This window comes from Pandoraea terrae, from assembly GCF_902459695.1.
GTDB lineage: Bacteria > Pseudomonadota > Gammaproteobacteria > Burkholderiales > Burkholderiaceae > Pandoraea > Pandoraea terrae.
On sequence record NZ_CABPRZ010000027.1, the window covers coordinates 1 to 57671 of the forward strand.

52 protein-coding genes, 2 tRNA genes and 1 pseudogene (1 of these 55 running past the window's edge) are annotated in these 57671 nt (G+C 61.9%); 46 read left to right on the forward strand and 9 right to left on the reverse strand.

The features are described from left to right. Positions 1 to 194 (reverse strand): FAD-dependent oxidoreductase (locus PTE30175_RS23055; RefSeq protein WP_191629191.1); only part of this gene is annotated, 194 nt, incomplete at its 3' end. A gap of 101 nt (positions 195 to 295) precedes the next feature. Here PTE30175_RS23055 and PTE30175_RS23060 point away from each other — a divergent pair. Both PTE30175_RS23060 and PTE30175_RS23065 read left to right on the forward strand, forming a co-directional pair. Further along, on the forward strand, positions 296 to 1072 hold the full coding sequence (locus PTE30175_RS23060; protein WP_150699414.1) for an SDR family oxidoreductase: 777 nt from the start codon (positions 296 to 298) through the stop codon (positions 1070 to 1072). A 174-nt stretch (positions 1073 to 1246) separates the two neighbouring features. Further along, complete coding sequence (locus PTE30175_RS23065) at positions 1247 to 2332, forward strand: DctP family TRAP transporter solute-binding subunit (RefSeq protein ID WP_150699415.1); 1086 nt, start codon at positions 1247 to 1249, stop codon at positions 2330 to 2332. 35 nt (positions 2333 to 2367) lie between these two features. Here PTE30175_RS23065 and PTE30175_RS23070 read toward each other — a convergent pair whose 3' ends face one another. Then, complete coding sequence (locus PTE30175_RS23070) at positions 2368 to 2913, reverse strand: LuxR C-terminal-related transcriptional regulator (protein ID WP_150699416.1); 546 nt, start codon at positions 2911 to 2913, stop codon at positions 2368 to 2370. Between the two features lie 248 nt (positions 2914 to 3161). On the opposite strand from PTE30175_RS23070, the gene PTE30175_RS23075 reads away from it, so the two are divergent. From PTE30175_RS23075 to PTE30175_RS23155, 17 genes are all read left to right on the forward strand, one after another. Further along, positions 3162 to 3860 (forward strand): CoA transferase subunit A, encoded by a 699-nt coding sequence (locus PTE30175_RS23075; protein WP_150699417.1) that lies wholly within the window; start codon positions 3162 to 3164, stop codon positions 3858 to 3860. Positions 3861 to 3883: 23 nt separating this feature from the next. Next, the gene (locus tag PTE30175_RS23080) at positions 3884 to 4522 is read left to right on the forward strand and encodes a CoA transferase subunit B (RefSeq protein ID WP_150699418.1); all 639 of its coding nucleotides are present in this window, start codon (positions 3884 to 3886) and stop codon (positions 4520 to 4522) included. 245 nt (positions 4523 to 4767) lie between these two features. After that, positions 4768 to 5646: an alpha/beta fold hydrolase gene (locus PTE30175_RS23085; protein WP_150699419.1), complete on the forward strand. Its 879-nt coding sequence runs from the start codon at positions 4768 to 4770 to the stop codon at positions 5644 to 5646. Between the two features lie 27 nt (positions 5647 to 5673). Then, positions 5674 to 6030 carry a RidA family protein gene (locus tag PTE30175_RS23090; protein WP_150699420.1) on the forward strand — a complete coding sequence of 119 codons (357 nt, stop codon included), beginning with the start codon at positions 5674 to 5676 and terminating at the stop codon, positions 6028 to 6030. A 43-nt stretch (positions 6031 to 6073) separates the two neighbouring features. Beyond that, positions 6074 to 8329, forward strand: coding sequence for a RelA/SpoT family protein (locus PTE30175_RS23095; protein ID WP_150699421.1), 2256 nt, complete (start codon positions 6074 to 6076; stop codon positions 8327 to 8329). A 95-nt stretch (positions 8330 to 8424) separates the two neighbouring features. Next, positions 8425 to 8501: transfer RNA gene (locus PTE30175_RS23100), tRNA-Val, on the forward strand. 249 nt (positions 8502 to 8750) lie between these two features. Continuing rightward, entirely contained in the window at positions 8751 to 10658 is a 1908-nt protein-coding gene (gene thrS / locus PTE30175_RS23105) for a threonine--tRNA ligase (protein WP_150699422.1), read from the forward strand. A gap of 42 nt (positions 10659 to 10700) precedes the next feature. Beyond that, the gene (infC, locus tag PTE30175_RS23110; RefSeq protein ID WP_224788939.1) at positions 10701 to 11231 is read left to right on the forward strand and encodes a translation initiation factor IF-3; all 531 of its coding nucleotides are present in this window, start codon (positions 10701 to 10703) and stop codon (positions 11229 to 11231) included. A 196-nt stretch (positions 11232 to 11427) separates the two neighbouring features. Continuing rightward, on the forward strand, positions 11428 to 11625 hold the full coding sequence (gene rpmI / locus PTE30175_RS23115) for a 50S ribosomal protein L35 (RefSeq protein WP_150699424.1): 198 nt from the start codon (positions 11428 to 11430) through the stop codon (positions 11623 to 11625). 23 nt (positions 11626 to 11648) lie between these two features. Further along, positions 11649 to 12008: a 50S ribosomal protein L20 gene (rplT, locus tag PTE30175_RS23120; RefSeq protein WP_150699425.1), complete on the forward strand. Its 360-nt coding sequence runs from the start codon at positions 11649 to 11651 to the stop codon at positions 12006 to 12008. A gap of 122 nt (positions 12009 to 12130) precedes the next feature. Further along, the gene (pheS, locus tag PTE30175_RS23125) at positions 12131 to 13144 is read left to right on the forward strand and encodes a phenylalanine--tRNA ligase subunit alpha (RefSeq protein WP_150699426.1); all 1014 of its coding nucleotides are present in this window, start codon (positions 12131 to 12133) and stop codon (positions 13142 to 13144) included. A gap of 84 nt (positions 13145 to 13228) precedes the next feature. Next, the gene (gene pheT, locus PTE30175_RS23130) at positions 13229 to 15679 is read left to right on the forward strand and encodes a phenylalanine--tRNA ligase subunit beta (RefSeq protein ID WP_150699427.1); all 2451 of its coding nucleotides are present in this window, start codon (positions 13229 to 13231) and stop codon (positions 15677 to 15679) included. A 60-nt stretch (positions 15680 to 15739) separates the two neighbouring features. Further along, positions 15740 to 16132, forward strand: coding sequence for an integration host factor subunit alpha (locus PTE30175_RS23135; RefSeq protein ID WP_150699428.1), 393 nt, complete (start codon positions 15740 to 15742; stop codon positions 16130 to 16132). 67 nt (positions 16133 to 16199) lie between these two features. Beyond that, positions 16200 to 16568, forward strand: coding sequence for a MerR family transcriptional regulator (locus PTE30175_RS23140; RefSeq protein ID WP_150699429.1), 369 nt, complete (start codon positions 16200 to 16202; stop codon positions 16566 to 16568). 210 nt (positions 16569 to 16778) lie between these two features. After that, on the forward strand, positions 16779 to 19052 hold the full coding sequence (locus tag PTE30175_RS23145) for a putative bifunctional diguanylate cyclase/phosphodiesterase (RefSeq protein ID WP_150699430.1): 2274 nt from the start codon (positions 16779 to 16781) through the stop codon (positions 19050 to 19052). Positions 19053 to 19294: 242 nt separating this feature from the next. Beyond that, complete coding sequence (locus tag PTE30175_RS23150; RefSeq protein WP_150699431.1) at positions 19295 to 20869, forward strand: sensor domain-containing diguanylate cyclase; 1575 nt, start codon at positions 19295 to 19297, stop codon at positions 20867 to 20869. A gap of 142 nt (positions 20870 to 21011) precedes the next feature. Continuing rightward, the gene (locus PTE30175_RS23155) at positions 21012 to 21257 is read left to right on the forward strand and encodes a hypothetical protein (RefSeq protein WP_224788936.1); all 246 of its coding nucleotides are present in this window, start codon (positions 21012 to 21014) and stop codon (positions 21255 to 21257) included. 21 nt (positions 21258 to 21278) lie between these two features. On the opposite strand, the gene PTE30175_RS23160 is transcribed toward PTE30175_RS23155, so the two are convergent. The 4 genes from PTE30175_RS23160 to PTE30175_RS23175 all read right to left on the reverse strand — a co-directional run bounded on the left by PTE30175_RS23160 (position 21279) and on the right by PTE30175_RS23175 (position 23042). Beyond that, positions 21279 to 21464 carry a rubredoxin gene (locus PTE30175_RS23160; protein WP_263596296.1) on the reverse strand — a complete coding sequence of 62 codons (186 nt, stop codon included), beginning with the start codon at positions 21462 to 21464 and terminating at the stop codon, positions 21279 to 21281. A 211-nt stretch (positions 21465 to 21675) separates the two neighbouring features. After that, complete coding sequence (locus PTE30175_RS23165) at positions 21676 to 21963, reverse strand: hypothetical protein (protein WP_150699433.1); 288 nt, start codon at positions 21961 to 21963, stop codon at positions 21676 to 21678. Positions 21964 to 22258: 295 nt separating this feature from the next. Further along, a complete protein-coding gene (locus tag PTE30175_RS23170) occupies positions 22259 to 22648 on the reverse strand; it encodes a hypothetical protein (RefSeq protein ID WP_150699434.1) in 390 nt (129 codons plus the stop codon). A gap of 64 nt (positions 22649 to 22712) precedes the next feature. Beyond that, a complete protein-coding gene (locus PTE30175_RS23175) occupies positions 22713 to 23042 on the reverse strand; it encodes a hypothetical protein (RefSeq protein WP_150699435.1) in 330 nt (109 codons plus the stop codon). A gap of 341 nt (positions 23043 to 23383) precedes the next feature. Here PTE30175_RS23175 and PTE30175_RS23180 point away from each other — a divergent pair, with 341 nt between their 5' ends. From PTE30175_RS23180 to PTE30175_RS28855, 11 genes and pseudogenes are all read left to right on the forward strand, one after another. Further along, positions 23384 to 23617: a DUF3717 domain-containing protein gene (locus tag PTE30175_RS23180; protein ID WP_150699436.1), complete on the forward strand. Its 234-nt coding sequence runs from the start codon at positions 23384 to 23386 to the stop codon at positions 23615 to 23617. A 187-nt stretch (positions 23618 to 23804) separates the two neighbouring features. Further along, a complete protein-coding gene (locus tag PTE30175_RS23185; protein WP_150699437.1) occupies positions 23805 to 24287 on the forward strand; it encodes a hypothetical protein in 483 nt (160 codons plus the stop codon). A gap of 819 nt (positions 24288 to 25106) precedes the next feature. After that, positions 25107 to 25183: transfer RNA gene (locus PTE30175_RS23190), tRNA-Gly, on the forward strand. Positions 25184 to 25213: 30 nt separating this feature from the next. Beyond that, entirely contained in the window at positions 25214 to 26092 is an 879-nt protein-coding gene (locus tag PTE30175_RS23195; RefSeq protein ID WP_150699438.1) for an LPD16 domain-containing protein, read from the forward strand. A gap of 9 nt (positions 26093 to 26101) precedes the next feature. Beyond that, positions 26102 to 27280, forward strand: coding sequence for a cysteine desulfurase family protein (locus tag PTE30175_RS23200; RefSeq protein ID WP_150699439.1), 1179 nt, complete (start codon positions 26102 to 26104; stop codon positions 27278 to 27280). Beyond that, entirely contained in the window at positions 27273 to 28247 is a 975-nt protein-coding gene (locus PTE30175_RS23205) for a D-alanine--D-alanine ligase family protein (RefSeq protein WP_150699440.1), read from the forward strand. The genes PTE30175_RS23200 and PTE30175_RS23205 overlap by 8 nt, the downstream gene beginning before the upstream one ends. A 285-nt stretch (positions 28248 to 28532) precedes the next feature. Then, positions 28533 to 29477 carry a DMT family transporter gene (locus tag PTE30175_RS23210; RefSeq protein ID WP_150699441.1) on the forward strand — a complete coding sequence of 315 codons (945 nt, stop codon included), beginning with the start codon at positions 28533 to 28535 and terminating at the stop codon, positions 29475 to 29477. Between the two features lie 374 nt (positions 29478 to 29851). Next, positions 29852 to 31594: a B12-binding domain/radical SAM domain-containing protein gene (locus tag PTE30175_RS23215; protein WP_150699442.1), complete on the forward strand. Its 1743-nt coding sequence runs from the start codon at positions 29852 to 29854 to the stop codon at positions 31592 to 31594. Continuing rightward, positions 31581 to 32657 (forward strand): PLP-dependent transferase, encoded by a 1077-nt coding sequence (locus tag PTE30175_RS23220; protein WP_263596297.1) that lies wholly within the window; start codon positions 31581 to 31583, stop codon positions 32655 to 32657. The genes PTE30175_RS23215 and PTE30175_RS23220 overlap by 14 nt, the downstream gene beginning before the upstream one ends. Before the next feature lie 190 nt (positions 32658 to 32847). Further along, positions 32848 to 34050 carry a formate-dependent phosphoribosylglycinamide formyltransferase gene (gene purT / locus PTE30175_RS23225; protein ID WP_150699444.1) on the forward strand — a complete coding sequence of 401 codons (1203 nt, stop codon included), beginning with the start codon at positions 32848 to 32850 and terminating at the stop codon, positions 34048 to 34050. Positions 34051 to 34105: 55 nt separating this feature from the next. Then, positions 34106 to 34225, forward strand: a pseudogene (locus PTE30175_RS28855) (LysR family transcriptional regulator); the annotation flags it as partial. Between the two features lie 15 nt (positions 34226 to 34240). On the opposite strand, the gene PTE30175_RS23235 reads toward PTE30175_RS28855, so the two are convergent. Next, positions 34241 to 36367 carry an oxidoreductase gene (locus PTE30175_RS23235; RefSeq protein WP_224788937.1) on the reverse strand — a complete coding sequence of 709 codons (2127 nt, stop codon included), beginning with the start codon at positions 36365 to 36367 and terminating at the stop codon, positions 34241 to 34243. Between the two features lie 178 nt (positions 36368 to 36545). Here PTE30175_RS23235 and PTE30175_RS23240 point away from each other — a divergent pair, with 178 nt between their 5' ends. Further along, complete coding sequence (locus PTE30175_RS23240; protein ID WP_150699445.1) at positions 36546 to 37313, forward strand: SDR family oxidoreductase; 768 nt, start codon at positions 36546 to 36548, stop codon at positions 37311 to 37313. Positions 37314 to 37581: 268 nt separating this feature from the next. Next, the gene (locus PTE30175_RS23245; RefSeq protein ID WP_150699446.1) at positions 37582 to 38355 is read left to right on the forward strand and encodes an SDR family oxidoreductase; all 774 of its coding nucleotides are present in this window, start codon (positions 37582 to 37584) and stop codon (positions 38353 to 38355) included. Positions 38356 to 38524: 169 nt separating this feature from the next. Here the strand turns inward: PTE30175_RS23245 and PTE30175_RS23250 are convergent, their stop codons facing one another. Continuing rightward, positions 38525 to 39322, reverse strand: a complete 798-nt coding sequence (locus PTE30175_RS23250) for an enoyl-CoA hydratase (RefSeq protein WP_150699447.1) — start codon at positions 39320 to 39322, stop codon at positions 38525 to 38527. Positions 39323 to 39475: 153 nt separating this feature from the next. On the opposite strand from PTE30175_RS23250, the gene PTE30175_RS23255 reads away from it, so the two are divergent. From PTE30175_RS23255 to PTE30175_RS23320, 14 genes are all read left to right on the forward strand, one after another. Further along, positions 39476 to 39928: a MaoC/PaaZ C-terminal domain-containing protein gene (locus tag PTE30175_RS23255; protein WP_150699448.1), complete on the forward strand. Its 453-nt coding sequence runs from the start codon at positions 39476 to 39478 to the stop codon at positions 39926 to 39928. 115 nt (positions 39929 to 40043) lie between these two features. Beyond that, complete coding sequence (locus PTE30175_RS23260) at positions 40044 to 40820, forward strand: SDR family oxidoreductase (protein ID WP_150699449.1); 777 nt, start codon at positions 40044 to 40046, stop codon at positions 40818 to 40820. A 58-nt stretch (positions 40821 to 40878) separates the two neighbouring features. Beyond that, positions 40879 to 41874: a bifunctional MaoC family dehydratase N-terminal/OB-fold nucleic acid binding domain-containing protein gene (locus PTE30175_RS23265; RefSeq protein ID WP_150699450.1), complete on the forward strand. Its 996-nt coding sequence runs from the start codon at positions 40879 to 40881 to the stop codon at positions 41872 to 41874. 10 nt (positions 41875 to 41884) lie between these two features. Continuing rightward, positions 41885 to 43018: an acyl-CoA dehydrogenase family protein gene (locus PTE30175_RS23270; protein WP_150699451.1), complete on the forward strand. Its 1134-nt coding sequence runs from the start codon at positions 41885 to 41887 to the stop codon at positions 43016 to 43018. Beyond that, positions 42990 to 43409, forward strand: a complete 420-nt coding sequence (locus tag PTE30175_RS23275; RefSeq protein WP_150699452.1) for a MaoC family dehydratase — start codon at positions 42990 to 42992, stop codon at positions 43407 to 43409. The genes PTE30175_RS23270 and PTE30175_RS23275 overlap by 29 nt, the downstream gene beginning before the upstream one ends. Before the next feature lie 25 nt (positions 43410 to 43434). Then, positions 43435 to 44613, forward strand: coding sequence for a lipid-transfer protein (locus tag PTE30175_RS23280; RefSeq protein ID WP_150699453.1), 1179 nt, complete (start codon positions 43435 to 43437; stop codon positions 44611 to 44613). Positions 44614 to 44632: 19 nt separating this feature from the next. Next, the gene (locus tag PTE30175_RS23285; protein ID WP_150699454.1) at positions 44633 to 45802 is read left to right on the forward strand and encodes an acyl-CoA dehydrogenase family protein; all 1170 of its coding nucleotides are present in this window, start codon (positions 44633 to 44635) and stop codon (positions 45800 to 45802) included. A gap of 67 nt (positions 45803 to 45869) precedes the next feature. Next, on the forward strand, positions 45870 to 47708 hold the full coding sequence (locus tag PTE30175_RS23290; RefSeq protein ID WP_150699455.1) for a long-chain-acyl-CoA synthetase: 1839 nt from the start codon (positions 45870 to 45872) through the stop codon (positions 47706 to 47708). Positions 47709 to 47716: 8 nt separating this feature from the next. Beyond that, positions 47717 to 48868: an MBL fold metallo-hydrolase gene (locus PTE30175_RS23295; RefSeq protein ID WP_150699456.1), complete on the forward strand. Its 1152-nt coding sequence runs from the start codon at positions 47717 to 47719 to the stop codon at positions 48866 to 48868. After that, on the forward strand, positions 48865 to 50034 hold the full coding sequence (locus PTE30175_RS23300) for an acyl-CoA dehydrogenase family protein (protein WP_150699457.1): 1170 nt from the start codon (positions 48865 to 48867) through the stop codon (positions 50032 to 50034). Before PTE30175_RS23295 ends, PTE30175_RS23300 begins: the two co-directional genes overlap by 4 nt. A gap of 10 nt (positions 50035 to 50044) precedes the next feature. Further along, entirely contained in the window at positions 50045 to 51190 is a 1146-nt protein-coding gene (locus PTE30175_RS23305; protein ID WP_150699458.1) for an acyl-CoA dehydrogenase family protein, read from the forward strand. 18 nt (positions 51191 to 51208) lie between these two features. Further along, a complete protein-coding gene (locus tag PTE30175_RS23310) occupies positions 51209 to 52903 on the forward strand; it encodes a class I adenylate-forming enzyme family protein (RefSeq protein ID WP_150699459.1) in 1695 nt (564 codons plus the stop codon). 648 nt (positions 52904 to 53551) lie between these two features. Continuing rightward, a complete protein-coding gene (locus PTE30175_RS23315; RefSeq protein WP_150699474.1) occupies positions 53552 to 54940 on the forward strand; it encodes a DUF1329 domain-containing protein in 1389 nt (462 codons plus the stop codon). A gap of 26 nt (positions 54941 to 54966) precedes the next feature. Next, positions 54967 to 56574, forward strand: a complete 1608-nt coding sequence (locus PTE30175_RS23320; RefSeq protein ID WP_150699460.1) for a DUF1302 domain-containing protein — start codon at positions 54967 to 54969, stop codon at positions 56572 to 56574. Between the two features lie 404 nt (positions 56575 to 56978). Here the strand turns inward: PTE30175_RS23320 and PTE30175_RS23330 are convergent, their stop codons facing one another. Continuing rightward, a protein-coding gene (locus tag PTE30175_RS23330) for an efflux RND transporter permease subunit (RefSeq protein WP_150699461.1) crosses the window boundary here: on the reverse strand, positions 56979 to 57671 show its 3' end. It continues 1716 nt past the right edge of the window; the window shows 693 of its 2409 coding nt (coding positions 1717-2409); its start codon lies beyond the right edge, outside the window — the gene reads right to left on this strand; its stop codon occupies positions 56979 to 56981.

The window sequence follows — 57671 nt, forward strand, 5'->3', positions numbered from 1 at the left end:
AGTACGCAGACCGAGACTTCACGGCCCGCCTCCTGCGCCAGCTGCTTCAGGCGGATCGCCGCGGCCAGGCCGGCCGGGCCACCGCCCACCACAACGACGTCGTACTCCATCGATTCTCTCGGGCCGTATTGCTCGAGCAGATTCGGATCCATTGAAACTCCTGTTATAACGTTAGAATTCGTGGGTGGAGCCATTTTCCGGGAATGGCGATGACCTCGCAACCGCATATTAATAGCACGATCGTTCGGTTGTGTGGGGCGTTCGCGCTAAAGCCAGCCGCGCACAGGAGGCGACGATGGGCCGTTCGGTGAACTTGGAAGGCAAGGTGGCGATGGTGACAGGGGCGTCGAGCGGGCTCGGCATGCAGTTCGCCTGCGTGCTCGCACAGGCCGGTGCCAAGGTGATTCTGGCGAGCCGGCGAGTGGAGCGTCTCAAGGAGTTGCGCGCTGAAATTGAATCGCAGGGCGGCGCCGCGCATGTCGTGCCGCTCGACGTCACCGACTACGACGCGATTCGCGCCGCCGTTGCCCACGCGGAGACCGAAGCCGGGCCGATCGACATTCTCGTCAACAATTCGGGTGTCTCCACCACGGAGAAGCTCACGGACGTCACCCCGCAAGACTACGATTTCGTCTTCAATACGAATACACGCGGCGCCTTCTTCGTGGCGCAGGAAGTCGCAAAGCGCATGATCCGGCGCGCGAAAGGCGATCCGTCGCGTCAGCATCGCATCATCAACGTCGCCTCGATCGCGGGGACGCGCGCGTTCTCGCAACTTGGCATCTACTGCATGAGCAAGGCGGCGGTCGTCCACATGACACGCGCCATGGCGCTCGAATGGGGCCGTTACAACATCAACGTCAACGCCCTGTGTCCCGGTTACATCGATACCGAGATCAATCATCACCACTGGGAAACCGAAGCCGGACGCAAGCTGATCGAGATGCTGCCACGCCGTCGAGTCGGTGAGCCACGCGATCTCGATGGGCTCATTCTCTTGTTGGCATCGGATGAGTCTCATTTCATCAACGGGGCGATCATGGCGGCCGACGATGGCATGAGCGTCGCCTGAGGCCTGCCGGGCTTGCCGGGCGTGCCGGGTTCGCCTGGCGATACGGAAATTGCGCAGGGCACGGACAAAGCGGCAATCGGGGATTGTCCGGGGGAGTCGCCGGTATTTGTGCGGCGCATAATCGAGCGAAACGGACGGGGTTGACGTCGGATCCCGAATCATCTCGAGGACAAAATGCGTATTTCCGGCTGGCGGCGGCTCGTGGTGGCCGTGCTTGCCCTCATTGTGACGATCACGCCGGCGACGGCGCAAACCTACAAGGCAGAATACTCGCTGTCGATGATGCCCGACACGGAATCGCCGTGGGGCAGGGGGTGCGTCTTGTGGGCGGATCTCGTGCGTGAACGTACGCAAGGGCGTATCAATATCAAGCTCCATCCGGGCGCTTCGCTGGTCGGCGGGGATCAGACACGCGAATTCAATGCCTTGCGGCAGGGCGTGATCGATATTGCGGTCGGCTCGACGATCAACTGGTCGTCCGCGATCCCCGAGTTCAATCTGTTCTCGTTGCCGTTCATGCTGCGCGATTACCGGTCGCTCGATCGTCTCACGCAAGGCGATATCGGCCGCGAGTTGTTCCGGCGTGTCGAGGAGCAAGGCGTCGTGCCGCTCGCGTGGGGCGAGAACGGATTCCGTCAGCTCAGCAATTCGCGCCGGCCGATCCGGTCCCCCGACGACATGCGCGGACTGCGGTTCCGGGTCGTCGGATCGCTGTTGTTCAACGATATCTTTACCGCGCTCGGCGCGTATCCGACGCAGATGAACTGGAACGACGCGTACCGTGCGCTGCGCATGCGCAAGGTCGACGGCCAGGAGAATCCCATTGCGATCTTCAACAATACGCGACTCGACAAGCTGGGGCAGCGGTACGTGACGATCTGGGACTACGTCGCCGATCCGCTCGTGTTCGTGGTGAATCGCCAGGTGTGGGACAGTTGGTCCGTACAGGATCGAGAGACCGTACGCGAGGCCGCCGTTGAAGCCGCCCGCTTCGAAGTGACGCTGGCGAGGCAGGATCTGCTGGCTTCCAGTCAGTCCATGTGGGACGACCTGGAAGGCCGCGGGGTCAAGGTCACGCGTCTCACGGCCGACGAACGCCAACGTTTCATCGACGCTACGCGGCCCGTGTACCTGAAATGGAAGGCGTTGGTCGGCCGCGACCTGGTCGACAGGGCCGAAACCGCGATCGCCAAGCCGGCGAAACTTGGCAGCCGTGAACCGCCCCCGGGGAAGGGGGCGGGCCGCCGTCTTGGCGGTTGACGTCCTGTGCCAGCTGCGCTATCCCGGCGTTCGCGTCAGTTGCCGAGCAGGCGCTGTACCAGTTCCGTGGCGGTGCCGGCGCCGTATTTCTGCATCAGGCGCGCCCGGTAAATATCGACCGTGCGCGGGCTGATTTCCAGCACCTTTCCGATCTGCTTGCTCGTTTTGCCTTGCACAAGCTGGGCGGCGATTTCGCGCTCGCGCGCCGTCAGGGCGACCGCCACGCGGCGCGTCGCCGAAATATCCTCGAACGTCCACAGTCCCGCCGCATGCGGATCGCTCACGTCGAGCGACCGGCCGGTTACGTGACACCAGAAGAGCTCGCCGCTTGCGCGGCGCATGATCCGTTCGTCCGAATAACTTCCCTGGGCCGTCATGATCGGCGGGATCCGCTCGCCAATCCGCTCGAATTCCTTTGGCGACGGATATAACACTTGAAACGACTGTCCTATCAGGACTTCGGGGCGGTATCCGAAAATTTCCCCGAGTTGCCGGTTGCAGTCCTCGATGATCCGCTGGCGCGAGATCACGAGACCGATGGGGGCGATATGAAAGGCGGTCTGATAGTCGAACGTCGGCATGGCGGGCAATGGATGGCGGGCGGGCACCCGGGCAAAGCCGGCGCTGCGGGGCGTTTTGGCGCCATGCGCGCGGCAGGATATGTAATTTCACGTATTGTGCCTGATTGGTGCGGCACCGTAAGCTTTATGATCGCATGACGGGCGCCGCCGTCCGCGGGCAGTCGTCGGCCCGCGACGGGAATTTCGCGCGCGGCACGCGGCATAATTCGATTTCCAACCGAGGTTAAAGGGACGAGAGGGACAACACGATGAACAAGGTATACGCAAGCGCCAAAGAGGCGCTCGCCGGCGTCGTCGCGGATGGTCAGACGTTGGCCGTCGGCGGCTTCGGCCTGTGCGGCATTCCGGAGGCCCTGATCGCCGCCCTGCGCGACTCGGGTGTCAAGCAACTGACCTGCATCAGCAATAACGCCGGCGTTGACGGCTTCGGTCTCGGCCTGTTGCTGGAAACGCGTCAGATCAAGAAGATGATTTCGTCGTACGTCGGCGAAAACAAGGAGTTCGAGCGCCAGTATCTCTCCGGCGAGCTTGAACTCGAATTCACGCCGCAAGGCACGCTCGCGGAGAAACTGCGTGCCGGTGGCGCGGGCATTCCGGCGTTCTTCACGAAGACGGGCGTGGGTACCGTCGTGGCCGAAGGCAAGGACGTTCGCGAGTTCGACGGCGAAACATACGTCATGGAACGCTCGCTGCGCGCCGATGTTGCCCTCGTCAAGGCCTGGAAGGCCGACCGCTCCGGCAACCTGGTGTTCCGTCGCACTGCCCGCAACTTTAATCCGATGGCCGCGATGGCCGGCAAGATTACGATCGCAGAAGTCGAGGAACTGGTCGACACCGGCACCCTCGATCCGGACGCAGTTCACTTGCCCGGCATTTTCGTGCAACGCATCGTCCTCAATGCGAACCCCGAAAAGCGCATCGAACAACGCACGGTACGTGCCAAATAAGCGGCGAGAACCAGGAGATAACCATGGCATGGAATCGTGAAGAAATGGCCGCGCGCGCCGCGCGCGAGCTGCAGGACGGCTTTTACGTCAATCTGGGCATCGGCTTGCCAACGCTTGTCGCCAACCATGTGCCAGACGGCATGGAGGTCTGGTTGCAATCCGAAAACGGCCTGCTGGGCATTGGCCCGTTCCCGACCGAAGACGAAGTCGATGCCGACATGATCAACGCAGGCAAGCAGACGGTAACGACGTTGCCAGGTTCGTCGATCTTTTCATCAGCGGATTCGTTCGCGATGATTCGCGGGGGGCACATCAATCTGGCGATCCTCGGCGCGATGCAGGTCAGCGAAAAGGGTGACCTGGCGAACTGGATGATCCCGGGCAAGATGATCAAGGGCATGGGCGGTGCGATGGACCTCGTCGCCGGCGTCAAGCGTGTGGTCGTGCTGATGGAGCACGTGGCGAAGGGCGATGCACACAAAATCCTGAAGTCGTGCGATCTGCCGTTGACGGGCGTGGGCGTGGTCAATCGCATCATCACCGACCTCGGCGTGATCGATGTGACGCCGAACGGCTTGAAGCTGGTCGAACTGGCGTCGGGCGTGACGAAGGAAGAGATTCAGCAGAAAACCGGTGCGCCGCTCGACGTGAGCGGCGTCTGACTGCGCAAGGCAAGGCGTCGGCGGGCTTGCTGAGGGTGCCGCGGGAACGTTGAGCCCGCGGCACTGTGGAAGGCGAAACGGGCGGGGATTTCCCCGCCCGTTTTGTATTGCCGCGGTGCGCTGCCGCGACGTTGCCGGCAAAGCGGCGGGCATTGGCGAGTTTTGATTGAGGAATACCCAACCCGTCAGGCGCGGTAGAATTCGGTCTGAGCCCACCACTTTTTCCGCGTTGCGGAAGACACCCTATGCCCACGACCTCGCCCCGCCTGTCCAGCGTTCAGTGCCTGAGTCCATCGGGCTTGCACCGCGTGGCCTATGCTGAGTGGGGCGATCCCGCCAACCCGCGCGTGCTTGTGTGCGTGCATGGCCTCACCCGCAGCGGCCGCGATTTCGACATTCTGGCGCAAGCCTTTGCCGACGAATACCGCGTGGTGTGTCCCGACATTGTCGGCCGCGGTCAGTCGGACTGGCTGCGCAATCCCGCCGGTTATGCCATCCCGCAATATGTGGCCGACATGGTGTCACTGCTCGCACGCCTGGATGTGGAGACCGTCGACTGGTTCGGCACGTCGATGGGCGGGCTGATCGGTCTTGGCCTGGCGGGGCTGCCGGACTCGCCGATTCGCAAATTGCTGCTCAACGACGTGGGGCCGAGACTGGATGCAGCGGCCTTGGGGCGCATCGCAGAGTATCTCGGCCAGCCGGCGGCTTTTGCGACGGATGCCGAAGCGCTCGACTATCTCTGGTCGATTTCGTCGTCATTCGGTCCGCATACGCCGGAAGAATGGCGTGCGCTGAATATGCCGCTGCTGCGCCGCGATGGCGACGCGTGGACCTTGCGCTACGACCCGGCGATCGCCGTGCCGTTCACGGCGGTGACAGCCGAGACGGCCGCTGCGGGCGAAGCCATGCTGTGGTCGGCGCTGGAGGCGTTCCCCGGCGAGATCATGGTGGTGCGTGGCGAGCACTCGGACCTGCTGTCCAGTGAGACGGCGGCCGAAATGGTGCAGCGGGGCCAACACGTGCGCAGCGTCGAAATCCAGGGCGTGGGGCATGCGCCGACCTTCGTGCGCCCTGGACAAATTCGCGTCGCGCGAGAATTTTTTGACGATCAAGCCGTCTGACAAGGCTTTTTCGAGGAGTCCTATATCATGGCAGTACAACGTTTTTATGTAGAGCGCCGCTGGTCCGACATGGCCGTGCACAATGGCACCGTCTATCTGGCTGGCCAGGTCTCCGAGGACCGCACGCAGGACATCACCGGCCAGACGCGCGAGGTGCTCGGCCACATCGACCGGCTGCTGGCTGAGGCCAACAGCGATAAATCGCTGATCCTGACGTGCCAGATCTACATCGCCGACATGAAATATTTTGGCGAAATGAATCAGGTATGGGACGAGTGGGTGCCCGCCGGCAATGCGCCGCCGCGCGCCACTGTACAGGCATTGCTGGCTGATCCGGCAATGCTGATCGAGATCGTGGTGACGGCGGCGCAACGCGACCGCTGACCGCCTGCAGGTTTTTCGGGGCTTCGCGGCTTCGTATTCAGACATGACGAATTTCCCTTCGCCCGCCGCGCCGCATTCGCCGGCTGCGGCGCCATTGCCCGCGACGCTCGACGACGCGCTCGCCTTCGCGGAAGCTTTGGCGGGCGATGCCACGCTGTCCTCGGGCGAGCCGGTCATGGCGCACGCGCGCGGCATGCTGGCCATTCTCGACACGCTACGTGTCGACGAAGCGACCCATCAGGCGGCCGCCCTGTTTTCGGCAGCGGAGTATCTGCCGAACGCCGAGGAGACGCTGACGCAGAAATTCGGCGCCGAAGTCGCGGCGCTGGTGGTCGACGTGCGCAAGCTGCAGCGCTTGTCGGGCGCCGGTTCGCGCGCGGCGCAGGCCATGCCGCAAGGTGGCCGGGACCGCGACGGCATTGCCGAGCGCAAGGCGCAGGTCGAGGCGTTGCGCAAGATGTTGCTCGCCTTCGCGCAGGACATCCGGGTGGTGATGATCCGGCTGGCCTCGCGCCTGCGCACCTTGCGCTGGTATGCGGCGGAAAAGCGCGAGCCGCCTGCCGACGTGCCGCACGAAGTGCTCGAGATCTACGCACCGCTGGCGAACCGGCTCGGCATCTGGCAGCTCAAGTGGGAGCTCGAAGACCTCGCTTTCCGCTTCCAGCAGCCGGTGACTTACAAGCGCATCGCCAAGCTGCTCGACGAAAAGCGCGTCGAACGTCAGACATACATTCATGGGGCTATCGGCCGCCTGCAGCGGGAACTCGAACGCGCGGGCGTGAAGGCCGAGGTGTCGGGGCGCCCGAAGCATATCTACAGCATCTGGCGCAAGATGCGCGGCAAGGAGGTCGACTTCGCGGAACTGTACGACGTGCGCGCGTTTCGCGTCATCGTCGACGACGTGAAGGATTGCTATACGGTGCTGGGCATCGTCCATAACCTCTGGCAGCCGATTCCGAAAGAGTTCGACGATTACATCTCGCGTCCGAAGCCGAACGGCTACAAGTCGCTGCATACCGTGGTCATCGGCGACGACGGCCGGGCGTTCGAAGTGCAGATCCGGACGCACGAGATGCATCATTTCGCCGAATATGGTATTGCGGCGCACTGGCGCTACAAGGAAGCCGGGCAGCGCGGCTATGGCGGCACATTTGCCGCGAACGAAGCGTATGACGAGAAAATCGCGTGGTTGCGCCAATTGCTGGCGTGGAAGGACGACGTCTCCGACACCGTCGGTGGCGAAGCGGCCGCCCAGCCGTGGGAGCAACTCAAGCGCGCCACGATCGACGACCACATCTACGTTCTCACACCGCAGGCGCGCGTGATCGCGCTGCCGCAGGGGGCGACGCCGATCGATTTTGCGTACCACCTGCACTCGGAACTGGGGCATCGCTGCCGGGGCGCGCGCGTCGACGGCGCCATGGTGCCGCTGAACACGCCACTGCAGAACGGGCAAACCGTCGAAATCGTGGCGGTGAAACAGGGCGGCCCGTCGCGGGATTGGCTTAACCCGCAACTCGGGTATCTGCAAAGCCATCGCGCCCGCCAGAAGGTGCGGGCGTGGTTCAATGCGATCGATCTCGAAGAGACTATCGCGCACGGCCGCACGCTGATCGACAAGACCTTGCAGCGCGAGGGCAAGACGTCCGTCAATCTTGAGGAATTGGCGGCGCGCCTGGGCTTCAAGACGCCGGATGAACTGTATGCGTCGGTCGCCAAGGACGAATTCAGCCTGCGTCACGTGGAGCAGGCGCTGACGGGCAACGGCCCGGCGAGCGATGCGCGCGACGAGGATACCGTCGTCGCCAAGAAGAGTCTCGAAACGAGCGTGGCCCAGGGGGCAAAGAGCGGTGTGCTGGTCGTCGGCGTCGGCGCCTTGCTGACGCAGTTGGCCAAATGCTGCCGGCCGGCGCCGCCGGACCTGATCGTCGGGTTCGTTACGCGCGGCAAGGGTGTGTCGATTCACCGGCAGGACTGCCCGAGCTTTGCGTCGATGCAGGCGCGGGCGCCCGAGCGCGTGATCAACACGGCGTGGTCGGGGGATGTCCTGGAGGGACGGGGCGAGGCGGCGTATCCGGTCGACATCCAGATCGAGGCGAGCGACCGCCAAGGGCTGCTGCGCGATATCTCGGAAGTATTCTCGCGCGAAAAGCTCAACGTAACGGGCGTCAACACCCAGTCGCGCGCGTCGCAGGCGTTCATGCAATTTACGGTGGAAGTGCGCGACGCCGGGCAATTGCAGCGTGCGCTGTCGCAATTGACGAATGTCAACGGCGTCGTCTCGGCGCGGCGAAAGTAGGGGGCGAACCCATTCGGCCGGTGCCTGCGCGTCCACAGCGCAATAACCCCTTGGCGGTTGCCCAAAATCTTGTTACAATCGCGTTCTCTTGAAATAGGCTCGTAGCTCAGCTGGTTAGAGCACCACCTTGACATGGTGGGGGTCGTTGGTTCGAGTCCAATCGAGCCTACCAACGAATTGGATGCATTGCAGTCCACAAGACACACAGACGAAGAGGCAGATACGCTCATGACCACCCGAACTTTCACAGCAGTGAAAGGGCGACGCTAGTCGAGGGTGTTTTTCGTCTGAAAGCAAGTAGTGAAGACGGCCTCGACGACAAGTCGAGGCCGTTTTTTTTCGTCGCTTTGCTCTTGTCTGGACTGGGATATTGCCGCGCGGCATGCGTCGCGCGTGACGTTTTAGCGCATGGGAGTGCGAGATGATTTCGGTACGATTGCCTGACGGTTCGCAACGCCAGTTTGAAGCGCCGCTGACGGTGGCGCAGGTTGCCGCGTCGATCGGCGCCGGTTTGGCCAAGGCGGCCTTGGCCGGCAAGGTTGACGGCCAGCTCGTCGACACGTCTTACCTGATCGATCACGATATCGATCTGGCCATCGTCACCGACCGCGATGCGGAGGGCCTCGAGGTCATCCGCCATTCGACGGCGCACTTGCTGGCCTATGCCGTCAAGGAGCTGTTTCCCGAGGCGCAAGTGACGATCGGCCCGGTGATCGAGAACGGCTTCTACTACGATTTCTCGTTCCATCGCCCGTTCACGCCGGAAGATCTCGAAGCCATCGAGAAGAAGATGCACGAGCTCGCCAAGAAAGACGAGCCGGTCACGCGCGAAGTCCTGAACCGCGACGAGGCGGTCGCGCTGTTTCAGTCGATGGGCGAGAAGTACAAGGCTGAAATCATCGAGTCGATCCCCGTGGATCAGGAAATCGGGCTGTATCGCGAAGGCAGGTTCATCGACCTGTGCCGGGGCCCGCACGTTCCGTCCACCGGCAAGCTCAAGGTCTTCAAGCTCATGAAGGTGGCCGGCGCCTACTGGCGCGGCGACTCGAGCAACGAGCAACTGCAGCGCATTTACGGCACGGCCTGGACCCGCAAGGAAGACCAGGAAGCCTATCTGCACATGCTCGAAGAGGCCGAGAAGCGCGATCACCGCAAACTCGGCCGCTCGCTCGACCTGTTCCATATGCAGGAAGAGGCGCCGGGGCTGGTGTTCTGGCACCCGAAGGGCTGGACCCTGTGGCAGCAGATCGAGCAGTACATGCGCCGCATCTATCGCGACAACGGGTATCAGGAAGTGAAGGGCCCGCAGATTCTCGACCGCACGTTGTGGGAGAAGTCGGGCCACTGGCAGAACTACAAGGACAATATGTTCACGACGGAATCGGAGAATCGCCACTACGCGATCAAGCCGATGAACTGTCCGGGGCATATCCAGATCTTCAATTCGTCGCTCCATAGCTATCGCGACCTGCCGCTGCGCTACGGCGAATTCGGCCAGTGCCACCGCAATGAGCCCTCTGGCGCGCTGCATGGCCTGATGCGCGTGCGCGGCTTCACGCAGGACGACGGCCACATTTTCTGTACGGAAGACCAGATCCTGGAAGAGTGCGTGAACTACACGGCGCTGCTTCAGGCGGTTTATCGCGATTTCGGCTTCACAGACATCATTTACAAGGTCGCGACGCGCCCGCCCAATCGCGTCGGCACCGACGAGGGCTGGGACAAGGCCGAGTTCGCGCTGATGGAATCGCTGCGCCGTTCGGGTTGTGAGTTCGTGATCTCCGAGGGCGACGGGGCGTTCTACGGTCCGAAGATCGAGTACACGCTCAAGGATGCGTTGGGTCGCCAGTGGCAGTGCGGTACCATGCAGGTCGATTTCTCGATGCCGGAGCGGCTGGACGCCGAGTACGTGGCGGAGGACAACAGCCGCAAGCGTCCCGTCATGCTGCACCGGGCGATCCTCGGCTCGCTCGAACGCTTCATCGGCATCTTGATTGAGCACCATGCTGGTGCATTGCCGACGTGGCTCGCGCCGGAGCAGGTTTTCGTGCTCAATATCGCCGAAAGTCAGGCCGATTACGCGCACAATGTTGCCCAAATGTTGAAAAAACAAGGGTTTAGGGCGAGGGCGGATTTGCGCAACGAGAAAATTAGCTATAAAATACGCGAGCACACGTTGCAAAAAGTTCCCTATCTTTTGGTAGTGGGCGATAAAGAGCGTGAGGCCAATACGGTAGCCGTGCGTGCTCGTGGCGGCGTGGATCTGGGCGTCATGTCCGTTGAAACGCTTCAGGAACGTCTTGCGCAGGAATGCGCGTCGTTCCAATAATCGCCACCGGTCAGCGCGGCTTAATTTTTGAATTTTTAGAGGATACGCAACATCGCTACCGAGAAGTCGCATCGCCTCAACGGCGAAATAACTGCGCCGGAAGTGCGTCTGGTTGGGGTCGACGGTGAGCCGATCGGCATCGTGAAACTGGCCGAGGCCTTCAAGTTGTCCGAAGAGCAGGACGTCGATCTCGTGGAAATTGCGCCGCAGGCGCAACCGCCGGTCTGCCGCCTGATGGACTACGGCAAGTTCAAATATCAGGAACAGAAGAAGGCGCACGAGGCCAAGCTCAAGCAAAAGATCGTTCAGATCAAGGAAGTCAAATTCCGGCCTGGCACCGACGACGGCGACTACAACGTCAAGTTGCGTAACGCGAAACGATTCCTGATGGAAGACGGAGATAAGGTGAAAATCACCCTGCGTTTCCGTGGTCGCGAAATGGCCCACCAGGAAATCGGCATGCGCATGCTGGAGCGTCTGCGTGTTGATCTGGAAGAAGCCGCCCAGGTTGAGCAGATGCCGAAGATGGAAGGGCGCCAGATGATCATGGTGCTCTCGCCGAAGCGAAAGTAATCATTGTGTGATCCGTTCTGACGGCGCCGTGTGGCGGCGTCAGGGCAGCAAGTTTGCTTCGGCCGCTTCTTGAGGGCGGCCGTCGTAAAAAAAACAGGGTGCGGTACAGACCCTGATTCCAAGTGGCCACAGGTCCAACAAGGGACGCAATCTTTTCTTGCGTCACACCTGTGCTCATATAAAACCGGAGTTTTTCATGCCCAAGATGAAAACCAAGAGCGGTGCCAAGAAGCGCTTTCGCGTGCGTCCTGGCGGTACCGTCAAGCGTGGTCAGGCTTTCAAGCGTCACATTCTGACGAAGAAAACCACCAAGAATAAGCGTCACCTGCGCGGTGCCGTCGGCGTTCATGATTCCGATCTGAACTCCGTACGCGCAATGCTGCCCTTCGCTTAAACCCCGACTTTTAGGAGAGAAACATGCCTCGAGTCAAACGTGGGGTCACCGCACGGGCCCGTCATAAGAAAGTCATCGCTCAAGCCAAGGGTTTCCGCGGCCGCCGCAATAACGTCTTCCGCATCGCCAAGCAAGCGGTCATGCGCGCCGGGCAATACGCCTATCGCGATCGCCGCAACAAGAAGCGCGTGTTCCGCGCCTTGTGGATTGCGCGTATCAACGCAGGTGTGCGTCAGCACGGCATGACCTACAGCGTGTTCATCGCTGGTCTGAAGAAGGCCTCGATCGAGCTCGACCGTAAGGTGCTGTCCGACATGGCCATCAACGACAAGCCGGCATTTGCCGCAGTTGTCGCCCAGGTGAAAGCCGCCGTCGCAGCCTGAAGCTGTACCGTTAGCGTTTAGCGCGTAAGCGCCAATCGCCATGAGGGGGCTCTCATCGAGCCCCCTTTTGTTTTCAGCCTGTCCTTGCGGCTTTGAGGCCGCGCAACTTGAGCCTGTAGCTTATGGATCTGGAACCCATTGTCAGCGAAGCGCAGCGTGCGTTCGCCGCCGCTTCCGACGCCGCCGCGCTGGAAAACGAGAAAGCGCGTTTCCTCGGCAAGACCGGACAACTGACCGAACTGCTCAAAGGGCTGGGCAAGCTCGATCCCGAGGCCCGCAAGAGCGAAGGCGCCCGGATCAACGCCGCCAAGCAACAGATCGAAGCCGCGCTGCAAGCGCGCCGTCAGGCGTTGAACGACGCGTTGCTGAACGCGCGTCTGGCCGCCGAAGCCATCGATGTTACGCTGCCTGGCCGCGGTCCTTCGCGCGGCAGCCTGCACCCGGTGTTGACCACCTGGGAGCGCGTCGAGCAAATCTTCCGTTCAATCGGTTTCGACGTGGCCGACGGCCCCGAAATCGAAACGGACTGGTTCAATTTCACCGCGTTGAATAGCCCGGAGAATCATCCGGCCCGTTCGATGCAGGACACCTTCTACGTCGAGGGCAACGACGATGACGGCAAGCCGCTGCTGCTGCGCACGCACACGAGCCCGATGCAGGTGCGCTACGCGCGCATGAACAAGCCGCCCATCAAGGTGATCGCGCCGGGCCGCACGTATCGCGTTGACTCCGATGCAACCCACTCGCCGATGTTCCATCAGGTCGAAGGCCTGTGGATCGCCGAGGACATCAGCTTTGCCGACCTGAAGGGCGTCTATACCGATTTCCTGCGCAAGTTCTTCGAGCGCGATGACATCCAGGTGCGTTTCCGTCCGTCGTACTTCCCGTTTACGGAACCGTCGGCCGAGATCGACATGGCGTTCGAAAGCGGCAAGAACGCTGGCAAGTGGCTCGAAATCTCGGGCTCGGGCCAGGTGCATCCGTCGGTCGTGCGCAACATGGGACTCGATCCGGAACGCTACATCGGCTTCGCGTTCGGCTCCGGCCTGGAGCGCCTGGCGATGTTGCGCTACGGTGTACAGGACTTGCGCCTGTTCTACGAGAACGATCTGCGCTTCCTGCGCCAATTCATGTAACGCATGTCGTGGCCTCGGCCTGGCGCGCCTCTCCGCTGCCGGCCGGGAAAGACATTGAAGACTTTATTGCGAGCGAACTGATCCATGCAATTCTCTGAATCGTGGCTGCGTACCCTGGTTGACCCGGACCTGTCGACCGACGCGCTGGCGCATGCCCTGACCATGTCCGGCCTCGAAGTCGAGGAGACCGAACCGGTCGCGCCGCCGTTCTCCGGCGTCGTCGTGGCCAAAGTGCTCGAGGTCGCCAAACATCCCAACGCCGACCGCTTGAACGTGTGTCAGGTGGACGCCGGCACCGGTACGCCGCTGACCATCGTTTGCGGTGCGCCGAATGTAGCCGCCGGAATCAAGGTGCCGTGCGCCATGGTCGGCGCCGAGCTGCCGCCATCCGAGCCGGGTGGTGCGCCGTTCGCGATCAAGGTCGGCAAGCTGCGCGGCGTGGAAAGCAGCGGCATGCTGTGCTCGGCCCGTGAACTGAAGCTGTCGGAAGATCATGGCGGCCTGCTGATCCTGCCGGAAGACGCCCCCGTGGGCACCAACATCCGCGCGTATCTCGATCTCGACGATACCGTGTTTACCGTCAAGCTGACACCGAACAAGGCCGACTGCCTGTCGGTGCTGGGTGTTGCGCGCGAGGTCGCCGCGATCACCGGCGCGCCATTGGCCGCGTTGCCGGGGCAGGGCACGGTGCCCAAGGCGGCCATCGCCGATACGTTCCCGGTGCGCATCAGTGCGCCCGATGGCTGCGGCCGTTTCGGCGGACGCATCATCCGCAACGTCAACGCTGCTGCGCCCTCGCCGCGCTGGATGGTCGAACGCCTCGAGCGTGCTGGCCAGCGCAGCATTTCGGCACTCGTTGACATTACCAATTACGTCATGCTCGAGTTGGGTCAGCCGTTGCACGTGTATGACCTGAATCGTCTGCAGGGCGGCATCGACGTACGCTTCGGCCGTGCCGGCGAAACCCTCAAGCTGCTCAATGAACAGACCGTCAGCCTTGATGAATCCGTGCTCGCCATTACCGATGCGAGCGGGCCGATCGGCCTTGCCGGCATCATGGGCGGCGATTCGACGAAAGCCGGGCTCGACACGCAGAACATCTTCCTGGAAGGCGCGTTCTTCTATCCGCAAGCCATTCAGGGCCGTGCCCGCAAGTTCAATTTCGGGAGCGACGCGTCGCACCGTTTCGAACGCGGCGTCGATTTCGACATGAACGTGCGCGCGCTCGAACGCGCGACGCAACTCGTGCTTGATATCTGCGGCGGCCAGGCCGGCCCGCTCGAAGATCTGGTCGCCAAGCTGCCGGAACGCAAACCGGTGCAGATGCGCGTGGCGCGTGCCGTCAAGATTCTTGGCGTGCCGGTCACGGAAGCGGAGATGGCCGAAATCTTCACGCGCCTCGGCCTGTCGTTCGTGCTGCGCGACGGTGTGTTCGACGTCACGCCGCCGTCGTATCGCTTCGACATCGAGATCGAGGAAGACCTGATCGAGGAAGTCGCACGGATCTATGGCTTCGACCGCATTCCGGCCAATCCGCCGGTGGCGGCCAGCGCCATGCGCTCGACCCAGGAAGGCCGCCGCTCGCAACACGTGCTGCGTCACGCCATCGCCGCGCGCGACTATCAGGAAACAGTGGGCTTCAGTTTTGTCGACGCCGAGTGGGAAGCCGACTTCGGCGGCAATGCGAATCCGATTCGTCTGCTCAATCCGATCGCGAATCAGCTGGCCGTGATGCGTTCGACGCTCATCGGCAGCCTCGTGAGCGCGGCGCGCTACAACCTGAACCGCAAGGCCACGCGCGTGCGTGTCTTCGAGATCGGCCGCACTTATCATCGCGACGACGCAGTGAAGTCGGGCGAACTCACGGTTGGCGGCTATCGCCAGCCGCTGACGGTCACCGCCCTGGCTTACGGTCCGGTGGCGGAGGAGCAGTGGGGCTTGCCGACGCGTCAGATCGACTTCTTCGACGTGAAGGGCGATCTCGAGGCGCTGCTCGCGCCGCGCGCCGCACGTTTCGTCAAGGGTGAACACCCGGCACTGCACCCGGGCCGCAGTGCCGCGATCGAGATCGACGGCAAGCGCGTCGGCTGGATTGGCGAGCTGCATCCGCGCTGGCTGCAAAAGTACGACCTGCCGCATGCGCCGGTCGTGTTCGAGATCGAAGCCGAAGCGCTGTTTGATCGCGACGTGCCGACCTACCGGGAAATTTCGAAGTTCCCGCCGGTCGCCCGCGATATCGCGCTCGTCGTCCCGCAGGACCAGGCGGTGCAGCCGCTGATTGACGCGATGCTCGCCGCACGTGCCGATGACCTGGCTTGCCGCGTCGTTCAGGACGTGGCGCTGTTCGACGAATTCCGTCCGAAAGCCGGTTCCACAGGCACTTCCGGGGGGCTCGGCGCACAGGACAAAAGCCTGGCGTTTCGTGTTACCCTGCAAGACACCGCCGGTACCTTGCAGGACGAGACCGTCGACCGCGCCATCGCAGCGCTGGTTCAGCGGGTTGGGGACGCGTTCGGCGCACGGTTGCGTGCGTAAGCGTTGTAGAGTCTGGTCGCGAGGAATAATTCGCACTGTCATCGCCACCGCGTGGGACGTATGAACGAAATGAATCCGGGTGAATTTGAAGCCATGCTGGCCGCGCAACGTATTGCGCTGGGGCGCAACGACGTTGCCGATGTACCGCTCGATGCGCCTACGTTGACGAAGGCCGAATTGGCCGAGTTGTTGTTCGAGCATGTCGGACTCAACAAGCGTGAAGCCAAGGATATGGTCGAAGCGTTTTTTGAGTCGATTCGCGATGCGCTCGAGAGCGGCGACAGCGTCAAGCTGTCCGGTTTCGGCAACTTCCAGTTGCGCGACAAACCGCAACGTCCGGGCCGCAATCCGAAGACCGGCGAGGCGATTCCCATCGCCGCGCGCCGCGTTGTCACCTTCCATGCCAGCCAGAAGCTGAAATCGATGGTGGAGACCGGCGAACTGAGCAAGTAAGCCACCTCGGCCGCCATCCTCCGGCGGCCGTCAAACCCAAACATCCTCCGAGAGCGCTGACGCTGCGATGGATCACGTTGCCCTGCCGCCGATTCCCGCCAAGCGTTACTTCACCATCGGTGAGGTGAGCGAATTGTGTGGCGTCAAGCCGCACGTATTGCGTTACTGGGAGCAGGAATTCACGCAGTTGCGCCCGGTGAAGCGGCGCGGCAACCGCCGTTACTATCAGCACCATGAAGTGCTGCTCATCCGCCGCATCCGCGAACTGCTCTACGAGCAAGGCTTCACGATCAATGGTGCGCGCAACCGGCTCGAAGCCGACTCGCCCCGCAGCGGCCGTGCGCCCGCCGGGCCCGCCGTGACCGGCGACGATACGTTGAGCATGCCGGAACTGCGCGTGCGCCTGCAGGACGTTCTCGATCTTCTCAAAACCTGAAATTGGGGATTGTCCGGATATGGCGGTACCCGAAACGTCCGTAATCCGGAGCAGGCACGCCGAACGGCGGGACAGCATTCGTCCGCGCGGTGTTGTTCCCACGTGAACTTGTTAGCACTCCCGCGCCTATTGGCGTAAACTCCGAACATCATCATATCTGAGCGGCGTCCGGGCGTCGGCGGACGGCGGCGGCCGAGAGGAATTCGACCTATGGCGGAACCGAATACGACGGGAGGACGGCGAGCGTGGTTTGGCGCGTCGTATCGCTCCATCGCCGCCATTCTGGTGTTCGGGTTCGTGATTCTGATGCTTGTTTGGTCAGGGGTGCTCTGGCGCCTAGAATCCGAACGCACCATCCGCATGCGCGACACGGCGGCGTCCGCCTCCACTGTCGCCGCGGCGCTCGAGCAGCAAACGCTGCGCGGCATCCGTCAGGTTGACCAGATTACCCGCTTCGTCAAATACGAGTTCGAGCGCGACCGCGACTCGTTCAATCTCGAGCGCGCCATGCGTGCCGGGATCGTCCCCGACCGTCACATGATCCTCGTCTCGATCGCGAACGAGCACGGGGACATCACTGCGGCGACCCTGCCGAGTGTCGGTCAACGTGTCAACATCAACGATCGTGAGCATTTTCGTGTGCATGTCGACGATCGGAGCGATGACCTTTTCATCAGTCATCCGGTGTTCGGCCGGCTTTCACGCAAATGGACGCTGCAGTTCACGCGCCGGCTCAATCATCCGGACGGAAGCTTCGCCGGCGTCGTCGTCGTTTCGCAGGAGCCCAGTTACTTCACCAGCGACTTCTACACGAATGCCATCCTCGGACGATTCGGCCAGATCGCCGTAATTGCGGACGACGGCATGCTGCTCGCGCGAAGCACGGGCTCCGATGTCGCAGCAACGGGCACCGGCGAATTGCCGCTGTTCCCCGCCGGCCAGCGAGCCTCCGGCATACAGCGCGATCCGGTCGACGGCGTGGAACGAGTGGTGGCGTACCGTCACCTGGACGATTACCCCCTCGCCGTACAGGTCGGCCTGTCCCTCGATGAAGAATTGGCCGAGTATCGTCACGTGCAGCGTGTCTACCTGACGATGGCGACGTTCATCTCCGTCGCGCTCGTCGTGTTCTTCGCCATGATCGCGTACCTGATGCAACGGTTGCTCGGACGCGATCAGCAATTGAGCCGCTTGATCGAATTCGACACGCTGACCGGGTTGCCCAACCGCTATTCACTGATGCAGGCCCTGCGCGGCGCGTTGTCCGCTCAGGAGAACGTCGGCCGCGTGGCACTGCTGCATATCGATCTCGATAACTTCAAAAGCGTCAATGACACGTTGGGCCATGGGCAGGGCGATGACATTATCCGGCAGATTGCGGAACGCTTCGGTGCGGTGCTCGGCGACCGGGGCGTGCTGGCGCGGTTCGCCGGCGACGAGTTTATTGTTCTGCTGCGGGGGGACGGCGTGGCGGCGCTGGCGCAGCCCCTGGCCGATGAGCTGCTTGCCGCGCTCAAGGCGCCGATGGTGGCGGGCGGCACGTCGTTTCTGCTGCATGCCAGCATCGGGGTGACTTTCTGGTCGGATGCCCAGGAAACCGAGACCGATCTCATCAAGAAGGCCGACCTGGCGATGTACAGCGCGAAGGAGGCGGGCAAGGGCTGCGTTCGGGTGTTCACCCAGCACATGTCCTTTCAGGCGCATCAACTGGTGGTCTGGGAGCGTCAGATCGAACAGGCGCTGGCCAATGGCGAATTCTTCCTCGCGTATCAGCCGATCATTTCGCTCGGTGCGGACTGCGTCAGCGGATTCGAAGCTTTGATTCGCTGGCGGCATCCCGAGCGAGGCATTGTCGCGGCAGGCGAATTCATCCCGATAGCGGAAACCACCGGGCAGATTGTGGCCATCGGCGAGTATGCGCTGCGCGCGGCATGCAGGCAACTGGCCGCCTGGCGCGACACACCGATGAGCGTAATGAGGTTGGCCGTCAATGTGTCCTCGGTGCAATTCTGGCGCGGCGACATCTGTGAACTGGTCGAGCGGTGTGTCCATGAATATGACATTACGCCGTCGAAGCTCGAGCTGGAAATCACCGAGTCCGTGATGGTCAAGAATCCGGCCCTCGTCGAAGGCAAGATCAATCTGCTTAAACAAGTCGGCGTGCGCATTGCGCTCGACGATTTCGGTACCGGGTATTCGTCATTGTCCTATTTGTCGCGATTTGCCGTCGATACCCTGAAAGTGGACCGTTCTTTCGTCGAGTCAATTCCCGATTCTTCCAAATCGTGCCTGATGATTTCGAATATCGTCAATATTGCAAGATCGCTTGGTATTGAATTGATTGTCGAGGGCGTGGAGAACGAAAGGCAATTGGATTGGCTTCGGCAATTCATGCCGCTGCGCGCGCAAGGATATTTGTTCGCAAGACCCGTCGAGGTCGGTCAGGTGCCGGCGTTGATCGAACGTTTCGGCATATGTGATTAATAAACTAAATATCGAGTGAAAACATTATCCGACCATGCTCTTTTTGCTCTGGCTGGACCGTCGGAGTGCTATAGAATTACCGGGTGAAAGCGCGCTAAAGGCGCGAAGACCAGAATTGGCAAGGCCTTCGAGCAGGGAAATCCTGGCCGCCGCGTACTGTCCGGGGAAGACAGTGCGGGGAATGGTCCCGAGTGCCGGCCCTGGCCTGCGGTATCAATATTAGAACGAGCGTTTGACTTCGGATGAGGATAAGGCTTTGGCTTTACACCGCATGCGCGGCGGCGGGTGTGTTGCTCATCTGCTGGGTGGCGGCTGACCGGACGGCGACCTCGCTCGTCGGGGACAAGCTGGCACAGACCCTGACGTCGGAGCAGACCGTGGCGGACCGGGTCGCCGACGGCATGATCCACGCCATCACGACGGATCTGGCGATGGTGCGCGCGATTCCGTCGACGTTGGCGGAGGTCGATCTGGTGCGCAATGCCTTACGGGGGCAGGACGGCGAGGCCGGCGCGATCACACGCACCAATGGATTTCTTCGAAGCGTGCAGGGGTATTTCGGCGTGGACATGCTGTGGGTGATCAATGCCCAGGGCATTTGCGTGGCGGCGAGCAATGACAACGATCGTCCGTCGCCCGTCGGGCAGTCGGTCGCTGACAAGCCATACTTCAAGAGCGCCATTCTCGGCGCGCGCTTCGAGCGTTATGCCGCAGGCTGGGGAAGTCAGACGCCGGGCTTGTATTTCAGCGCCCCGGTGTATCGCGAGGGCGTCCTGATTGGCGTCGTGATGACGAAAATCGGACTGTCGCGGTTGCGTCATTGGGTGGGTAGCGGTGAATCGTTCATTACCGACGGTAACGGTGTCGTCATTCTCGCCAACGATCCTGCTTATGAAAACCGTTTCATGCATGGCGGCACGATCGGCAGCATGGATCTCGCGCAGCGGGAGGCGCTCTATCACCAGTCCGAGTTTCAGCCCATGCCGATCGCGCCGTTCAGGCGTGCGCCCGGGCGTTCGAATGCGTGGGTGCCGCAGGATATTCTCGATCGCATGTCGGAATTCGGCACGCATGAGATACCGTTCGTCATCGCGTCGCGGGACAGCAGCAGCAACGACCTGACGATCTATGCCGTCGAGGACGTCGATACATGGGAAGGACTGACGCGTCAGCACGGCAAGGATGTTGCACTTTTCTTCCTGTTGTACCTTGGCGGCTTCGTGATCGCAGGATTGGCCGGCTTGACCTATCTGCGCGAGCGCTCGCTGCACAGGAAAACGCGCCAGTCGAACGCGGAGCTGCGTGCAGCGAACAACCAGCTCGCCTTCGAGGCCAGCTACGATGAGCTGACGGGAAGTCTCACGCGCCGGTATTTCTTTCATCGTTTCGATCAATTGCTCGCCGATGCCCACCGAAAGGATGAGCCCTTGAGCCTGATTCTGGCTGATCTCGATTACTTCAAGTCCATCAACGATACCTACGGGCATGCCATCGGCGACCAGGTGCTGTGCCGTTTCGTGCTGGTGTGTTCGTCCGTGCTGCGTGGCGACGACCTGATCGGCCGCATCGGCGGCGAGGAGTTTGCGATTCTGTTGCCGGGGGCAAGTGAGCGCGACGCGCTGCGCGTGGCTGACCGGATTCGCGAGCGCTGCAAGCGCGAGTCGCTGGAAGGCAGTGAGCCGCCCCTGCGGTTCTCCGCAAGTTTCGGCATTACCGAATGGCAGGACGAGGATTCGCCAATGAACATGGTCGAACGCGCAGACATGGCGTTGTATCGCGCCAAACGCGCGGGACGCGACCGGTGCTGGGTGTTCTGATGCCGCCATGAAGCGTGTTGCGCCGTATTACAACTGACACATCTCGTAACCAATTACGCCGGCACTTCCGGCGTAATTTTCATTGCGGCGATGTCGAAGCAGGTAATGGCAACCGGATTGCCGACCTGCATGAGGCGACATCGTGAAACGCATTCTCTTGGTGACTGCCGGCGCCACATTGCTGACCGCCCTGGGCGGCTGCGTGGCCGTGCCTTATGGCCCGCCGGCCTACGGCTACAGTGACTACGACTATTACGGCTACGCGCCGGGCTACTACGGTTATGCCCCGGGCTACTACGTCGGTCCGTCCATCACGTTCGACTACCGCAGCGGTTTCGGCCGCCGGGGCCGAGGCTGGGGCCGCGGCGACGGCAGCTGGCACCACTGATACCGGGCCGGAACCGGGTTGTCAGAATTCGTTCATTGCGAATTCGACTTTCGTGACGTGGCATTCCGGGCACAGCCAGTCGTCGGGCACATCTGCCCAGCGGGTGCCGGGGGCGAGTCCGTCATTCGGTGCGCCTTCGGCTTCGTTGTAGATCCAGCCGCAAATCAGGCAGATGTAGCTTTTGAAATCGGCGGACGCGTCGAGCATGGTGGTCATATTGCGGGGCGGCCCACATCCGGGCCGGAAATCGGGGAAAGTGTAAGCGGCAAAATGTATGTGGCAAAACGGCGGCAGCCGCCGTCGATTCGCCGATGCCGCCCGCATTGTAAGCGACTTGGCCGGCATGCTTCCAGCCACGGGCGCGAAAATTCGCGCCCGTCTTGATCTGGATCACTCCCTGCGCGCCCCGGGAGCGAGCTTACCAGTGAATCTGATTGAGCAGGATCGGCGCCATCTGGGCGAGCGAATTGAGCAGCGACATGGCGGTGTCGACGCCGGAGACTTCGCGCCACAGCCGGCTCTTCTCCACCACGCGCTTGCGATCGTCGTCCGTTTGGACCTCCGGCGCGCGTAATTGCTTGATCAGGTCGATCACAGCCGTGCGGTCGACGGTTGCCGACACGTTATGGCGGGCGAGAAATTCGTCGAGGTGGATGCGTCCGCGGGTTTTCGACGGCGTGTCGTCGTGCTTTTCAGGTTGTGTCATACAGCGGCATCTCCCAAAAATTGCGTGGGACCGCAAGGCGGCCTGACTCCATCATAGGCCGATTCCCGGGCGCTGCGAACCTGCCCGGCAAGACCCAGAGAGTCGGCACATCGTCAAGCTCAATAAATTCGCAGGATGCTGACGCCGAAATGGGCAACCCTCTTGACAGCCCCGCCGGGCGGTAACTTTGCTGAGGGTGGCTCAGGTTATCCAGCGGGTTATCCACAGAAGTTGTGGGTAACTCCGTGTGGGTTGCGCTGCCGGAAGTCCGCGGTACAACCGCGTGGCGTCCGGGCTATCGGAACAACGGACGCAACATCAACAGGGCGAAAAATAGCGCGACGCCAACGGGCAGCAGTCCGGTGAAGAAGGCGGGCCAGGCCGGCTTGCCGCGGCGGCGGGCGCCGAACGCGGCGATCAGGCCGGCGCACAGGCACAGGATGCCGACCGCAAGCGTCGGATGGGCGCCCTTGAGAACGTATGCGATGGATGCCAGCAGACCGAGCCAGGCGCCGGGTAACGCGCCCGGGGGCGGCGGATTCGCTGGCGGCACGCTTGTCGACGGCCGGGGCGTTGCAACAGCCGGTGTGGCGGGTTGGGCGGCGACAGGCTTACCGCAATGGGGGCAGGGCGTGTCGACGGTGATTTCGGCCGGCAGCGAGCCGCCACAGTGTGTACAAAGCATCAATTCTCCATGAGCGGCCGATCATGCAAGCCGCGGCAAAACCGCAGCATAGCGTGTCATGCCGTCACGTGGCTAGCCACGGCCGAACGCGGTCGGGCGCGTACACGGCCATGGGGTCGCGAACATACCAGACGTCGACCGGATCCACATCGACTGTCGTCGGCGACAGATGCCGGGCGCATCGATCGACCAGTTCGACAGGCACCATGTGCCAACGGCCCGCCGCCTTGCGTGCGGCACTGTCGGCGACGGCAATGCATGGCTGGTAGTAGGGATCCGTGCTTGTCTCTTGTCCGTGCGAGTGCATCGCGTGGGTGGCCAGCACCAGATAGATGAGGGCGATTCGCCACGGCCTGGCGCGCGCGTCGAAATCGGGGAACGGACGGCTCGGCATAGCGGACTCCGGCGGTTTCGGTTGGCGGACGGACTCGCGGGCGTTGCCCGGGCGATTGTGTTTCGATTGTGTTACGAGCGAGAGCCAGAATCGTGCCTGATGCATCAATGCATTGAATTCATTGATATTTGCGCCGGGCCATCGCGTGGGCGTGCTTGCCGATCAGGCATTCCTGTTGCAGTTCCGAAACACTGCCGCCAGAATCGGAAGAACACGGTAACAGGCATTGGATTGACGAAGGCCCCGCGAAGGCTTGGCAAAGCGCTGGCAAGCGGGCGGCGAGTGCGCTACACTACTGTATATCCATACAGTAAATTCACCCGAACGGCGAACCGACACCGATGAAAGCCAACTACTCCATCGCCGAAATCGAACAGGCGATCAATTATTGGACCCGCCGGCAGGCGGCCGACAGCCATTGGGCGCTGTGCCCGGCGGCGCGGGCGCTGGCCAATGTCTACGGCGAAATGATTTTCCGGCACGACACGAGCGTCGCGGCCGAGACGCTCGACGCCGAGCAAAGCCGCGCCATCGAAACCGCGCTGCAGCAAATGGATCTCGGTCTTACGCCTTGATTGTGTGATCGGGGCGCCCGCCACCGCCCGCGGCGATCCGAAATCCTTGCCGCCGCGCGCGGGAGTGCATTGCTTGTTGCGGTGCACACGCGATTCGGACTACGCCGATTTTGTTCTTGTTCCGGTTACCTCACCATTGAGTGCATGTGCCTCATGTTGTGGGCACGCACTTGGAAGAGGAGCAATTATGGAACGCAGGGCGAAGGCTTCGGGGATATCGTGCTGGTTTGCGGGGGCGGTCGAACGCTGCCGCCGTTTTCATCGTGGCGACGTGGCGGGCGCGACGTTGAACATTCGTCCGCCGGAGATTGCAACGTTCGACGGTTTCGTGGTGTGGTGCGCGAGAACGGGGAAGTATCTGGCAGCGCCGGAGCGGAAAAACACCCGCAATTCCCGGTTCGTTGAAAGCGGCTCGGAGGCGTGGCGCTTCGAGACATTCGAAGCGGCGCAGGCACAAGCGGTGCGCGCCGGATCGTCAGCCATTACGATCTACGCGTTCGAATGCGCCGGGCCGGTGTTTGTGTCCGGGTGCGCGAGGGCACCAAATGACAAGTTGAAGTCGCTGTCCAAATCGGATTGGAAGCCAAGCCCATTACAGACGGCCGCGGTCGAAAAGTTGCTATCGACATCGGGGGTGGTTGTCGCTGCGGGCGGCGTTCGGGTTGACTGACGACTGACGGGTGAATGTGCGAAGTGTGAGACCGTGTGTGGTGGTGCGCGGGCACGTCGATCCCATCGGCAGGCCTTTCACTACCGCACTCAGGAGCGTTCCCGATTGAGCGCCGACGGTGATAGCGGCGCTTAACGAGTATGGCGCGGATTCTGGCAAGCAATTAGCGTCCTCATCTACGAATGGGGCCTACAAAATTAGTCAGTCTGCTTCGCGAACCGATTCTGGTCCCACAGATCGGTCGTTTGCGTTGTCAAGGCCAATACCACCGTCCTATCGCAGATTCTCTGCCCCGCAGCCTCACATGAACCCGTACACCTCCGCTGAGGGAGACTACTTGCGCGACACGGTTGTTAGTGCGACACGCGGGCGTCCCAATGAAAAACCAGAACTTTCCTCATTGCCTCCGGTTAAGCCTGATTTCATACTGTTGGTCATGGGACATTGCTGCAACCAGACGGACGTCGGTCATTGACACGTCCTCAGTGGGTGCTGTGGAGTACACAAGTCAGGCAAGGATTGCGGACGAACGGCATCGCCCGTGAGGTTTGAAAAAAACGCGCATTTATGAGCACATTCTGCGTCGGTTTGAAAAGAAAATTGGCGGATCTTGCCGAATCCTTGGTCTTGCGCCATCGCCAGGGTTTGTTGTTTCATCGCGAGTCACCGCGTTCGTTGTCGATTCCGTCCATTACGCTCGGCAACCAATCTCGGTTACTTATTTGGCGTTGCCTTAAATGAGCGTTGACCTGTACATGAAATCTGGGCAGGATCAATACCGCAATATCATGTAATCCTATCTTTATCTTTTGTCAGGTCGGGGCTGTAGCTCAGTTGGGAGAGCGCGTTGCCACCAGCAACGAGGTCAAGGGTTCGAGTCCCTCTCAGCTCCTCCAGTCGGCACAGGCGCTCTCAATAGGAAGTTTATGCATCAGATCCGAGCGAGTGAAAAAATCGTCTTTTCCGAAGAGGAGCTCTTGGACGAGCTTCGTGGATCTATGCACGACGACAACTTCAATGAGGTCGTCATCATGGCTGGGCACTTCATGCTGTTCTTTGACGCTGCTACAAAGCGACTCGTGCCTGGGATCTTCGAGGACATCGAGAACGAGGTTCTCAAAGAACAGGTCAGGGAGCGCGTTGGCATTTTCCCGACCTACACGTGGGACCTCGGCGTGTTGCTCGGCGATCACTACCGCCTTCAGCACAACAAGTCGGCAAAACTGCTTCTATTGGTGAATGACTGGCAATATGTGCCGGACAGCGGCAGCGCCGGTGATTACCGAAGCGCATTCTACGAGACATTCAACGCGCTTCCTCCGAACTATTTGTCGCGCCTCAGTGTATCCAATCAGCTTTCCGAGAAAGACATTCTTCCGAGCCGCCGGCACACGCTGACGTTTCCCGAAACCTGGCTTAGATACCGTTTTCAGAACGCTGCCACCCGGTTGGTCAAAGCGGGCAAGCTGCAAAAGCGCTTTCTCGCGGACAAGCCCGGAAAGTCTGAAATATCATTCACCGACGAATCCGGCAGTTCCCTTCCACTTATCAGTTGCGGTATCACAGGTTGTGCAGGGGAAATCACCGAGATGATCTCGGAGGTACACAGGGCGGCCGGTCGCTATCTTGTGATTCTGGCCCCTGCCGAATGTCAAACACCGATTCGCACCGGCATAGAAATCGCTTTATCAGTTTATGATCTGCGCGGCATGAAAGTCCTGGTCACCGACCCGGGCGGAAGCGGCGAAATGAGCCGCGAAGAGATATACGGCAGGGGTGTCAGTCTGGCCTCGTATCAAGTTTGAGGAACGACCATGTCAGCCGTAAGCAACCAATCTATCATCTACTTCGACGCCGCCGCGACGACTCGATGCACGGATGCAGTGACAGCCGCAATGGTTGAGTTCAGCGAAGATAATTTTGCTAATCCGTCTTCGCCACATAGCATGGGCCGCTCTGCCAAGCTGGCTGTTGACCAAGCGACCGCCAGCATTGCACGACTACTAGGGTGCTCCTATGACGAGTTGACCCTGACCTCGGGGGCAACGGAAAGTAACAACATCGTCGTGTTAGGTAGCGCTCGTCCGGAAAGCAGCGACAACATTGTCATTTGTCCAATCGATCACAAATCCACGCTTTCGGCAGCAAGCGAGATGGAGAGACGCGGCGTAGAGGTTCGCCGCATGACGGTAGATGCGAACGGTCGCATTGATCTTGATCATTTGGCCCGCATTGTGGATGCAGACACTGCACTCGTCACCCTCGCCTATGTGAATTCTGAGATTGGCACGCTTCAAGATGTCCCCGCAATTAGTGCCTTGCTGGAGGGCAAGGAGACGCTGTTCCACATCGATGCGAGTCAGGCCGCCGGCAAAGTTGATATCAATGTTCAACACACGCGCGTCGACTGCGTCTCAATCTCGGCACACAAGATCTGCGGCCCAAAGGGGATAGGCGCACTTTACGTCTCATCGGATGCAACTTTTCGGCTACGTCCCCTGACCTTTGGAGGTGGGCAGTACCGGTTGCGAAGCGGCACGCTCCCCGTCCCGCTCATCGTTGGCTTCGGGATCGCAGCGGAGCGAATCAGCAAGGCTGATCTTGCGAGCTGGTGGGAAGCGGCAAACTACCGACGGCAGGTGATCCTCGAAACCCTGCACGGGCACGATGTCAGATACCAACTGAACTCCCCAACGGAGAACGCCGTGCCACACATCCTGAACCTATCATTTCCAGGGGTGCGCTCAGAAACGATCATAAAGGGCCTGCCCACCGTATGCATCGCATCTGGTTCAGCCTGCAATTCTAAGAGCATTGCGCCCTCCTATGTCCTCACTGAGGTCGGGCACGAGGATGCTCGCGCAAACAGCGCCATCCGGCTCTCATTCACTGCGGACGTGGAAATTGAGAAGGTTGGCCTTGGCGCCGAGCTGCTTGCGAGAAAAGTGTGCAGCCTGCAAAAGCTCATAACCAGGGAGGAAATCGGTGCCTAAAGAACGAATCGCCATCATCACCGGCGGGGACTCGTCGGAACGGGAAGTCGCCCTGCAAACCGCCGAGTCCGTTGCGCAATCCTTCGAACGGGGGGATATCAATTATGAGGTTTTGGATGTCCCCAGCTACCGTCATTTCATCGACCTGCCACTCGGTGGCTTTACGCGGGTGTTTCTCGCGCTGCATGGTGGTTTCGGTGAGAACGGCATGGCGCAAGCCTATCTCAAGGGGCTCGGCATTCCGCATAACGGCCCTTCGCCGCAGTCCAGTGCCATCTGCATGGACAAACTGCTTACCAAGCATGTCGCCAGGGGGTTGGGGATACGGGTGCCGGATTATCTTTTCTTCCCGGATGAGAAGACCGTCTCCTTCGAGGCTGCCAAGGAGCGTTTCGGAAGTCACTTTATCGTCAAGCCGAACGGAGAGGGTTGCAGCATCGGCGTCTCACTGGTTCAAGGCGAGTTCGATGAGTTCGAGCAAGCAGTGAAGGCAGCATCGTCCTTCGGCCATGGCCTACTGATTGAGGAATTCATCGCCGGACAGGAATTGTCGGCCTGCTATTTTTACGATGGCATGCTGCCAACGCTCGCCGTCGGCTACACGACGGGCTTTTTCTCCTTCGAGGCGAAATTCGAATCCGACGAGACGCAATCCTGGTTCATCGATCTAGGTGAGGACATACGACAGGAAATAGAAAGAGACGGTTCGGCTTTCGCCAAGTCGCTCGGGCTGGATTATTATCGGGCAGATGTAATTATCAGCAACGGGCACCCCTATCTTATCGAAGTCAATACGCTACCAGGTCTGACCTCGCACAGTCTTTTCCCGAAAGCATGCCGCAAAAAGGGTATCGGGTTTGATGAAATGGTTTTGATGTTGAATGGTATTGAGCCTGTTTGCACTGCATTGGATATTGAAATCCCGGATGATTTTGCGGCCACTCGGGATAATTATCCGCATTCTTAACAATCTCCCGTCTAACTATCGATGCACACGAATTGAAATGCAGCCGTGTTTTAAAACACCTTATGTTGCATAAATCAAATTTTTTTATCCATCCGGGATTTTTTTAGAGAAGTTGCTCACAGGTGTGGCGACTTTTAGCTAATTCGCCCGTAGCGTTGGTATGATTTTTTTATACAACAGGGCCTTCCCCTTCGTCAGGGAACATCCTGGCAGTCGAGTGCGGCAGAGTTGGGGGGTGGGAAACTGCAGCTTGGTAGAAACAAATATTATTGAATCGAGATAGTAGTGAATTTCGTCACGGCCAAGCGGCCTGAATCCACGACAGTAAGGCATGGCGTAGCATTGATGACCGCCGCGGCGTTGTTGACACCGATACCCGATGCCTTAGCAAAGATTCTGGGAGAGAACTACGGTGTGCCGGTGGCTGTTATTGCGCTAGCGCGATTCATCTTTCAGATGTTCTCTGTGCTCCCGCTCCTTCTGGCCTTTGGAGGCTGGACTGTTCTCCGTGTGCAAAATCTTGGGCTACATCTGTTGCGGGGTGTGCTGTTAGCAGCTGCAAGTATTTTTTTTTTCGCGGCACTGAAAGCTATGCCGCTCGCAGATGCGATCGCTATATTTTTCATCCAACCGATGACAGTAACTATTCTCGCCGTCGTATTTCTCCAAGAAGCGCCTGATCTGCGACGCATCGCAGCGGTTTTAGCCGGATTCGGTGGTGCGCTCATGGTGATCCGACCGAATTTCGTCATGCTCGGACCTGTGGCAACACTTCCGCTCATTTGCGCAATCCTGTTCGCGATCTATCTCGTGCTCGGTCGCCATCTCTCAAAAGTAGACTCCACCCTCGCCATGCATTTCTATACCGGCCTCGGTGGTACCGTTTCCCTTGGGGCAATTCTCGCCATCGGCTCCCTGGCGAACATCATGGATTTTCATTTGATCAAGCCAGTTGACTCTTCCGTCTGGACGCTTCTCGTGGTGATGAGTCTCTTCGCAAGCCTAATCCATCTCATGTACATCCAAGCCTATCGTTTGGCACCAGCGGGACTACTGGCACCCTTCAGCTATATAGAGATTGTATCGGCGATTGGGCTCGGTCTTCTGTTGTTCGCAGAATTTCCGGATCCATTGAAAGGGCTGGGAATGGCAATCATTATCGGATCGGGTCTCAGTCTTAGATGGACGGATCGGTCGATCACACAACAAAACTCGGCACCAATAGCATGACATGCTACCGCAAGGAATAGTCGTTTGTTAATCACCAAAATAGGTGAGACTTATCTCGACTCTGGTGTACGGGCGCGTCCGGCGGGGATGAGGAAGGCTGACTGAGAATGCTGCTTCCTCTGGGTAACAAACCAGCAACCGAGCTCTACCGCTATGGCGCGAAACCTACGCAGGAAGCGAACAACAGTCAAGCTCAGCAGCCGTTTGCCTCCTGATCATACTTGTGCTCGCGCATACACCACTCTCGACATTAACTTGGAAAGAAGAGATGAGCCTCATTTTTTCCTTTTCTTGGGGCCAGTGCATACACGGCCTGCTGGAAGGCGAAATTTCAAGGGGAGCTCAGTAGGGTTGTTGTCTGCGGAAGGAAAACAATGGATCTGATAGCCAGCCATGCACAAGCAGCATCGGGAATTGCGCCAGAAGCAGTGCCGGCACGGCCCCTCCCGTTGCACAAAATTAGGGCAATCGCAGTTTCCGCTCCCGATTGGATCAGTGGTGTCAAATCTGAGAACGCACTCAACAGCACTGACCCGGCTAGCCTCTTCAATGCATGCCGATACGCCGCCGATCTCGCGCGGAGAAAAGTCGGAGCATGGGGCCACAGCAATTGGGCCACCCCTAATTCGGCAGTGAGAGAACATTTCCTCCTGATGTATTCCCTTGAGGATATGGACAGGTTCAAGTCGCTCATCACGTCGCAACGGCCGAATCTCTTGCTACTCGGAGCTATGACGCTTTGCATGCCTGGTGCGGTGGAATGCGCCAAACTTGCAAAGGACTTGCTAGGAGATGAAATACTGATCGTGTTCGGAGGACGACATGTCACCGAAACGATCTACCTCCAGAACGAACGCGTTCGGCTACCGTCCACTGTTTGTCATCACTACGGGTCTCCAAGCCGACTGATGAGAACTTGCGAGATACCGCCCATCTTTGACATTGTGATATCGGGCGAGGCAGAGCATATCGTCGCCGAAATCGGCTCTGCCTTGAGCAGTTTGCCGCCCGGGGAACTAACCTCCATCGCCAACCGTTTGCAGCCGAACATTCCGGGGTACTGGATAGCAGATTTCCCCAGTATCAACCGGACGATCGTGAGCAAAGGCATCCCTATCTGCTATGACGACATACCTTCAAGTGCAAGCATTTTCGGCGTCTCCGCATCCTTTAGCGTCTTCGACGGGAGGATGACAGCCCATGTGTTCAGCGATACCGGACGCGGCTGCGTTTACGATTGCACCTTTTGCAGCGAGCGGCGAACCGTCACCGGCGGCATACAGAACATTAAGGGTGCTCCGCGTAGGCTGTACCGCCAGTTGAAGGAGGCTGCGTTCGTCATGGCCAGGGATTATCCCGGCCGGGGAGCGAGCGCCTTTGTCGAGGACTCAATTTTTCTCAGCGGTAGCCCGGCGGCGATCAGTCAGTTCTGTGAGCTGGTTGAGCATGAGCCGATCGATATCATTTTCGGTGGCCAGTTCACTATCGATCAGATTCTACGTCGGAAGAAATTGATTGAGCGACTTGGCCGAAATGGCTTGCGCTACGTGTTCGTTGGACTGGAAACCTTCGAGCCAGAAGAGATCGGTGGCATGAGCAAGGATCTCGACAACAAAACGTGCTCCTGGCAAGACCGGTTCGCGGAAGTGCTCAGGACCTTGGGCGAAGCCGGCATTTCCTGCGGATGCGCGCTTCTGTTCGGCTTGGGCGAGCGGCATGCCAGTCGAGTTGCCTTACTTAATGTACTAATCGACTATCTTGGAAGAACCGGGCAGCCAGTGGTCTTGAGCGCGAACTGGGCTGTGCAACATCCCCTAAGGAACACTCCTGAAAGCGCCGACGAAGACTATTTGCGATGGGGCACGCCGAAGGGGCCGCTGCTGGACGCTTTTCACCGATTCGGCGAGGCTTCTCTAGAGTATCCGCTTGCAGGAGTTGCCCCACCTGTTTTGTCCGAGGTAAAGGACATCGTCGCCTTGCTTGATAAATTCGAAGCGATCAATGCAAAAATCAAATTCAACCGACCTCGCTCAGATCGGTCTTTTCCCCTTGGGAAACGTTCATTCACCGTTAACACCTGCCATCAACGCCACGACATTCGTCGTGAACAACTTTGAGGAGTTGTCCCCGATCGCCAATGCCAGCTTGACTGAGGGAAGCGATGAGACGTTCACCGGTCTCTACTATGGCGGCATCGATACTCCGACCACCCGTCATCTGGCTAATCGGATTGCCAGGATAGAGAAGGGTAGGTTCACGGTGCTGGCTCCGTCCGGCCAGAGCGCAATTCACTTGCTTCTTACAACTACCACGAAACCGGGCGATCACCTCCTCGTTTGCGATACGATAACCTACACAACTCGATGGTTGTTGGATCAGCATTTTCAGGCGTTAGGTGTCGATGTTGAATATTTTGAGCCGCAAGATGCCCCCGTGCTTTCCAGTCGTCTCCGGCCCAATACCAAGGTGGTTTTTTGGGAATCACCCGGCGCATTTACCTTCGAACTGGTGGACGGGAAGGCGGTGGTCAGAGCATGCGAGGATCACCCTGCGATCACCGTGATGGATAATACCTGGGCTGCGTCGACCTTCCATCACCCCCTGGAAGTGGGTGTCGACGTCGCCTTGATTTCGATAACCAAGACCCATGCGGCTACGGGGGGCGTATCACTCGGCGCCATCGTCACTAATGATCGGGACCTATTCGAAAGGACCAAATCGATCGCGGCGCTTCTCGGCAGTCATGTTGGGGCGGATGCATGCGCAAGTGCGCTTCAGTCAATGAGCACACTGGCCGCGCGGCTCTCATGCCAGATGGCCACAACGAGCTTGGCAATAGGTGTCTTCATCGGAATGACGGGAGTTAAACGGGTGTTCCATCCCACCCTGCCGAACGGGAACAGCGATCTGTTTGTCCGGGACTATGTCGGTTTCAATAGCCTTGTGTCTGTGGAGTTTGCATGGCCATTGGACGAGACCATCCAGCTCCTCGACCGCCTCAAGGTGATCAAAATAGGCTATGGTTGGGGCGGCACTATCAGCCTTGTGAATCACTTCGATCCGTGCGGCTGGCCCTCAGCGAAACGGGTCGGCCTCAGCGGAAGTTGCGCCCGTTTTTACTTCGGACTGGAAGACGTTCACGACATCGAGCGGGATCTTCGAGGTGCTTTTGGATCCTAAATCTATCTGCCGCCATGGGCCTTGTGTATTACTGGACGCCCCTATGCCTATTGAATTGCCGTGTGCCATCGCCAGTTGTCCGGCGGGCGGCCTGAGCAGCCCCCGGGAGAGCGGGGCTGCCGACTTTTGCTGAAGCGGATGCCGGGCTGAGTACAATAACGCCTTTGTCTCCCCGATTTCAAATCGTCCCATGACCACACTCGGAACCCCGTTGTCGCCGTCCGCGACGAAAGTCATGCTGCTCGGCGCCGGCGAGCTCGGCAAGGAAGTGCTCATCGCGCTGCAGCGCCTCGGTGTCGAGACGATCGCCGTCGACCGTTACGAGAACGCGCCCGGCCAGCAAGTTGCTCACCACGCGCGGACCATCGCCATGAGCGATCCGGCGCAGTTGAAGGCGCTCATTGAAGCCGAGAAGCCCGACCTCGTCGTGCCGGAAATCGAAGCCATCGCCACGCCGATGCTCGAAGCGCTCGAAGCCGCCGGCGTCGTGCGCGTCATTCCGACCGCCCGCGCCGCGCGTCTTACCATGGACCGCGAAGGCATCCGCTTGCTCGCCGCCGAAACGCTCGGTCTGCCGACGAGCCCGTACAAGTTCTGCGACACGCTCGAGGACCTGCAAGCGGCCATCGACGGCGGCATCGGCTACCCGTGTGTCGTCAAGCCCGTCATGAGCAGCTCCGGCAAGGGCCAGAGCAAGATCGACCGCCCCGAAGGCATCAAGGCCGCCTGGGAATACGCCATGGCCGGCGGTCGTGTCAGCCACGGCCGCATCATCGTCGAAGGATTCATCGATTTCGACTACGAAATCACGTTGCTGACCGTGCGCGCGCGCGGTGCCGGTGGCGAGGTCGAGACGCAGTTCTGCGCTCCCATCGGCCACGTGCAGGTCAGCGGCGATTACGTCGAAAGCTGGCAGCCGCATCCCATGCATCCCGCGGCACTCGAGAAGGCCCAGCATATCGCGCGGGCGGTCACCGGCAATCTGGGCGGCCAAGGCATCTTCGGCGTTGAATTGTTCGTGAAGGGCGAGCAAGTGTGGTTCAGCGAGGTCAGCCCGCGCCCGCACGACACCGGCATGGTTACCATGATCACGCAATGGCAGAACGAGTTCGAACTGCACGCGCGGGCCATTCTCGGCCTGCCGGTCAGCACGGCGCTCAAGAGCCCCGGCGCATCGGCCGTCATCTACGGCGGCGTGGATGCGCAAGGCATTGTGTTCGATGGCGTCGACAAGGCGTTGAGCGTGCCGCAAACCGACGTTCGCCTGTTCGGCAAGCCCGAGAGTTTCACGAAGCGCCGCATGGGCGTCGCACTCGCGTTCGACGAGGACGTGGAGGTTGCCCGCAAGCGGGCCAAGGAAGCCGCAAACTACGTGAAGCCGCGTACGGCATGACGCGCTTCACGCCCCGCGCCGGAGGATCATGCCGGCGCGGGCGTCCAGCGCGCCCTTGCCTGCGGCATATATCGGCGACCAGGAAGGGCGGGCGCTGAACTGGTGGCTCGAACAGCTTCGCCAGCCGAGGCTTGCGCAACGGCTGGTCGACGGGTTGGACGAATTCACACGATAGCGAAGCGGCGTTCGGCTACACCGTCCGTCCAATGCGATTGCCGCTGTGCATCGCACCTTCGATATACCCCAACACGGCGCCATCCCCGATGGCGTGCACCGGCACGCCGCATTGGGCCAGTTGCCGGGCGACGCTATCATCGGGTTGGGCGCCGACGGCGAGCACCACGGAATCGGCCGGCGAACGCTGCGTTACGCCGTCGGCATCGACCCAGACGACGTCGCGGCCCGTAATTTCGCGCACGTCCGCCTGGCGATGCAGCGTGCCGTGATCTTCAACGGCTTCGAGCACCCGCCAGCGCCGCACGATCGACAGTTCGCGCCCGGGTTTGTCGGACGCTTCGAGGACCGTCACCGCGCGCCCGCGGGCGAGCAGGAACTCCGCCAACTCCAACCCGACAAGTCCGCCGCCGATGATCACCACACGCTTGCCCAGCGGCATCCACAGCTTCGACAGCCCTTGAATCGCCTCCTTGCTGTTCGTTACCCGCAGCATGCCGCCGGCCTTGAATAGCGCGCGCTCCGCCAGGCTCAGCTTCTCTCGCACGATCGGCTCGGCGTTGTCGTTCGTCATCAGGCGGCGCAGTTCGTCGCCGCTCCACACGTGCGCTTGCGTGGCCCCCGGGATGTTCGGCGCGGCGCGGCGCGCGCCCGTCGCCACGACGATCGCGGTCGGCTGCAACGACGTCACCAGCGCTGGCGTTGCGGCGGTATTCAGGCGCACGTCCACCTTCGACGTTTTCATCTGTTCGACGAGATAGTCGAGCAGGCGGCCGTTTTCCGGATAGGCGAGGGCGGCGAAGAACAACGTGCCGCCGAGCCGTTCGCTGCGCTCGAGCAGCGTCACGCGATGGCCGCGCAAGGTTGCCACGCGCGCGGCTTCCATGCCGGCGGGGCCGCCGCCGACCACGACAACGTGACCGGGTGTCTGCGCGGGCACGATCGGCTGCTCGAACTCATGCCCGGTCGCCGCGTTGACGGCGCATTTGACCCGTTCGTTGATGAAAATCTCGCTCACGCATGCGTAGCAGTAGATGCACGGACGCACATCCTGCGGACGATTCTGTTCCAGCTTGATTGCGATGTCGGGATCGGCCAGCATCTTGCGCGCCATGGCGACGAAATCGTAGTCGCCGCGCGCGATGCCTTGCGCCGCCAACTCCGGCTCGATGCGGCCGACGGCCATCACCGGCACGCCGACGGCGCGTCTGACCGCCGTCGCGTAATCGATGAACGCGCCCGGTTGCTGCACCAGCGGCGCTTCGGTGAAGTCGCTGCCGCGCTTGATCGTTGCGTAGGCCGACATGCTGATTGCATCGACGCCGGCGGCCTCGACCAGCTTCGCCGTCTCGACGGCGTCTTCGAGCGTGATGCCGCCGGGCGTATGCAATTCAGCGCCGTCCAGGCGCACCCAGACCGGGAAGTCCCCGCCGGTGCGTTCGCGTACTGCGCGGATCGTCTCGATGAGTATCCGCGCGCGGTTTTCCAGCGGGCCGCCGTATTCGTCGTCGCGGCGGTTGTAATACGGGGACAGGAAACCGGCGAGGACGTATGAGTGTGCGCCGTGGATTTCCACGCCGTCGAAACCGGCCGCCTTGGCACGCGCGGCGGCCGAGGCGAACCATTCGATCATCTGCGCGATATCGGCACGGTCCATCACGCGAATGCGCGGCTTGCCGCCCACGCTGCTGACGAAGCGCGCCATTTCCTCATGTGTCAGCGCCCCGAAAATGTCGCGCGCGGCAGCGGGCGGCATTGATGGCACCCACAGCTCACGCCCGTCGGCGATATCGCGTACGGCGGTCTTGCCCGCGTGTTGCAGCTGCGCCGCGATCTTGCCCCCGTGGCGATGCACACGTCGCGTCAACTCGGCCAATCCCGGGATGAAGTCGTCGCGCGAAATGCCAACCTGAAACGGTTCCGCGGTACCGCTTGGATACGCGACGGAACACACGCCCATGATCAGCAGGCCCGCACCACCCTTGGCGCGCGCCTCGTAGTAGGCTTGGATACGTTCGGTGCAGAACCCGTCGGCTTCGGCGAAATTGTCGCCCATAGGCGCCATTACGAGGCGGTTCTTGAGTGCGAGCGGGCCGATGCGCGCTGGCGTGAAAAGCACGCTGTAGGGGTTCGTGGCGGTCACGATGTCTCCGTGTTGTACTATTGCGGTCCCTGATTGTTGAGCGGGGCCGCGCAATCACAATCGTCCGTTTGGACGTTTCGCGCGCATTGCCGAAAGCCCGATGCTCCGTGCTGCGGATCGACGTTTCGTCCGCGCTGGACATCGGCAGTGCCGGCCAGCGGCATTTTGGGAGTCAGCGATGGGTATTGTGGCAGTTTCAGGCGCCGCCGGGGGCATGGGCCGCGCATTGCGCGCCGTGCTCGAAGCGTCGGGCGAGCGGGTCGTCGGCATCGATCTCCATGGCGCCGAGATCATCGCCGATCTTGCTACCCCGGCCGGGCGCGCCACCGCCATCGCTGAAGTCGGGCGGCATTGCGGCGGGCGTCTCGATGGACTCGTCTGTGCCGCCGGACTGGGCGGGACTGTCCGGCCGGCCTCGCGCACGGTCGCTGTCAATTACTTTGGCGCCGTCGCGCTGCTCGACGGCCTGTTCCCGTTGCTGAAGGCCGCGCCCCATCCGGCGGCGCTGGCGATTTCCTCCGTTGCCGCGACAAGCGGTCCGTGGCAAGACCATCCGCTCGAACAGACATGCCTGTCCGGCGATGAAGACGCTGCCCAGGCCATGGCGGAAGCCAGCCGGACACCCAACGCGGCATATGGATGCAGCAAGCGGGCGCTCGCCGTGTATGTGCGGCGCCTCGCGAAAGCATGGGGGCAGGCGGGCGTGCGCCTGAACGCCATCGCCCCCGGGCCGACCGATACGGCACTGCACCCGGCAGCCGTCGACGATGAAGTGCCCGGCCCTGCCGCGCACACGTTCGTCCCGCCGCTCGGCTACACCGCCGCCGCAGAGGAGATTGCGCAGACGATTGCGTTCCTGCTCTCGACACGCTCCAGCTTCATTCACGGCAGCGTATTGTTCGTTGACGGCGGCTGCGATGCCGCGTTGCGTCCGGACCGGTTCTGACCGAAGGCCGCGCCAGGCGTCGGTGCGAGACACGGCTGGAACGGGCACAGGTGAGCGGCATCGTCCGTTTGTGGGTCGCTTGTCTGGCGAGACTGCGCCACAGTCAGAGGCGGACTGGGGGGATTGTCCGACGCTTGCCCGCAGGCCCGGTCCGAAATGACGGCGCGAAGCTGTCGTGGACCTTCGCCCCCGTTCCCGACCCGGTTATGCTTACCGGTAACGACATGGTGGCGCCCACTGCCACCCCCGAACACCACAGGAGACATACATGCCCATTACCGCCATTTCAGGCGCCGCGTCCGGTATCGGCGCGGCCACTCGCGCTGCTCTCGAAGCGGCGGGTCATCGCGTCATTGGCATCGACTTGCGCGGCAGCGATATCGCCGCCGACTTGTCGACGCCGGAGGGCCGTGCTGCGGCCATAGCGGCGGTGATCGACGCCTGCGGCGGCACGCTCGATCATCTCGTGCTCTGTGCCGGCGTCGGGCCGCAGGTCGAACCGGCGTCGACCATCGTCGGCGTGAACTACTTCGGCGCGGTGGCATTGCTCGACGGCTTGCTGCCTGCATTGCAGAAGGGCAACACACCGTCCGCCGTGGTGGTGTCGTCGGTGGCGTCGGTGCATTTGCCGTGGGATCAAAACCCGTTGGCGGGGCCGATCACGGCCGGCGATGAAGGCGCAATTAAGCAAATCCTGGAGGCGGCGGGCGAGCGCAGCGGTCAATTGGCGTACGCAGGGTCGAAAAATGCCGTGACCGTGGCGGTCCGACAGCGCGTGAAGATCTGGGGCGATGCCGGCGTGCGCCTGAACACTGTCGCGCCGGGCGCAGTTGCCACGCCTTTGCTTCAGAAGGGGCTGGACGACCCCCGTTATGGCCAACAGATCCGCGATTTCGTTGCACCGATTCCGCGCCATGCCCAGCCGGCGGAGATCGCTTCGCTCATCGCCTATCTGCTTGGCCCGCAAGCGGGCTTCATTCACGGCACCCAAATGTTCATCGATGGCGGCATCGATGCCGCGATGCGTCCGACACAGTTCTGAGCCTGGGAGGTGGCGCGCGGCATTGCCGATCAACGCAGCGCGTAGCCTCCGTATGCCCCCGGGGGCATGACGCCGGTGATACGGGTGATTTTCCGATGAGGAAAATTATCCGTGTCGACGGCCTCCCGAGGCTGGAGAGCGCGCGACCCTTCCCCAACCCACGGCGTACCTACCGCCCCTCGAACGAAGGCTTCCGTTTCTCGATAAACGCCTGCATCCCTTCCTTCTGATCGCGTGTCGCGAACAGCAACTGGTTCGCCTTTCGCTCCAGCATCAATGCTGCTTCGAGCGACGCATCGACACCGGCGAGCACGACTTCCTTGATCTGCATGGCGGCCAGCGGCGGCATTGCCGCAATCCACTTCGCCATGGCGATCGCCTCGGGGATCACCTGATCGTCCGCGACCACCTGACTGACCAGCCCCATCGCCTGTGCCTCTTCGGCGCGAACGGGCTTGCCCGTGAGCAAGATCCGCATCGCGTTGAACTTGCCGACCGCACGCACCAACCGCTGCGTGCCGCCGATGCCCGGCATGATGCCGATGCGGATTTCCGGCTGCGCGAAGCTCGCGTTCGTCCCTGCAATGATGATGTCGCAATGCATCGCCAACTCCGCGCCACCGCCGAACGCGTAACCGCACACGGCCGCCACGATCGGCTTCGGACAGCGTTCGATCGGCGCCCAGACGCGTTCCGTATGACGCCGCATGATGTCGATCGGACCCACGTCCGACATGCTCTTGATGTCGCCGCCGGCCGCGAACACCTGCTCGCCGCCCGTCAGGACGATCGCCCGGATGTCCGGATCGTCCGACAGCGCCGTAAACACCTCCGACAGCCGCGCCTGCAACGATAGCGACAGCGCATTGGTCGCTTCCGGACGATTCAGGCGCACCAGCGCCACCCCGGGCTCCGGCGTCTCCACCCGCACTTCATCGTGCGCACCGCCGTATTCGTTCGTGCTCATCGTCCCACCTCGCAGACCATTATCGTGGGCATGGTGTCGCCGTTGACCGATTCACGCATCGTCCCTTTGGACGTAGGGCAGCGCCGATGCCTTTCCTATAGTGGACCGACGCCGCCGCCAGCGCGGTGCATCAAGACATCCACAGGAGGCGACATGCAGTATTGGGAGGACGTAACCCTCGGCAAGACCGAGGAATCCGCCGAGCGCTATACCTTGACCGCCGACGCGATCAAATCCTTTGCCCACGAATGGGACCCGTTTCCGCCCCATATCGACGAAACCGCTGCCGCCACGTCCGCCGTCGGCCAACTGTTCGCCGCCGGCGTCCATCTGCTGTCCATCACCATTCGCCTGTCGCACACCGTGCCGCACGAGGACACCTCCGCCATCGCCGGGCGCGGCTGGGACAGCGTGCGATTCCATCGTCCCGGACTGGCCGGCATGGTGCTGCGCGCCCGCGTGACACATCTCGAACGCAAGCCTGGCAGCCGGCCCGAGCGCGGCGTGCTCGTGTCGCGCTTCGAGCTCGTCGACCAGGACGGACAGGTCGTCGCCAGCTTCCTCAATAACGTCGTCATGCTGCGCCGCACGCCAGCCGATGCGTAGGCCTCGTTTACCCGGTATGCACGCATATCGTCCTTTTGGACGTATTTGCCCCCTGTCTTATCCCATAAATTGAATTTAGCACCACCACAAAAACCACAGAGACAAGCAGGACGATATGCCGCAGGACTCCGAATTCAACGACCGCGTCGTGCTCGTCACGGGCGGCACCAAGGGCATCGGGCGGGGCATTGCCGAAGCGTTTCTCGCTGCCGGCGCTCGCGTCATCGTATGCGCCCGCAGTGTTCCCGACACCTTGCCGCGTCACGGTGAGGCCCAGGCGCAGTTCATTGCGTGCGACGTGCGCGAAGCCGACGCCCTGCGCGCCCTCGTCGCCGACATCGTCACCCGCCATGGCCGGCTCGACGTGCTCATCAATAACGCCGGGGGCAGTCCGCCCGTCGATGCCGCGACGGTGTCGCCGCGCTTTCATGAAGGCGTGATGCGCCTGAATCTTCTCGCGCCGCTGCACGCCGCGCAGGCGGCCAATGCCGTGATGCAGACACAGGACACCGGCGGCGTGATCGTATTCATCGGCAGCATCAGCGCGCTGCGCCCGTCGCCCGGCACTGCCGCGTATGGCGCGGCAAAGGCCGCGGTGCTGAGTCTTGCGTCGTCGCTGGCCGTCGAATGGGCCCCAAAGGTCCGCGTCGTCGCGGTCAGCCCCGGGCTTGTGCGCACGGAACAGTCGAACGCGCATTACGGCGACGAAGCCGGCATCGCGGCGGTCGCGGCGACGATCCCCGCGGGCCGCATGGCCGATCCGGCCGATGTGGCGAATGCCTGCCTGTTCGTTGCGTCGTCCAAAGCCGCTTATGTCAGCGGCACCAATTTGTTGTTGCATGGCGGCGGCGAAACGCCGGCCTTCCTCGGCGCGGCCAAGACGGGCCGCTGAGCCCGTCGCGCGTGCGCCTTCCATGACGAGACCGTAGCAAGGAACAAGGAGCAAGACTTTGGCTGAACATGAATGGATGACCCCCATCCGCGCGTTGGTGGGCAAGGAGTATGGCCGCGTCTACGCCTGGGACAAGGTCAATGCGCCGATGATCCGGCATTGGTGCGAGCAGATGGGCGTCTCGCTGCCCGTGTACACCGACCCGGCCGTTGCCGCCGAGTCGGTGCACGGCGAGCTTGTCGCGCCGCCCACGATGCTTCAGGTGTGGTGCCTGGAAGGCTTGCACATGAACAACTATCCGCCCGGCTCCACCAAGGAGAACCCTTATGAGGCGCTGGTGCTGCTCGAAGCGCAAGGGTTTCCGGCCGTCGTGGCCGTAAACTCCGAACTCGAATTTGATCGCTATCTGAAAGTCGGAGACGATCTCTACTACAGCACGCGCCTCGATTCGATCAGCGAGGAGAAGACCACCGCGCTTGGCACCGGCTACTTCGTGACGTTGAAGATGACGTATTTCGCGAAGGGCCAGCAGGGCGTGCAGGACGAGGAAGTCGGCCGCTTGCTGTTCCGTGTCTTCAAGTTCCGTCCCGCGAATCCGCAACCGGCCTCCAAGCCGGATGCTGCCAGTGCGGACGCTGCCGCCGGCCTGCCGAAAATCCAGCGCCCCGCACCGGGCATCAGCGATGACACACGCTTCTTCTGGGAAGGTGCGCGCGCCGGCAAGCTGCTGATCCAGCGCTGCAAAGCCTGCGAAACGTTGCGCCATCCGCCGGGGCCCAGCTGTCCGTCGTGCCATTCGTTCGAGTGGGATACGAAGACCTCGACGGGACGCGGCACGGTGTACTCGTTCGTCGTCATGCACTACCCGGAAGTGCCGCCGTTCGATCATCCGAACCCGATCGCCCTCATCGAACTGGAAGAGGGCACGCGCCTGATCGCGCAACTGGTTGGCGTGGCGCCGGGCGAAGTGACCATCGGCGAGAAGGTGCAGGTCGAGTTCAACACATTCGACGGCGATCTCGTATTGCCGCAGTTCCGCCCGGTGGCGGCCTGAGGAGGCGCGCATGGATTTCACGCTTACCGACGACCAACGGGCCTTCGCCGACACCGCGCAGAGCCTGTTCGCAGACTTTTGCGACGACGACCGGCTTCGCGCGCATGACGCCTCCGAGGCGCCGTTCATGCAAGACCTGTGGACCCAATGCGTGGCGACCGGTCTGCACAGCATGATCGTGCCGGAAGCCTCGGGCGGCCTGGGACTCGACATGACGGCCTTGTCCGCCGTGCTCGAACAGCAGGGACAGGCGCTCGCGCTCGTGCCGCTGTGGGAGCAGCAACTCACGCTCGCCGCGATCGCCCGTTTCGGCATGCCGTCGCAGCAGGCGCGCTGGCTCGACGCGGGCCTCACCGGGGAAACCTTGCTCACGACGTCGCTCGGCGGTCTCGTTTCACCCGCCGATTTGCTCGATGCCAGCGAGGACGGCGATGGCCTGCGTCTCAATGGTCATGTCGCGGCTGTACCGCTGGCGGCGCAATCGGGGGCGGCGCTGCTTGTCGCGCAAATGAATGGCGTCCCCCGTCTGGTCCTGCTCGATCTGGCGGCGCCGGGCGTGACACGCGTCGCAGGCCGCAGCCAATGCCACCAGGCCGTCGCCGACATCCACTGCGACGGGGTTCGTGTTGGCCACGACGCGTGGCTTGCCGACGACGCATTGCGTTGGTTCGAGCCGCGCGCGATCGCCTGCCTTGCGGCATTGCAGGCCGGTGTCTCGGCGCGGCAGCTCGCGCGCACCGTCGAGTACGTCAGCGAACGACGCCAGTTCGACCGCGTGATCGGTTCGTTTCAACTGGTCGCGGGTCAGATGGCCGACTGTCATATCGCGCTCGAAGCCTTGCGTGCGTCGCTCGCGCAGTTGCTCTACCGCCTCGACGCCGGCCTGGGCGCCTTGCCGCAGGCCTGGGCCACGCGCGTGCTCGCTTGCGAAACGAGCCATCTTGTTGGCCACAAGGCGCAGCACGTGCACGGCGGCATCGGCGTGGACGTCACGTACCCGATTCACCGCTTCCTGTTCTGGAGCCGCGCACTGGGTCTCGCGCTCGGCGGTCCCGAATACAACCTCGCCAAGCTGGGTGACTGGCTGGCCAATCACGATTCCCTGGGCTGGAAATATGACCTCGCTGAAGACCAGACAGTTTGACGACGTGCAGCTGGGCGACGAACTGCCGCCGCTCGCCGTGCCCATCACCGTGACCCTGATCGCCGGCGGCGCCATTGCCACGCGCGATTACTTTCCCGGCCATCACGACCTTGACGCCGCGCGCGCGTTGGGGTCGCCACACATTTTCATGAACATCCTGACGACCAACGGCCTCGTGCAGCGTTACGTCGAGGATTGGGCCGGCGCGCAGGTGCGTCTGTCGTCCGTGAAGATCAAGCTTGGCGCGCCGAACTATCCGGGAGACACGATGACCTTCTCGGGCAGCGTGACCGAACGCAAGCCGGAAGACCGCAGCATCGAAATTACGCTGCGCGGCAAGAACTCGATGGGCAGTCACGTCACCGGCACGGTGCGCGTTCAACTCCCGTAACCCCGCGTCCACGGAGATATCCTTCATGACGAATCCTTCCCTGTCGGGACGCGCGGCCATCGCGGGTCTCGGCGCCACCGAATTCTCCAAAAACTCCGGCCGCACTGAATTGCGGCTGGCCATGGAAGCGACGCTGCAGGCGTTGAACGACGCCGGCATCGATCCCAAGGACGTCGACGGCTTCTGCTCGTACTCCGTCGACAAGGTGCCCGAATATGAAGTCGCGCGCCTGCTCGGCGCCAAGGACGTCAAGTTCTTCTCGCAGATTCCGCACGGCGGCGGCGCAGCCTGCGGGCCGGTGATGCATGCGGCGATGGCCGTGGCCACCGGCGTGGCCAAGACCGTGGTGGTCTACCGCGCAATGAACGAGCGCTCGTGGTACCGCTTCGGCACCGGCAGCTACGGCTTCGGCTCGACGCCCTTGTTCGACAACGTGAACTACGGCTGGTACATGCCCCACGGCTTCCATACGCCGGCCGCATGGGTCGGCATGTTCGCCCGCCGTTACATGCACACCTACGGCGCGACAAGCGAGGACTTCGGTCGCGTCTCGGTGGCCGTGCGCGATTTCGCCGCCACCAATCCCGCCGCGTTTTTCTACGGCAAACCGATCACGCTGGAGGAGCATCAGAAGTCGCGCTGGATCTGCGAGCCGCTGCGCCTGCTCGATTGCTGCCAGGAGTCGGACGGCGCCGTGGCGATGGTCATCACCTCAAGTGAGCGGGCCCGCGACCTGAAGCAGAAGCCGGTGATCATCAAGGGCGCGGCACAGGGCATCTCGGAAGGCCAGCAAAGCATGACCTCGTTCTATCGCGACGACATCACCGGCCTGCCGGAGATGGGGCTCGTGGCGACGCAGTTGTGGGGGCAAAGCGGCCTGAGCCCGGCCGACATCCAAACCGCCGTGATCTATGACCATTTCACGCCGTTCGTGCTGCCGCAACTGGAGGCGTTTGGCTTCGTCGCCCGTGGCGAGGCAAAGGACTTCATCCGCGCCGGCCATCATGCGCGCGGCGGAAAGCTGCCGATCAATACCCACGGCGGCCAATTAGGCGAAGCCTATATCCACGGGATGAACGGCATCGCCGAAGCGGTGCGCCAGGTGCGCGGCAGCGCCGTGAACCAGGTGGCCGACGTACACAACGTGCTGGTGACGGCCGGGACCGGGGTGCCTACGAGCGGCCTGATCCTGGGCGACGCCTGATCCACGCGAGGAGGGGACCATGTTCATCGATCTCACGCCCGAGCAGCACCGCTTGCGCCAGGACGTTCGCGATTATTTCAATGACCTGATGACGCCCGAATTGCGCCTGCGGCTGCGCGGCGCGGAAGGCGGCGACGAATACCGCGATACCATCCGCAAGATGGGTCGCGACGGCTGGCTTGCCGTCGGTTGGCCCAAGGAATTCGGCGGGCAGGGGCTGGCGGCGACGGAGCAACTGATCTTCTTCGAGGAGGCCAACATTGCCGGCGCACCGCTGCCGTTCGTCACCATCAGCACGGTCGGCCCGGCCCTGATGGCGCACGGCACGGCCGCGCAGAAGGCCAAGTTCCTGCCCGGCATCGCGGCGGGCGAGATCATCTTCGCGATCGGCTACTCCGAACCCGACGCCGGGTCGGACCTCGCCACGCTCAAGACACAGGCGACGCCGGTCGACGGCGGGTTCGTCGTCAACGGCAACAAGCTGTGGACGTCCGGGGTGGAAGCCGCCGATTACGTCTGGCTTGCGGCGCGCACGAGCCAGGAACTGCCGCGCCACAAGGGCGTGTCGCTCCTGATCGTCGACACCAAGACACCCGGTTTTGCGCACACCGTCATCAAGACGGTTTCGAACCCGACGGCGGCCACATATTACGACGACGTCAAGGTGCCGGCGGAGATGCTGGTGGGTGAACTGCACGGCGGCTGGAAGCTGATCACCGCGCAGCTCAATCACGAACGGCTTGGCCTCGGCTCGTGGGCAGACAAGGTCGCGGGAACGTTCGGCCGCGTGTTCCGTTGGGCCAAGGCGAAGGACGAACAGGGCCGCCGTGCCGTGGATCGCGATTGGGTGCGTCGCGCGCTCGCCGAATGCTACGCGAAGGTCGAGGCAATGCGGCTCATCAACTTTCGCATGGCCTCGCAGCTCGAAGCCGGCCATCTTGACGTGGCGCTCGCGTCCACGACCAAGGTGTACGGCTCGGAGTCGGTCATCGAAATCCTGCGCCGCCTGTCGGAAGTTGTCGGCAGCGCGGGGCTGGTGCGCGCAGGCTCGGCGGCAGCGCTGCTGCTGGGCGAGCTTGAGTACGAAATTCGTGCGGCGACCACCAACACCTTCGGCGGGGGCACGAACGAGCTGCAGCGCGAGTTGATCGCGCAGTTCGGCCTGAACATGCCGCGTCCGGTGCGTTGACCGGGCGGTGCCGCTGCGGATTTGCACCGATGACTTTGATAACGTTAGAACAGGGAAGACGACAACAATGAACGCGATGGTGCCCCATCCGGCGGTGCCGGCCGAGCCGCCGCGCTGGCCGAGCCGCGAAGCCACGCAAGCGAAACTCGACCGGCGCGCCGCCGCAGCCGCGCGGCATACTGCCTCGCAGCGATTCACCACGGCAGACCGCGTAGAGGAAAGCGCTGCACGCTTTGCCGAGCGGATCTGCCTCTACTACGGCGACGAACGTTATACCTACGCCGAACTCAATGCGGCCATCAATCGGGCTGCGCACGTCTTCCGCGATCTGGGAGTGCGCACTGGCGACGTCGTCGCCATGTGCCTGGAGAATCGGCCAGCGTTTTTCGTCGTCTGGCTCGGTCTGGCCAAGGCGGGGGCGACGGTGGCGTTTCTCAACACCCAGGTCAGCGGCCGCGTGTTGCTGCATGCCCTCGAGTCCACCGGCGCGAAGCGCGTGATCGTCGGTGAGGAGTGTCTGGCGAACTTCGATGCGCCCGGATTGGCCGAGCGTGCCGAATGCTGGCTCTGGCCCGATGCCGAGAAGCCGGCGCCATCGGCGTTGCGTGCGCGCTGCTCGCAGGAGATCGCGTCAGGCATGGCGTGCGCGTCGTCCGACAACCCGCCTGCGGCATGGCGCGACGGGCTGGTCGGCGAGAGCACGGCGCTGTATATCTTCACGTCCGGGACGACCGGATTGCCGAAGGCGGCGTTGCTGAGCCACGCGCGCTGGCTGATGACGGGCGACGTCATGCAGGCCACGATGGATGTGGGGCCGGACGATGTCTTCTATTGCTTCTTGCCGCTGTATCACGGTGCAGCGTCTCTGTCTGCCGGCTCGACGGCCTTCACGTGCGGCGGCAGTCTCGTCGTGCGCCGCAAATTCAGCAAGCGCGAATTCTGGGCCGATGCGCGCAAGTATGGCGTTACCGTCTGCCAGTATGTCGGCGAAATCTGCCGTTATCTGCTGACTGAAGCGCCGCGTCCGGACGACCGCGATCATCGGGTGCGCAAACTGGTCGGCGCGGGCCTGCTGCCCGACGTCTGGGACGCCTTCGTTGCCCGCTTCGGCGAATTCGACATCTACGAAGGCTGGGGCTCGACCGAATCGAACACGAACACCATCAATCTCGACAATCGCCCCGGGTCGTGCGGCCGCGTGCCATTCTGGGAGCGGACCAACTTGCGGATCGTCCGATACGATGTGGCTACGGACACGCATCCACGTGACGCGCACGGCCACCTGATGGTCTGCGAGCCAGGCGAAGTGGGCGAGGGCATTGCCCGGATTCTCGCAATTCCCGATGTGATGGGTGGCCGCTTCGAGGGCTATACCTCGAAGGAAGCGACCGAGAAGAAGATTCTTCGAGGCGCATTTGCCGAGGGCGATCAGTGGTGGTCGTCGGGCGATCTGCTGCGCTTCGACGAGGATGGCTATTGCTACTTCGTCGACCGTATCGGCGATACGTACCGCTGGAAGAGCGAGAACGTCTCGACGATGGAAGTCGCCGATTCGCTGGCCGACTTCCCCGGCCTGGAGACGATCACGGTCTACGGCGTGCAGGTGCCTAATGTCGAGGGACGCGCCGGCATGGCCGCGCTCGTCATGCAGCCCGGGCAGACATTCGATGCGCGCGCGTTCTATCGGCTGACGGAAGCGCGCGTGCCGCGTTACGCCGCGCCGATCTTCCTGAGGCTGGCGGCGGCGGCCGACCTGACGACAACCTTCAAGCTGCGCAAGGTCGATTTGCAGCGCGAGGGGTTCGATCCGGCGGTGGTCAAGGATCCGCTGCTGGTGCGCGACGATGCCGCCGGTACCTATGTTCCGTTGACGCCGGCCGCGGTTGTGCGCGCGATCGGCACTTGAGGCGCCCCATGGATTCCATCGCTGCCCGCAGTACTTCCGGCTTGCCGCGCCGCCCGCGTCCGGTGTCGACGCTGACGTATCCGTTCGAGCCGCCCGCGGCCGACGGCAGTGTGGTCGAAATCGCGCCGGGCATCTTGTGGGCGCGCATGCCGATGCCCATGACCCTCGATCACATCAATGTGTACCTGTTGCGCGACCGCACGGGCTGGGTGATCGTCGACACCGGGCTCAACACGCCGCGCGCCAGGGAGGTTTGGGAGACCATTGCGGCAGACAAGCTCGATGGCCTGCCGATCCAGGCCGTGCTGTGCACGCATTTCCACTACGATCATGCCGGACTGGCGCATTGGTTGACCGAGCGGTTCGATGTGCCGCTGTATATGACGTACGGTGAATACTATGCCATGCGTGTGACGTACACACCGCTACCTGATCCGCTGCCGCCGACGCACCTCGCGCATTTTCATCGCAGCGGATTGTCCGACGAGATGCGAGACGCCATCATCCAGGGGTTGCGCAGGGATCCGTTCACACCGCCGGCGGCCATGTCGTTCTGCCGGTTGGCGCAAGGGCAGATGTTGACGATCGGCCAACGCAAATGGCGGGTGGTGATCGGCAGCGGGCATTCCCCGGAACATGCCTGCCTGTACTGCGAAGAGGAAAAATTGCTGATCGCGGGCGATCAACTGTTGCCGCGCATCAGTTCCAACGTGCAGGTGACAGCGGTCGAGCCCGAGGCGAATCCGCTCGCGGACTGGCTGGCGTCCCTCGACCATCTCGATCAGCTGGACGCGCAGACGCTGGTGCTGCCGTCGCATCAGGGGGTGTTCCATGGACTGCGCACGCGCGTGCAGGAATTGCGCGAGCATCACGCCCAGCAGTTGGGGCAGCTCGGCAAGTTCGTGGCAGAACACCCGGACGCAACGGCCTTTGACGCGATGCGCGAGATGTTCCCGCAGGTGCGTGCGCCGATCGACCATTTGCTGGCCTTGGGGGAAACCATAGCCCACTTGGCGTGGCTGCGGGAAGCGGGCGAAATCGTCCGCGATTTGAACGACAATGGGGTTTATGTCCACCGGATGTCGGGCGTGCGCGCGTCCGCCGGCAAGGGCGCGCCAAGAGGCATAAGACAAAGCAGGACAACAGGGGACACACCGTGACAGAACTCGAACAGTTTCGCGCCGAGACCCGCGATTGGCTTGATGCCAATTGTCCATTGTCGATGCGGGCGCCGCTCACGCCCGACGACATGGTCTGGGCGGGCATGAACATCGTTTTCGGCTCCGAGGACCAGATGCTGTGGTTCGAGCGCATGCGTGCGCGGGGCTGGTTCGCGCCGGGGTGGCCGGTGGAATACGGCGGCGGCGGATTGTCGCCGCGCCAGGCGCGCATTGTCGAGGAGGAGATGGCGCGGCTGAAGTGCCGTCAGCCGCAGTTCAATCTCGGCATGTGGATGCTCGGCCCGGTGCTGCTCGAGTACGGCACCGATGCGCAAAAGGCCGAATTTCTGCGGCCCATCGCCGAGGGGCGGGTCCGTTGGTGCCAGGGCTTCTCCGAGCCGAACGCGGGTTCGGACCTTGCCAGCCTGAAGACATCGGCGCGTCGCGAGGGCGACATGTTCGTCGTCAACGGTTCGAAGATCTGGACATCCTACGGCGACAAGGCCGATTACATGTATGCGCTCGTGCGCACCGATGCCAATGCGCGCAAGCAGGACGGTATCAGTTTCGTGCTGATCGACATGCATTTGCCCGGCGTGACCGTCAAGCCGATCGAGTTGATCAGCGGCAAGTCGAGCTTCTGCGAAGTGTTTTTCGACGACGTGCGCGTTCCGGTGGGCAATCTGATCGGGCAGGAGAACGCGGGCTGGACGGTGGCCAAGTCGCTGTTGCAGCACGAACGTGCGGCGATGTCGAAATTCTCGGAGGGGCAGGCGCCGTCACACGATGCCTTGGCGGTGGCCAAGGCGTATCTGGCCGACGCCGAGCCGGTCTGGCGCGATCGCCTGGCGGCGGTGCTGATGGACGCGCAGGCGTTCGCGCTGACGCATCAGCGTGTCAAGGAGGCCGCGCTCGCGCGCGAGGACGTGAGCGGCCCGGCGTCGATCATGAAGCTGGTGCACAGCGAGCAAGAGGCTGCGAAATATGAACTGTTGATGCAACTCATGGGGCATCGCGGCCTGTCATGGGAGGGGGAGATGTTCACGCAGGACGAACACGACATCTGCCGGCAATGGATGTTGTCGAAGACGTTCACGATCGCGGGCGGGTCCAGCGAAGTGCAGTTGAACATTATCGCCAAGCGTGTGCTTGGCCTGCCGGCGTGAGGACACAGCCATGACGACGATGTTGCTCAATGAAGAACAGCGGCTGCTGCGCGATAGCGCGCAGGAATTCCTGGCCGCGCGCTCACCGGTATCGGCGTTGCGCCGACTGCGCGACACGCGCGACGCGTTGGGTTTCGCGCCGGAACTGTGGGCGGAAATGACGGAAATGGGGTGGCCGGCATCGGTTTTCCCCGAGGCGTATGGTGGGCTCGATTTCGGCTACAAGGGGTTGGGCGCAATTTTCGAGCAGATGGGGCGGACGCTGACGGCATCGCCGCTGTTTGCGACCGTGGTGCTCGGCGGCGGGATATTGCTGGAAGCCGGAAGCGAGGCACAGCGCAGCGAGTGGTTGCCGCGCATTGTGGCCGGCGATGCGCGCTTTGCGTTGGCGGTGGACGAGAAGCCGCGTCACGATCCGCGCGCGATTGCGACGAAGGCTTGGCGCACCGATGCCGGCGGATGGTGCCTGGAAGGCGAGAAGTGGTTCGTGCTCGACGGACATGTGGCGACGCGCCTGATCGTTGTCGCCCGGACGGCGGGGCAACCGGGCGATGTACGGGGCATCAGTCTGTTTCTGGTCGATCCTTCCGCTGGCGGGGTGTCGGTTGAGCGCACGCATATGGTGGACAGCCGCAATGCGGCGCGTGTTCGGTTGCGGGATGTCCACGTGGGCGAGGATGCGTTGATCGGTGTGGCCGATGGTGGCTTCGCGGCATTGGATGCTGTGCTCGATCGCGCGCGCATCTGTCTGGCGGCGGAGACGCTGGGCGTGATTCGTGAGACGTTCGATCAAACGATCGCCTATCTCAAACAGCGCGTGCAGTTTGGCGTGCCGATCGGTTCGTTTCAGGCGTTGCAGCATCGTGCGGCGCGTCTTTACGCGGAGATTGAGCTGTTGCAAAGCTGTGTGGCGGCCGCGCTCTCGGCGGTTGACGAGGGCAGCGGCGATGTGGCGCAACTCGCGAGCCTGGCGAAGGCGCGGGCGGCTGATCTTGGCGAGCGGGTGCTCAATGAGGGGGTGCAGATGCATGGCGGCATTGGCGTGACGGACGAGCTCGACCTTGGGCTGTTTCTCAAGCGGGCGCGCGCGATGCAGGGGACATTCGGCGACGGTGTGTTTCATCGTGCGCGTTATGCCGCGCTGCGCGGCTTCTGAAACTTTGGGTTAGCGAATATGCCGGAAATCATTGCCCAGTTGAAAACCGCCCGTGCGGCGTTGACCGCGCCGGGTGCGCCGTTCGAGATGATCGAGACGGTGGTGGAGGGACGTGCGCAGAAGCGATATCGCCATGCTTTTGCGACATTGCCGGCGTTTCTCGACGCAGGGCGCGCGCATGGCGAGCGCGAGTTCATGGTCTACGAGGGCGATCGCTGGACGTTCGGCCGGTTCTATCGCGCAGCGGATGCGTTGGCCCATGGCCTGCGCGATACGCTTGGCGTGAAGCCGGGCGATCGGGTGGCGATTGCGATGCGTAATCGCCCGGAGTGGGCAGTGGGGTTTGTTGCGGCCGGCCTGATCGGCGCGGTGCCGGCGCCGTTGAACAGCTTTGGTCTCGAGGCGGAGTTGTCGGATGCGCTTCGGACGGTCGATGCGCGCGTCCTGATTTGCGACGTCGATCGATATACGCGGGTGGTGGGGCATTTGGCCGATGTCGATTGCAAGGCGATCGTTGTCGACGGGGATGCGCCGGCGCACGGCGCTGCGCTGGCGCTTGGGGCATTGCTGGAGAATGCGCCGGAGGGTGCGGTGGGCGGTGTGGCTGTCGCGCCTGACGATGCTGCGCTGATTCTCTTTACATCGGGGGCGACGAGCCATCCGAAGGGGGTGCTGTCGACGCATCTGGCATTGTGCCAATCGCTCTACAATCTCGATTTCATTGGGGCGTTGGCGGCGCAGACGTCGCCGAATGTGGTCAAGGCGATGATGGAGCGTGGATTTGCGCCGACGACACTTACGGCGGTGCCGCTGTTTCACGTGAGCGGGTTGCACGCGCAGTTGCTGTTGTCGTTGCGCCATGGCCGGCGCCTGGTGCTGATGCATCGTTGGGATCCGGCACGTGCGATCGATCTGATCAAGGCGGAGCGCATCACGCAGTTCAGCGGTGCGCCGTCGATGTTGTTGCAGGTGCTGGCGGAGCCCGGCTTTAATGATCCGGAAGTGCTGCGCAGTCTCGGGGGGCTTGGCGCGGGCGGCGCAGGGTTGCCGCAGCGGGCGATCGGGCAATTGAATCGTCTGCCTAACATGATGTCGGGCGCGGGCTTCGGCATGACGGAGAGCAACGGGGTCGGCGCAGGTATTTCGGGCGAGGCGTTCTATCGTCAGCCGACCAGCGCTGGCATGGTGTCGCCGCTGATGGAACTGCGGATCGCCGATCTCGACGGCAATCCGCTGGCCGCAGGCGAGCGAGGGGAAATCTGGCTACGCGGGGCGCCGGTGATGCAGGGGTATTGGCGCAATCCGGAGGGTACGGCGCAGGCATTGCAGGACGGCTGGCTGCGTACGGGCGATGTCGGGTACGTGGATGGCGATGGGTGTCTGTTCATCGTCGACCGGATCAAGGATGTGATCAACCGCAATGGAGAAAAGATTGCGGCCGCGGAGGTGGAGTCGTGTCTGCTGCAACATCCGAAAATCATGGAGTCTGCGGTGTTTTCGCTGCCCGACGATGTCGCAGGGGAGCAGGTGGCGGCAGTCGTGGTGCCGAAGCCGTCGTCGTCGCTTACGGTTGCCGAGGTGGATGCGCATGTTCGGGCACTGCTCGCCGCCTACAAGGTGCCTTCGCGTATCTTCGTGCGTCATGAGGCATTGCCACGGAACCCTACGGGTAAGCTCCGCAAGGCGGATTTGAAGCAGCAGTATTCGTCGTGATATCTCTCTACTCCGTTCTCGCGTGGTAAGCAGCGGCTTCGGCTGAGGCGGGACCCGCTTCCCACGCTCGCGCCAGCCGCTTTATCGACCCTCCTTCCGCTCCCGGAGCTCACGTCCGCTGCAGGAGGGTCGATAAAACGGCACCATCGCTACCGTGCCTTTGATTCCCTGTCCGTCGAAGACCCGCTTCACACTCCCCCGCGCGACACTTTGCCCTCCGTAACCGCCGCCAGTGCGGCACTCCCAGCGACGGTCCCTACAGCCAAAGTGTCGTGAGGCCCCGTCGTTCATCGGCCCGAGGGCAGCGTCGCAATCACTGTCAGCGTGGCTTGTCTCACGGGTGCTCCCCTCGATGCATGACGCCGGTAATGGCGTTGGTTTTGCGCAGCAAAAGTAGGGCCGTTGGCGGCCCCGGACGCCGGAAAGAGCCGCCGCCGCATGGGCCCAAACGGTGTTGACGCAACCTCGCAATACGCCAAATAACCGATGGGGGTCAGTGCTTAGTCCTAGTGGACGATGGACGGGGTCGTCTCTCGTCCAACAATGCCCGCATCAGGAGATAAAAAGCGTTGCATCGTAAATGCAATGCGATCGCAGTGGCGCTCGCCTGGTAACGCAAGGCCGACTCAAACATTTTTGGAGACGATGATGAAAAGGACGACGTACGGGACCCCGCTCGCAGTGGCAATGCTGCTGCTTGCCGGCATGGGGCAAGCATATGCCAAGGTAAGTGCCGAAGAGGCCGCCAAGTTGGGTACGGAGCTCACGTGCGTGGGCGCGGAGAAGGCCGGTAACAAGGATGGCACGATTCCGGCCTACACGGGCAAGTGGCTGGGCACGCCCCCCGGCATCGAATACAAGCCGAACGTCGGCCAGAAACCGGTCGACCCGTACGCAAGCGAAAAGCCGTTGTACATCATCACGGCCGAAAACATGTCGCAGCACGCAGAGCATCTGACCGACGGTCAGAAGGCGATGTTTGCCAAGTATCCGAAGACGTTCAAGATCCCCGTCTATCCGGGTCATCGTGATTTCCGTTATGACGACGCGGTGTGCGCCGCCATCAAGAAAAATGCCGTCAATGCCGAATTGATCGACGGGGGCATGGGCATGAAGAACACGGTGTACGGCGCGGTCGCATTCCCGATTCCGAAGAACGGCTACGAAGTTCTGTGGAACCATACGCTGCCCACGCGCGCATCCAGCGAAAGCACTATTCGTGATGCCGCCGTCGTCAATCCGAGCGGCAATGTGGTATGGGGTCGTCAGAATAACCGCAACCTCAGCGTGTTCAATGATCCGAAGCGCATGGGCAAGCCGGTCGACTTGAACGTTCAGGCGTATTCGAGTGTGCTCACGATGCTGCCGGCGCGCGAGAAGGGCGGTGTGTCGGTGTCTCAGGAGCCGATGAATTTCGCCACAGGAAAGCGCTTGGCATGGAGCTATGACCCAGGTACGCGCCGTGTACGCCAAGTGCCGGAATACGGCTTCGATCAGCCGATCGGCGGCACGTCGGGGATGCTGATGATCGATGAGGATCGTCTGTTCAACGGATCGCCGGAACGCTTCAATTTCAAGCTGCTCGGCAAGAAGGAAATTTATATCCCGGCCAATACGTACAAGCTGCACGCCGAAGGTGTGAAGTACGCCGACCTGATCAAGCCGGGTCATGCCAATCCAGATTTCCTGCGCTATGAACTGCGCCGGGTGTGGGTCGTCGAGGCCGATCTCAAAGAGGGGTTCCGTCACCTTTACAAGAAGCGTGTGCTGTTCTTCGATGAGGATACCTGGCACGCGGTGATGGCCGATAACTATGACGCCCGCGGTCAACTGTGGAAGCACGCAGAGCTGAATTACTACTATGCGTTCGACATGCACGCATGGCAGGCCGGTACTTCGTTTTATTATGACCTGAACTCCGGCGGCTACGTCGGCTACAACCTGTTCCAGGAAGCGAAGCTCGGCCCGGTCCTGAACAAGGCCAACCTGACCCCGGAAGATTTCACGCCCGAAGCCGCGCGTGCCATGGGTAACTGAATAATTTTTATCGGGGAGACAGCGTAATGCGCATTCAACAAACCGCCCTGGCGGCCGCAGCAATGGCGTTGGTGAGCACGGCGCCGGCATATGCAGGCGACACCATCGAGTTCGACAACGGCGTGATGCTGGACTGGGCGTTGACAACCACCTACACCGCCGGGATGCGGGTCAAGAATCCCGACGCGATTCTGTCAGGTGCCGCCAACGGTGGGGCGAACGACGGGGATAACAATTTCCGGCGCGGCTCGCTCACGACCAACCGGCTCGCCGGATTGTTCGAAAGCAAGATCTACAAGGGCCAGACCGGCTTCGTGTTCTCGGGCAGTTCGTTCTATGACGATGTTTATCATCGCAGCAACGACAATACGGGCCCGATCAATACGGTCGGGCCGGTCGATCAGTTCACGCGTTCGGCACGCTTTTATCAGGGCGGTTATACGCGTTTGCTTGACGCTTACGCGTATAGCACGTTCGATGTCGGTTCCACTCGCGCGACGGTGCGCGCAGGCCAGCATGTGGTGAATTGGGGCGAAGCGCTGTACTTCCCAAGCATGGGCCTGGCACAAGGCCCGGCCGATGGCACGAAGACCGGCATTCCGGGTACCGAGACCAAGGATCAGTTGTTGCCGGAAGGTCAGGTCTCGACTTCAGTGCAGATGAATTCGCGCTGGACCCTGCTCGGCCAGTTGCAGTTCGACTGGCATCCGACGCTGGCGCCGGCGGTGGGCTCGTTCCTGAGCGGCTCGGATGCGACAGGACCCGGGGCGCAGTGTTTGCAGCCAGTGATCAACGGGGTGTGTACGTTCGGGCGGCGCGGCAGCGATATCGCGCCAAGCAACTTCGGTCAGTGGGGCACAGGTACGCGTTATCGCGTGTCCGATGAAACGGAAGTGGGTTTGTATTACCTGAACTACAAGGACCGTACGCCTTTGCCGGTGATCAATTCGTTCGTGCCGGGCGGAGCGTACAACATCAAGTATTTCGATAACGTTCACTTGATCGGCGCGACCTTCAGCACGCTCGTCGGCAGCAAGACGACGCTTGCCGGCGAAATCACGCAGAAGATCGGTGCGCCGGTATTCGTCGACACGATCGTCAGCCCGGCAACCAAGGCTACGGTGCCGACACCCACGCGCGCCAATATCCTGCAGGCGAACCTGAACGCATTGGTCAACATGGGCCGCACGCCGTTGGCCGACTCGCTGACGCTGATCGGTGAAGTGTCGTACGTGCACGTAAGCAATGTCACGTCGATCAAGGCACCGGGCGTGGAATCGCTGGGCGCGGCGGCGGCGTTCTTCCCGTCCAGCGACTCGTTGAGCATGGCGCGCGATTCGGTAGCGGCGTCGGCCACGGCAAGCTTCAGCTATCCCGGTATCTTCACGGATTGGGATCTGACGGTGCCGATCAGCTATTCGCAACAGCTCGCCGGTGCATCGATCACGGGCGGCGTGGGCGGGGGAAAGGGTGACAAGCGCTATAGCCTGGGGTTGAATTTCACGTTCCGCAACAATCTGCAGATCGCGCTGAATTACCTGGGCTATCTGGGCAGTCCGTCGATCAAGTTGCCCTACACGCGTCAGTTGACCGACCGTGACCAGGTCTCGATTGTCGCGAAGTACAAGTTCTGATCGGACGTCCCCGGCGCAGCGCAACGATGCGCCGGGGGCACGATCGCAGTCTGCGTTTGTGAAATGTTGTTGTGCATGACGCGCCGTCCCTCACCGGACGGCGTTTTTTATTTCGTCGCCTGGGCCGCGGCGTCGATGCGGGCGGCGATCGCCACAGGGATGATGCTTGCATGGCAGTTCAATCGGGCACGGCAGGCGCCCACTGGACGCCGTTGGCATGGCCGCCGCCGTCGACGAATAGCGTGTTGCCGGTGACATAGCGAGCGTCGTGGGTGTACAGGTGCGGGTTGACACCGTTGAGCGAGCACAGATTGATGACGCGGCCGCACGCGTGCCTGCGATGAAAAAAAACGGCGCCGCTCCCCCCAAAGGCGCGGCGCCGGAAAGTGCTGCCGACGGGAGGCTCAGACCCGTTCGGCGGCCAGCTCACTGGTGCGTATCGACTGGCGGGCCGTGCCGACATCGAGCCAGCAGGCCAAGGCGGGGAGCAGGAAGATCGCTCCGAGGACATTGACGAGGAACATGAAGGCCAGCAACACGCCCATGTCGGCCTGGAATTTCAAGGCGGAGAAGGCCCAGGTGCCTACGCCGATCGACATGGTCACCGCCGTGAAAACGGCCGCCGTGCCGCGCTGACGCAACGCTTCGTAGAATCCCTGGCGCAGGGTCGCGCCGTTGTCTTCGATCTCGTGCTGCAGGCGCTCGTAGAGATAGATGCCGTAGTCGACGCCAACGCCGACACCCAGTGCGACCACCGGCAGGGTGGCGACTTTCAGGCCGATGCCGAGGATGGCCATCAGCGCATTGCACAACACCGAGACCACCGCCAGCGGCAGGATGATGCAAAGCACGGCGCGCCAGGAGCGGAACGTCAGGCAACAGGAGAGGACGATCGCGCCGAACAGGGCGGCCAGCATCTCGACTTCGGCATGTTCGACAGCTTCGTTGGTGGCGGCGGCCACGCCCGCATTGCCGCCGGCCAGACGAATGCGTACACCCGGGGTCTTGTCGTTATCGATGAATTTCTTGGCCTCGGCCACCACGTGCTTGAGCGTGGCACCCTGATGGTCCCTCACGAACACGACCATGTTGACGGT

Bases quoted from the DNA above. Each gene is read 5' to 3' on its own strand.
- PTE30175_RS23060 (WP_150699414.1), top strand. From the start codon at position 296: ATGGGCCGTTCGGTGAACTTGGAAGGCAAGGTGGCGATGGTGACAGGG.
- PTE30175_RS23065 (WP_150699415.1), top strand. From the start codon at position 1,247: ATGCGTATTTCCGGCTGGCGGCGGCTCGTGGTGGCCGTGCTTGCCCTC.
- PTE30175_RS23070 (WP_150699416.1), bottom strand. From the start codon at position 2,913: ATGCCGACGTTCGACTATCAGACCGCCTTTCATATCGCCCCCATCGGT.
- PTE30175_RS23075 (WP_150699417.1), top strand. From the start codon at position 3,162: ATGAACAAGGTATACGCAAGCGCCAAAGAGGCGCTCGCCGGCGTCGTC.
- PTE30175_RS23080 (WP_150699418.1), top strand. From the start codon at position 3,884: ATGGCATGGAATCGTGAAGAAATGGCCGCGCGCGCCGCGCGCGAGCTG.
- PTE30175_RS23085 (WP_150699419.1), top strand. From the start codon at position 4,768: ATGCCCACGACCTCGCCCCGCCTGTCCAGCGTTCAGTGCCTGAGTCCA.
- PTE30175_RS23090 (WP_150699420.1), top strand. From the start codon at position 5,674: ATGGCAGTACAACGTTTTTATGTAGAGCGCCGCTGGTCCGACATGGCC.
- PTE30175_RS23095 (WP_150699421.1), top strand. From the start codon at position 6,074: ATGACGAATTTCCCTTCGCCCGCCGCGCCGCATTCGCCGGCTGCGGCG.
- thrS (WP_150699422.1), top strand. From the start codon at position 8,751: ATGATTTCGGTACGATTGCCTGACGGTTCGCAACGCCAGTTTGAAGCG.
- rpmI (WP_150699424.1), top strand. From the start codon at position 11,428: ATGCCCAAGATGAAAACCAAGAGCGGTGCCAAGAAGCGCTTTCGCGTG.
- rplT (WP_150699425.1), top strand. From the start codon at position 11,649: ATGCCTCGAGTCAAACGTGGGGTCACCGCACGGGCCCGTCATAAGAAA.
- pheS (WP_150699426.1), top strand. From the start codon at position 12,131: ATGGATCTGGAACCCATTGTCAGCGAAGCGCAGCGTGCGTTCGCCGCC.
- pheT (WP_150699427.1), top strand. From the start codon at position 13,229: ATGCAATTCTCTGAATCGTGGCTGCGTACCCTGGTTGACCCGGACCTG.
- PTE30175_RS23135 (WP_150699428.1), top strand. From the start codon at position 15,740: ATGAACGAAATGAATCCGGGTGAATTTGAAGCCATGCTGGCCGCGCAA.
- PTE30175_RS23140 (WP_150699429.1), top strand. From the start codon at position 16,200: ATGGATCACGTTGCCCTGCCGCCGATTCCCGCCAAGCGTTACTTCACC.
- PTE30175_RS23145 (WP_150699430.1), top strand. From the start codon at position 16,779: ATGGCGGAACCGAATACGACGGGAGGACGGCGAGCGTGGTTTGGCGCG.
- PTE30175_RS23150 (WP_150699431.1), top strand. From the start codon at position 19,295: ATGAGGATAAGGCTTTGGCTTTACACCGCATGCGCGGCGGCGGGTGTG.
- PTE30175_RS23160 (WP_263596296.1), bottom strand. From the start codon at position 21,464: ATGCTCGACGCGTCCGCCGATTTCAAAAGCTACATCTGCCTGATTTGC.
- PTE30175_RS23165 (WP_150699433.1), bottom strand. From the start codon at position 21,963: ATGACACAACCTGAAAAGCACGACGACACGCCGTCGAAAACCCGCGGA.
- PTE30175_RS23170 (WP_150699434.1), bottom strand. From the start codon at position 22,648: ATGCTTTGTACACACTGTGGCGGCTCGCTGCCGGCCGAAATCACCGTC.
- PTE30175_RS23175 (WP_150699435.1), bottom strand. From the start codon at position 23,042: ATGCCGAGCCGTCCGTTCCCCGATTTCGACGCGCGCGCCAGGCCGTGG.
- PTE30175_RS23180 (WP_150699436.1), top strand. From the start codon at position 23,384: ATGAAAGCCAACTACTCCATCGCCGAAATCGAACAGGCGATCAATTAT.
- PTE30175_RS23185 (WP_150699437.1), top strand. From the start codon at position 23,805: ATGGAACGCAGGGCGAAGGCTTCGGGGATATCGTGCTGGTTTGCGGGG.
- PTE30175_RS23195 (WP_150699438.1), top strand. From the start codon at position 25,214: ATGCATCAGATCCGAGCGAGTGAAAAAATCGTCTTTTCCGAAGAGGAG.
- PTE30175_RS23200 (WP_150699439.1), top strand. From the start codon at position 26,102: ATGTCAGCCGTAAGCAACCAATCTATCATCTACTTCGACGCCGCCGCG.
- PTE30175_RS23215 (WP_150699442.1), top strand. From the start codon at position 29,852: ATGGATCTGATAGCCAGCCATGCACAAGCAGCATCGGGAATTGCGCCA.
- purT (WP_150699444.1), top strand. From the start codon at position 32,848: ATGACCACACTCGGAACCCCGTTGTCGCCGTCCGCGACGAAAGTCATG.
- PTE30175_RS23240 (WP_150699445.1), top strand. From the start codon at position 36,546: ATGGGTATTGTGGCAGTTTCAGGCGCCGCCGGGGGCATGGGCCGCGCA.
- PTE30175_RS23245 (WP_150699446.1), top strand. From the start codon at position 37,582: ATGCCCATTACCGCCATTTCAGGCGCCGCGTCCGGTATCGGCGCGGCC.
- PTE30175_RS23250 (WP_150699447.1), bottom strand. From the start codon at position 39,322: ATGAGCACGAACGAATACGGCGGTGCGCACGATGAAGTGCGGGTGGAG.
- PTE30175_RS23255 (WP_150699448.1), top strand. From the start codon at position 39,476: ATGCAGTATTGGGAGGACGTAACCCTCGGCAAGACCGAGGAATCCGCC.
- PTE30175_RS23260 (WP_150699449.1), top strand. From the start codon at position 40,044: ATGCCGCAGGACTCCGAATTCAACGACCGCGTCGTGCTCGTCACGGGC.
- PTE30175_RS23270 (WP_150699451.1), top strand. From the start codon at position 41,885: ATGGATTTCACGCTTACCGACGACCAACGGGCCTTCGCCGACACCGCG.
- PTE30175_RS23275 (WP_150699452.1), top strand. From the start codon at position 42,990: ATGACCTCGCTGAAGACCAGACAGTTTGACGACGTGCAGCTGGGCGAC.
- PTE30175_RS23280 (WP_150699453.1), top strand. From the start codon at position 43,435: ATGACGAATCCTTCCCTGTCGGGACGCGCGGCCATCGCGGGTCTCGGC.
- PTE30175_RS23285 (WP_150699454.1), top strand. From the start codon at position 44,633: ATGTTCATCGATCTCACGCCCGAGCAGCACCGCTTGCGCCAGGACGTT.
- PTE30175_RS23290 (WP_150699455.1), top strand. From the start codon at position 45,870: ATGAACGCGATGGTGCCCCATCCGGCGGTGCCGGCCGAGCCGCCGCGC.
- PTE30175_RS23295 (WP_150699456.1), top strand. From the start codon at position 47,717: ATGGATTCCATCGCTGCCCGCAGTACTTCCGGCTTGCCGCGCCGCCCG.
- PTE30175_RS23305 (WP_150699458.1), top strand. From the start codon at position 50,045: ATGACGACGATGTTGCTCAATGAAGAACAGCGGCTGCTGCGCGATAGC.
- PTE30175_RS23310 (WP_150699459.1), top strand. From the start codon at position 51,209: ATGCCGGAAATCATTGCCCAGTTGAAAACCGCCCGTGCGGCGTTGACC.
- PTE30175_RS23315 (WP_150699474.1), top strand. From the start codon at position 53,552: ATGAAAAGGACGACGTACGGGACCCCGCTCGCAGTGGCAATGCTGCTG.
- PTE30175_RS23320 (WP_150699460.1), top strand. From the start codon at position 54,967: ATGCGCATTCAACAAACCGCCCTGGCGGCCGCAGCAATGGCGTTGGTG.